The organism is Pseudoalteromonas sp. CF6-2 (assembly GCF_021729425.1).
In the GTDB taxonomy this organism is placed as follows: domain Bacteria; phylum Pseudomonadota; class Gammaproteobacteria; order Enterobacterales; family Alteromonadaceae; genus Pseudoalteromonas; species Pseudoalteromonas arabiensis.
The window spans coordinates 2,536,722-2,594,392 of sequence record NZ_CP091442.1 but is presented as its reverse complement, the minus strand read 5'-3'; the positions used below and the strand labels follow the sequence as shown (position 1 = coordinate 2,594,392).

Genomic DNA, 57,671 nt, shown 5'->3' with positions numbered 1-57,671 from the left:
GTTGCAGCAGTGATTCTCTAGTATCTCTTCAAAATAATAAATCAGCCGCTTTGAGTGCCTCTATCAAGGTGGTTACTTTTGTGGGTGAGCAATTTGATTCGCCTTTTTTTCTAAACGCAAATATGCACACCAGCGGTTCAGCTCCGAGTGATCCCCCAACACATTTATCAGCAGTCAAGACGAGGGATGTTCAGAGCTCAGGGTCAATGAGCGCCCAGCATAACTACTTATTTGCTCTTCAACTTGCGTCAGTTAATAGTGAAAAAAGCTTAGCGATTGCACTTAGAAAAATGCAAAGACTTGCCCCCCATATTTTTCAGGGATCCCCAATTTTGAATATGGAAGTTGCAGATATAGATCAGCATACCTACTATCGTTTGAAATTTGGCGGTTATAAATATTTGAAGAACGCGAAAGCTGACTGTGAGGCTATTAAGCGCCAAGGGATTGATTGCTGGGTAAGTAGCTATACAGATAACCGAGTGAACTTTTAGTTTTTATTCAAAGAATGGTTTTCTATCTGAAATTCGATAGGTACAAGTGCTATAATGGCACTTTTTTTGCTTTGAAGTAGAGTCGTTTTTTAGGGTGAGCTTTTTAATGAGTCGGTTTATTGTCTTTACACTTTTTATTTTACTACAGGCGTGTAGTTTCTCAGATTCAAACTCTTATGAAGAGTCAGATATTAATCGTGAGGAGCTTCAACAACTTTTAGTTGAGTGGGATACTAAAAAAGAACAAATAGATCATTTAAATACCATTGAAGCTGATTTGTTGATGCTGATACAAGCACTTGCGGTACAAGTTGACGTTGATAAATTACCTAAAAAGCTGCAAAGCGATCCTAAAGTTGTTAGCTATGGTAGCACTGAGCAGGTGTCTACAACGGTAAATCAAAATTTGAATGAAGTCACAAACACAGCATCACCTACTCATGGTGTGAAAATTGGCAGTTACTTAGTTGAGCGGGGAGTGAGAGCCCAATTAGGCCAACTTAAAAATCGTTATCCTAATCTTTATAATATGCTTAGTTATAAAATGAATACGCAATCATCAGCTTCTAAAACACTTTATAGCCTTGTCGCTGGGCCGCTACAAACAGAGCAAGAGGCGAACAAACTCTGCCAAGTTTTTGAACTTATTTATAGCCATTGTGAGACCACAGAATTTAAAGGTGTTGATTTGTAATTTATTGTTTTACTCTTTTTGATTTAAAACAATAAAAAAAGTACATTTTTTCCTAATAAAATAATGCATTTTGCCGATACTTAATTTAACCTGAATAAAAGGTTGAAACTTTTTATCATATCTTAGGAATGCATATGAAAAACTCAATAAAGATAGCAGCACTCATGACCTCATCAGCACTTTTAACGTTTAACGTTGTTGCTGAGCAAACTACTTTTCAAGCCGGTGTAACGGTACAAAACGCATTTACACTGCAAAAAGACAGCGACCTAGATTTTGGTACAATTCGCGCCAAAGCAGATACAGCGTCGACAGAAACAGCAACGCTAGTGTTATCAGCTAACCCTGCAACATCTGCGACGACAGCCAGCACAAATGCAGCTTTAGCTGAAATTGCTATCCTAGTACCTGGTACACCAGCGTCATTCAGTGTTTCAGGTGTATCACCTTTTGCAACCTTAAATATCACAAACCCAACTGAGACGGCCATCGCACCTGACTCAGCGCCAGCTGGCACTGCAGGCTTTGTGTTAGCTTCGCCTACTTATTATGTATTAACTGGTGCAAACCCTAACTCTGCAGCCACAACCACAATTCAAGTAGATGCCAATGGTGAGGCAACATTCAATGTGGGTGGAACATTAACAACAGATGCCACAACTCCGGCTCTCGATTATATTGATGGTACTTATAGCGGTACATTTACACTGCAATTAGATTACTAACATAGAGTGCCTGCTAAGTGTTAGCAGGCATAACTTATGCGTACGCATTTTTGTCTATTAAGTGCTCTTTTATTGAGCGCAGGCTCTGTTGCACAACAAACAATAACTGAGCTTGAACCACTTAGCTTTGGTCTACTGGCTATTACAGACAACTCAAGTGTTAGCTCTGTCACTGTTTTGCCAAGCAATACTAGCGCGAGTAGCAACAGTATTTATGTTGTTAAACAAGGGCGCGCTGCCGAGTTATTGTTTGAAGGCTATGGAGCAAGAATACAAGTTACCATTAGTGATAATGTGAATAACCAACCACTTAGTAATTTACACAATAACCAACGCTTTTATCTCAATCGATTGATTTATAACCCTACCTTGGTCACTGACTCATACGGCAGTGCTGTATTAACGGTGGGTGGGCAGATAAGCACAAGTGGTGATGGTAGCAGCTATAATGATGGTTATTATGATGCAACCGTCTCATTAACCGTAGACTTTTAATGGAATTTTATGAAGTACAGATACTTTCTATACTGCTTTATTGTTTTACTAACCTTTCATAGTGTTGCTGTATATGCAAACTTATTGATCTCGCCAACACGTATTGCATTTGATGACAGGCAACGAGTCGCTAAAGTTATTGTGGTAAATAACTCTAATGAGAGCAAAACTTACCGCCTTGAATGGCAAGAGAAAGTAGCGAAGCCGCAAGGTGGCTATATAACGCTGACCGACGATCAGGTTAACCCTAATTCACTGGCCAGTATGATGCGTTTGAGTCCTTCTCAGGTGAGATTAGCACCGGGAGAGAGGCAGGTTGTGAAAATAGCCCTTCGTAAAGCTAAAGGCTTGGCAGATAAAGAATATCGTTCTCACTTGGTCTTTAAGGCGTTACCCAATGAACATAAAAGTAATAGTAAAAGCTTTGGTATTCGTTTAGACATGGTTCTAAGTTATTCAATTCCTGTGATCTTAAGACAGGGGACTGCGCTACCTGAGGTTGATATTGCTTCAGTAAAATACTTAACAAATGATGCAAAACCATCACTTGGCATTAGCCTTAATCATTCTGGCGATTATAGTTCATTCGGAAAAGTGGAAGTTTTTCAAACTCTATCAGGAAGTAAAGAAGAGCAAAAAATTGCCATGGTAAATGACTTCAGCATTTATCCTGAGCTTGATAACGTTTCTTTAACTTTGCCCTTATTTGATAATATGAAGCTACAAGAAAATAGCCAAATACGCATCACTTACTCGGGGTTGAAAGAGTATCAAGGGCAAGTTTTTTCGACTAAAACGACGACCTTCACGTCTCAGCATTTTAATTCTTTGCAGTAAATGAAACGTCTCTTATTTTGTCTTTTAATGTTTGCCACTGGCGCCCCCGTCGCAGCTGAAAAAAATTATCAGGCTGTATTTGCTTCATTAAAAAAAATGCAGCAGCAGTTACAACAGTTAAAAGCTTCTGAAAGAGAAAGTGCTGATTCTCAGGCAACAGCAACAGATTTCAATAAAAAAATGAATGGGGAAGGGATCCCTGTTGGGGAGTTGTTGTTTTTTTCAGCTTACTTAAAGCGTAGCTACTTAGGAGAAGTATTAGCTGTTAAAAGTCAGCAAGGAGTATGGGTCGACTTGCTGAGCTTCTCTGAAACCGTAGAGTTCGTAATTGATGTAAATGGTCATACTGGTATTGCTAAGGGCTGGTTTATTAATCCAGAAAATACCTTTGTGCTTGATACAACAAAAATGACCATAACCGTTAAAGGCCGGACATTTTCAATAGCCCAAGAACAGTTACACGTTGATCAGCAAGATATTTTTGTTGCTTCAACATTACTTGAGCAAGTGTTTGATTTAACAATGGCTGTAGACTACTCAACACTTGAACTTTACATAAACTCTGACGCACGGTTACCCATTGAAGCACGCTTAGCTCGGCAGAAAAGAGAGCTAAGCCAAACAGCACGTTACTCTGAGCCAACACTACCGTGGAAAGAAAGCCCATATCAAGCTGTGTCCTCTCCTATGGCAGATATCCAAATTAGCATGACAGCAGATGATCAACAAAGCTCTGCGGGATACTCTATTCTTGGTGCTAATGATCTTGCTTACTTAAATGCTGAATACTACTTTGCGGGTCGTGATGGTGACTTACTTACTGATTCAAGACTCACATTTAGCCGTGAAGACTTAAATTCAGAGCTACTTGGCCCTTTAGCTGCAAATAGAATTGAGTTTGGTGATGTACTGGCAACGCAAATAGGGAACCGTTTTAATAGCAATTATGCTCGCGGTGCAAAAGTAACTAACAAACCGCTATTTAAGCCCGTTAATACTAATCAGGTTAACATCATTGGCAATATCCAACCCGGCTGGGATGTCGAGTTGTATCAAAATGGTGTTTTAATTAATCAGCTACTTAGTCTTAATGACGGTAGGTATATATTTGAAAATGTAGACTTACTGTATGGTGCCAATAACTTTGAGCTTATTTTTTATGGACCGCAAGGTCAAGTGGAGCGAAAGACTGAACAATACTTGATTGATGGCACTAGCTTGTCTGCGGGAGAGTCGTTTTATGAATTCTCAATCACAGAGCAAGGGCACCAGCTATTTAACCAATCGAATTATTATGCTGAAAACCCAGGCTGGTTGTTTTCTGGTCGTTACGATACAGCATTAACAGATAGTATCTCAGTGTATGGCGGTATAGCGGGTTTAAAAAGTGAGTATAAAGATGACACTCAAAACCTAGCGATCGGTAGTAATGTGAGCCTTTTTGACCGCCTGTTAATTAACCTAGATTACGAGCAAAACAATGAAGATGAAAGCGAGCTTGAGTTTACCGCAAAAGGGCAAATAGCCGAGCAAGCGTTAAGGTTTCGTGCATCAGAACGAGAGCGTTTAATTAATCGTCAAAGCAGCCAGCAAAGAATGAGTTCATCAAGCAATTATGAATTTAATATCTCTGGAGAGATCTTTCAAAATCAATACGGTCGACTCAATTACCAAAACAACGCTTATTACACTGATATTGATAGCCGATATGACAGCCTAAAGCTCGAGAATATCATGAACTATGCTTACTCAGGCTTTTCCTTTAATCACCGCTTGAGTTGGCAAAAAGACAGCAGGCTCGATGACTCTATCTTGTTGGGTAACGTTCGACTCCAAGGGCGATTTGGCCAAGTTTTTAGCCGCTTTAGTCTGGATTACAGTATGAGCCCTCAGCACTCTATTCAGTCATATGAGGCCCAATTTAATCGTAGTTTAACATCACAGTTGCAAGGTGAATTGACACTTCGTAACTCGCTTATTGATGATGTAAAGTCAGCGGAGATTGGACTTAATTGGCAATCTGATAGATTTAGCCTAAATAGTAATCTTAACTACGACAGTGAAGATCGTTGGCGAGTAGGGTTATTTAGCCGCTTTAGCCTAGGTTATGCTAGCCAAGGCACTGGTATCTTTTCTAGCAAACGAAGTTTAGCACGCTCAGGTACTCTGATGGCTCACGTTTACTTAGATGCCAATAACAATGGTATCAAGGATGAAAGTGAGCATGGTATTGCAGGTGTTAAAGTCAAAGGTGTGCAAAATTATCGTCAAGCAGTCACTGATGAAAATGGCATTGCATTGCTAACGAGTATGCCTGCGAATAGAACGACCGATATTGTTATTGATCCAGATAGTTTTCCAGACCCATTTTTGGTCGCTGCTAATGATGGTTTTTCTGTTACTCCCAGAGCCGGATTTATAGAATATATTGATATAGCGCTCAACAACAGCAGTGAGGTTGAAGGGGTTGTGTATGTTGCGCAAGATGAAAATATGAAAGTGCAACCGTTTGCGAACATCTCACTGATTGATAAAACAGGGAAAAAGGTGTCGCAAACTCAAGCCGCGTATGATGGCTATTACTTGTTTACAGACCTTCGCCCAGGCGAATATAAAGCAGTGATAGATGATGAATATAAAGACAAAAAATCATTAAAAGATAACCAACATGTGACCCTTAACTTATCAGCTGGTGGCGAAGTTGTTGTTGGCGCTGATCTGGTATTAAAGCCTAAACAAGTAAAAGATGGTTACATTGCTAAGTTAGGGCAGTTTTCATCACTCGCTATCTTAAAAACATATCTTTATCTTGTGAAAAAACCATTATCAGAACTCGCTATTTTAGATCCTTTTTATATCAAAAAAAGTGATAAAGAGTTTGTTCTCTCAGCCGCGTTTTCTGAAACTCAAAGCGATGAACTTACACAAGTTTGCAGCGTATTAAAGAGCTATAAGCTTAACTGTGATGTTGAGCCATATACGGTTAGTTATTAATTTAGGGAAAATTATAATGTTAAAGCGTCATTTTAGTGTTGTTTTACTTTGTTTACTGGCATCTGCGTGCCAATCAACAAATAGCGAACACTCTTCCACACCGCAAAATAGTGTGCAAATTACTCAACAAGAACTCGATAGCTTAAAAGAAAGTGCAGCGCAGTGGCAACAAGCTAAATCTAGCATTGATCGCCTTATCGCAATTGAAAATGATCTAAATCTACTAATTACCCAACTAAATGATCTTGCCAAGTCGCAAACAGAAAACCAAGCTAAAAGCTCACCCGTTAGTGAACAAGTTGTTGAATCTGTTGATGTTAAGAGTAATGCTTATACCGAGCAGCCATTATTTGCATTACAAGTTGCCTCTGTCACAGAAACAGCGCGATTAACGCGAAGTTTAGAAGAGTTAAAAAGTAAAGCCCCAAGTATGTTTACAGGTCAATTTGCGGTTAACGTTGAGGCTGTTGAAGTTAACAATGTGGTTTATCACCGATTGAAAATAGGCGCTTATAAAGAGAAGCAAATGGCTGAAAAGGATTGCCAGTTACTAAAGCAAAAAGAAGTCAATTGCCTTGTCACCCAATACACCAATAAACCCTTTTCAGGCATGTAAATATTATTAGGCATAATCCTTGCTTGTACATTACTATGTTCATAGAGGGTGGCAATTATGCGACTTTTACATTGTTTTATATTTTTTATACTGACTGGTTGTAGTCTCACAGAAGAGGCAAAACCAGTTGTATCAACCGATGCGCCTACAGCTCGCATGGCAGCATACACTGTTAATCAATATGTTGCAGATTTAAGCAGTCAATTAAGCCGCATTCAAGGCTCTTACAAAGGCAATGCTCGTATTGCTGTAACCAGTTTTTATATGGCTGATGGCTTAGGTAGTAGCTTGGCAAGTAATCAAGGCAATGGCTTGAGCCAACAAATCCAAGAGAGTTTAATGACTCAGTTCACACAACTGGGTTTTCATACCATTGAATACCGTTTAGAAAACACTTTAAATTTACAGCCTACGGCCGATAGTATATTAAGTCGTGATGTGAGTAAGTTACGTCAACGTCAGAATATTGACTTTGTCATCACAGGCACATTAACACGGCAACAACATGCCTACATAGTTAATGCGCGCCTAGTTAATACAAAAGATCAGCGAATAGTGTCGGCTGCTAGTACTGAAATTCCTATTAATGTTATGTGGGGAAATGAGAAAGTGCAGCAGCGTGATGGTCAGCTATACCGTAGTGAATATTAAGAGGAATTATCAATGAAACGTTTATTTTTAAGTTTATGCCTTCCTTTAGGCTTTGGTTGTTCTTCGATGCTGACAGCGGATAACGAAAAAACATACAGTGATGAGCCTCAGCTTGTTAGCGCACAGCGTGAAGTTGCTGCGCCGCAAACAAGCACAAGCGTATTTCAAAGCAACCAAGTGGTAATGAACGACAGTACATTTACTGCAGCGCCAACACGAAAGAACATTAATCACTATGTTCGAGGCATCATGCAGGATATGGTTGAAAACCTGCAATACGTTAACGATAAAACACCACTTGCGGTGTCTAGCTTTATATACCTAGACGCTGATTACAATGCAGGTTCATTACTTGGTAATCAAATTGCCGAAAGCTTTATGCACGAATTACATACCTTTGGTGTGCCAGTTATCGACTTTAAAACAACAGATTATATGCGTGTTACCCCCACTGGTGACTTCGTGTTTAGTCGAGACTATTTAGAATTAAGCCAGCAGCAAAACTTTAATTATGTACTGGCAGGCACTTTAGTTAATCACCAAGGTGGTGTGCTTGTGAATGCGCGTATTGTTGGCATTACCAGTAAAGCGGTCGTTGGCTCTGCTCAAGGGTTTATTCCACAGTCGGTTGTTGATGCACTCGACAGTACTAACCGTAGTGACGGCATTATGCTAAAGCAGGCAAGTGAGTAAATTATGAAACGTTTTCTTTCAATCGCTTTATGCTTAGCCCTAACAGGTTGTGAAATGCTTGCACAGCAGCCACAGCCAGAGCCAAAAGCGAATACTTCAACAACGCAAATAGATTATGCTGCTTTATTGCAAGAGCAACAAAACCAAGCGCAGCAAGTCAATACGAACGATAGGCTATTCGTGCCGTATCAACATCATAAAACACTAGTTAACTATGTTGAGCAAATGGCGTTAGAGTTAGTTGATACAATGCAACAAGAGGCTGAGCTTGGTATCGCAATTACCACATTCGTTGAATTAGATGCCAGCCTTGATACAAGCTCTCAGCTTGGTAACCAGATTGCAGAATCGATGATGTATCAGTTACAAAAGTTCGGTTTTGGTGTGGTTGATTTTAAAGCGATGGATGTGATTAAAGTGACTCCTCGTGGCGATTTTGTCATGACACGTAAAGTGGAAGAGCTAGCAGAGCGCCAAATTGCCAGTCATGTACTGTCGGGCACCTTGATCTACCGTAACACCGGCGTAGAAGTGAATGCCAGAGTGATAAACTTAAATTCAAAACAAGTCACTGCAAGCGCACAAAAGGTCATCCCTTATTTTGTGCTACAAAATGAATCAATTCAAACCGCCAGTATCAAATAAAATTAGCCAAAACTAAAGGCTTGATTATAAAAGGGTTAGCCCGTTATAATTTTCTTAGCTAAGTGGCCTCTTAGTTAAATGGATATAACGGCCCCCTCCTAAGGGGCAGTTACAGGTTCGATTCCTGTAGGGGCTACCAGTAAAATCAATGGGTTACATTCCTGTAGCCTTTCTTGGCAGGCTATTAGAGTAAAATTAAAGCTTAGAAAAAATGGCAATAAATAAGCCTAACACATACCTTCAAATAGCTTTTTATCAATATTTTTAACTTTGATCGCTTCAAAAATCGTGAGTAACTTATGTAAGTCAGTTCTCTGTGATTTCGTGCCGATCGTAAACTTCTTATTGATCACCGTACAACCAAAAATGGGGCCTGCTTCACCTAAGCCACCAGAATATATAGCTCTTGTATTATCAGGGGTATCCTCTGAAACAGTGCTTATGGGAGCTCGTTTACCTGATTGACTCACAGAGAAGTACTTAATTTCACTGCTTTCACTCCAACCTTCATTCGCATCCATCTGTGTCACAAGTACACCAGATGGGGGAATATCGTATACCCGAGAATCACCTTCATATTTAGGAGGTTCACCATTTGGTGCGTTGAATACAATGTATAAAGATCCTATGTATCCTTCTGGTATAAGGTAAATTGTGGGCTCACTTTTTTGTACTTCTGTACAGGAAGATAAAAACGTGATCATGAACCCGATTATTAGGGTTTTAAAAAAGTGAGCATACAAGGGGACTTTATTAATTTCATACTCTACTAATTGGAGAGTCATGCGATAATTCCATTTATCAATAAGTTAAAATCCGTTTCGATTAGAGTAACACTGAGCTTGGTTAAAAACAAACCAAAAAAACCGTGTAGCATCTCGGTAAAGAATGATCAAACTGAATGTAGGCAACTCGCTTAGTTTGTCGTTATATTTACTGAGAAACCTGATGGTGGTATGGCTTTAAACTATTCAAGCAGTATCAACAGCTTGAATAGCTTTAAAGTAACCGGCTTAGTTTGTTACTCTTTCTAATGCACCAGTACGCCTTGGTTCAATGATGATTTTGATATGAACATTGGGTTTGAACAAGGTATCAAACGCCCCTTGTACGCCGTCGATCCCCACTTTTCCTGTGCGCATTTTTTTAACGACAAAAACATGACAAATTACGACATGGTAATCTATAGGCGGATAAACCTGTAAGCGCGGCTGTTATTCGTTTTTAAGACAAGCCCTAGGCATGTAGCTTAGGGCTTGGTTAACTTAGTTAAAGTAAGACGTGTTTAAATATAAATGGGTGAAAACCCCAGCAAAGTAGCCAAGTAATATCACCGGAGACCATTTTAAATGACTGTTAAATGTGTAAATACCTCTTGCTTGGCCCATTAATGCAACACCCGCAGCAGAGCCAATAGACAATAAACTACCGCCAATGCCTGCAGTGAGGGTAATTAAAAGCCATTGCCCATGAGACATGTCTGGCATCATTTGCAACACAGCAAACATGACAGGAATATTATCAACAACAGCAGACATTAACCCTAAGATGATATTTGCTCCTGTTGCTGACCAGTTTGTGTAAAGTAGGTCAGACAAGAGCGCTAAATAACCTATAAAGCCTAAACCACCTACACAGATAACGATGCCATAGAAGAATAATAAGGTATCCCACTCGGCACGAGATACGCGACTAAATACATCAAAAGGAACAACATTACCTAAACGACTGAGGCGTTCTTTGTCGCCTTCTCGTTCAGCCATGGCACGCTTTCTGGCAAGGGAGCCTGGTAGAGTAACGCGAAGAAAATAACCAAAAAATTGTAAGTAACCAAGGCCCATCATCATACCTACAACAGGCGGCAAGCCAAAAGCAGTTTTTAGGACGACAGCAGTTAAAATAGTTAGTAAAAATAAGCATAAAATGCGGATAGCACCGCGCTTAAGTTCAACCTCATCATCCACTGTTTTAGGGTGTTTATTATTAATGAAGAAAGACATGACAAACGCGGGAATAATATAGCTAACTAATGCCGGTAAAAATAATACAAAAAATCCGGTGAACTCTATAACATCAGCCTGCCAAACCATCAAGGTGGTAATATCGCCAAAGGGACTAAACGCACCGCCAGCATTAGCAGCAATTACGATATTAATACACGACATAGCAATAAAGCGATTATCATCGGCGGCTACCTTCATAACCACGGCACATAAAAGCAAAGCGGTTGTTAAGTTATCTGCCACAGGAGAGATACAAAAGGCCATTACGCCACTTATCCAAAATAGTTGTTTATAGCTAAAGCCTCGCACTACCAGCCAACTACGTAGGCTATCGAATAATCTTCGCTCTTCAAGTGCATTGATATAAGTCATCGCGACTAATAAAAATAGCATTAACTCAGAGAATTCGAGTAAAGCATGACGAAATGCATCGGTACTTAACTCAGACATATTTTGCGCGCTGTACTGCCACGCAATCAGTGTCCAAATAACACCTGCCGCGACAAGCACGGGTTTTGATTTACGTAAATGGATTTTTTCTTCAAGAATAACTAATACATAGGCAAAGATAAAAATAACGACACAGATGATGCCGACAGGGTGGGTAAGTAGGTCAATGGCACCGACTGATTCAGCTTGTGCATAGCCGCTAAACCCCACTAAGGAAAGTAGAAATCCTAGCATTAGTTTATTCATTTATATGTTCCATTTAGTTCATTTTTAATTTCATCACAAAGACTGTGAATGTAGCTGGCGGCTATTTTAGATTTATTCTGGAATTTATGTAATAAACAAGTAATAAAAATGTAGGTATATTGAATATAAATGGGAGTAATGTTGAATATGCTTGGTGCTAAAGACGTTTCAAGGTAGTTTGTGGAGCACTAAGAGAGCCATATACTAGCCCTCTTAGTGTTAGTTTGTTTATGCGAAGTGTTTCTCTAAATCATCCGAGCCACCAATGTGCTCTCCACCAATAAATACTTGTGGTACCGTTTCGCGGCCAGACATTGCTTTTAAGCTGGTAAGCGATGCGTCTCTTCCTAAAATAATTTCTTCATACACATAACCTTTACTTTCTAACAATGCTTTTGCCTTTGTGCAATATGGGCAGTTAGGCTTGGTAAAAAGACTAACAGGTTTTGGTTTTACTTGCGCTGGGTTAATGTACTCAAGCATGGTATCAGCATCAGAGACTTCAAATGGGTCACCTGGCTTTTGTGGCTCAATAAACATTTTTTCGATAACGCCGTCTTTTACTAACATAGAATACCGCCAGCTACGTTTGCCAAAGCCTAAGTCATTTTTATCGACTAGCATGCCCATGCCATCGGTGAATTCGCCGTTACCATCGGGTAGTAGCGTGATATTTTGCGCTTCTTGATTTTGTGCCCATGCGTTCATAACAAAAGTATCGTTAACCGAAATACAAACGATGTCATCGACACCATTTTGCTTAAATACCGGCGCAAGTTCGTTATAGCGTGGTAGGTGTGTTGATGAACAAGTTGGTGTAAATGCGCCAGGTAATGCAAACAGTACAACAGTTTTACCTTTGAAAACATCATCACTGGTCAGTGATTGCCATTGCTCATCAATGCGTGTTGCGAATGTAACGTTAGGGACTTTTTGACCTTCAATATTGTTTAACATAGTTTAATTCCTCTTGATTAGTTGAGTGTTATTATGGGGTTATATAGATAATAGTTCCAATCGTTTGTTTTTATTACTATGATAGTTAAAAGCTATTGATTGTTGGTAAGTACTATGAACTTAAAAGACTTGGAATATGTTAAAGCGGTGGCTCAGTTTAAGCACTTTCGAAAGGCTGCTGATGCCTGTTATGTGAGCCAACCAACCTTGAGTGGTCAAGTTAAAAAGCTTGAACAAGAGCTTGGGGTAACTATTTTTGATCGCTCCACTAAACAAGTGACAGTGACTGTACAAGGTCAACGGTTACTTGAACAAATTAACGTAATCCTTGAGCAAACCCAAGTATTAAAGGAAATTGCCGCAAGCTCGCATGATCCCCTTAAAGGTAAAATAAACGTAGGTATTATTCCCACTATTGCACCTTACTTATTGCCAACCTTGCTCACATCAATGAAGCAAGCCTTTAACGAAACTCATTTTTCATTTATTGAAATGCAAACCGCGCAAACACTTATCGCCCTTGATAACGGAGAAATCGATATTGCAATTGTCGCTGATGTGCCAGACCTCGCTAATTACCATGTATCAGCATTATACAAAGAAGACTTTTTAGTGGCTGTATCTGAGCAGCATGCATTAGCTAATAAAGAGAAAGTTGCACTTACTCAGCTAAGTGATTGTGACTTACTTATGTTAAACGAAGGGCATTGCTTTAAAGAACAAGCCGAGCAATTTTGCTTTTCGGCAGGGGTTGAAGTCTCAAACCAATACAAGGGCAATAGTATCGAAACCCTACTTGCTTTGGTCGCGATGGATGATGGTATTACATTTGTTCCCAAACTTGCTTGCACAACACGAGAGGGAATTAATTATGTGGCCATAACACCTAATCAACAACGGCAAGTTGTTATTGCAACCCGTAAGCATTACCCACATATTGCGGGAGTAGAGCAATTAGCCGCTTGGCTAAATGCTCATAAAGGGTTACAGCAACATTTACTCGCCAGCAGCTAATTCAACAATATCGTTTATTTGAATGTTAGGTAATGGCTGCTCATCAATACTCATGGCAACAGCCGACTGCTGATAGAGTTGGGTAATTTTCACTTGATTAAGTGTGGTGATCTTATGTGGCAGTTTATTACCTTGCGCATCTGTCATGTAGTTGTGATGAGCAATATTTAATAACTCCCCTTGCTGTAAACCATGCGCTTTACCTAGGTTGATTATTAATTTGCCATTTTCAATATGCAAAATTTTGCCTTGTGTAGGTAAACAAGCCATAGCCGCTTGCAAGTCATAGGTGAGGGTTTGGTTTACCTCACTGATGGCTTGACCATAATCGGTCTCCCAAAAGCGGTCGCTATACACATCAATGATGTCGGTTTTTTTGTATGGCCAAATTCCCTCAGTTTGGTAACTTTTCTGCCATAGCTTTTCGTAAGTAGTGCCATCAAATAAAACATAATCGGCTTTGTAAGCACGCTTAAAGCTATCATCTTGCCAAAATGCATAATCGTTATTGAGTTTACGGTTTACCGATAAATCGCGGATACGACTGAGTAATACATATTGTGAGTTACTACGACTGGTTATCTCTTCGAGTAATGCATCGCTGTAGTCATACTGTTGGGTGAAAAAATGATCCACGCGCAACGGCACATTGTAATAGGCTGTCGGTTTTGCGGCCATTTGCGTATTACTCAAGCGAGTATAAAGCTGTTCACTAATGGCTTTATTGACGTCAAAAATTTGGCCCATTCTCGCTTGCTCTCTGTTGGCCAACTGACTTTGTGTTATTGCGATGAATTTAGCATACTTATTTGCAGGGCATTCTTCAGCTTGTGGAAAAATATCTAAGCGAAGTGTAATTGCATAGGTATCGTTATGACGATCTTCGCTAATAAGCTCTATTTTTTGGATCTCACCATGGCTACTAATTTTAAGCTGATCTTGCGTCAAAACTCCGTCTACCAGGGTTTGTACAGAGCTAACACGCGCCCCAGAAAACACTAATGCTTGGGTTATCGCATCTTTCATTGCGGCAGATTTGGCCTGACTTGTATCACCATCTTTAATCGCTGCATGGCCTGTAGATTCAAACCATTGAGCTAAACTATTGTTAGAAAAAACAAGAGTAAAGGCCACCCCCATGCTGTATAAACTCGTTTTTAATAGACACTTCATGCAAATACCTAGCGACACTGTTCATTGATACCAAGTACTCAGCAAGTAATGTACCAGATTGGCACTAAACGTGCATATTTGTAGAAAATGAGTTTTTAACGGAAACAAGTTATGCGAGCAATGTTAGTTTGTGGCCTAGCAGCCTGTATTGCACTAAGTGGTTGCAGTAGTATTTTTGATAAACACGTCGAGTACACTTATATCGAGCCTGATGACTACCCGATTTTAAAAGCTGTTGGTTATGCACCCATTAGTGCTCAACCAAGTGATAACAAATCACAACGAACTTTACTTGCGATTAAAGCCTCAAAACTTGAAGCATATCGTGAGTTAGCTGAACAGGTTTATGGGCAAAAGATTTCCGCAGGGACGACGGTACAAAACAGCATTGCACATAACGATCAGCTACAAAGCAAAGTGCAGGGTGTTATCAAAGGTGCTCAGGTCATTAAAACGTATGCGGTGGGCGACACTTACGCCACGGAGTTACAACTGGACATGAAACGAGTACATGACTTATATATTGGTGAAATTAAACCGCGTGAAGTAAAAAAAGTGACTTATTATTAAGTACTAAATTCTCATAGTTGCAGCTTGGGTGCTATGCTTTTAAGACTGTTAGTTTTAACAAAAGCATAATGGCATTAACATATCATTTTAACCAAGCTTTTCTCCTTTTAGGAATTGTCTATGCTGTTTAGAGCATATGCGATTGCCTTAAATCAAACTTGGCGAACTCATGCCTGCTGGTTAACCGTTGTCATTATTCTATGTTTAAGTCATTCTGCAATAGCTGATCGCTTAGTTATTGAATTTACCACTTTTATTCAACAGATGCAGCAGCGTTTCGGTGCCAATAGGGTCACTGTTGCAAGGCAGTGGCAAGGGATGTTGCAGCAGGCTTCTAATTTACCCGAACAACAACAGGTACTTGTTGTTAACGAGTTTTTTGCCCGTAGTCTGCGTTATCAAACTGATATTCAATTATGGAAGCAAGAAGACTATTGGGCGACCCCTCTTGAAACGCTTGGAAAAGGGCTAGGTGATTGTGAAGATTACGCAATTGCCAAGTATATAAGCCTAAGAGCACTTGGAGTGAGTGACGATAAATTACGGCTTATCTATGTAAAAGCTCAACTAGCTGGTACGCGAAAAACACAAGCGCACATGGTGCTTGGCTACTTTACACACCCGAATGCACAACCACTTATTTTAGACAGTTTAATTGTTAAGGTACTGCCTGCTGCTAAGCGGACCGATCTTAGCCCTGTTTTTAGCTTTAACAGCAAAGGCTTGTGGGCCAATAATTCAACAAAGAGTGTGGCCGATCCGACTGCTAGGCTATCACGGTGGCGTCATATATTAGAGCAATCACGCAAAGAAGGAGTGCGATGGTGAAGGTATTTAATTTATTCAGACTCAAACGAAATAAAACCATTACCTTAAAGCAAGAGCTATGGATTGCTATTTTGCTACTAATCATTATTGGTTTTGTGAGTAGTTTATTGATCAGTACTAATTCTGCAAAAGAGTACTTTACGACTGAGTTGCGAATGAAAAATATAGATAATGCTAACTCACTCGCCTTGATGTTGAGTCAAATGAGTAAAGACCCTGTTGAAATAGAGCTTTTAGTCTCTGCCTCATTTGATACTGGTTATTACCATCGAATTGAGCTACGAGACCCACATGGTAAAACAATAATTAAACGCCTTTATACGGGTGAGCTTACTTTAAACGCACCGAGTTGGTTTAGGCATTTTTATAAGTTAGAGGTTGCGCCGGGCGTTGCTCAAGTGAGTGATGGCTGGCAACAATTTGGTACTTTGTATGTTGAAAGCCATAGCCAGTATACGCAAGATGCACTGTGGCAAAGTGCTGTCCATTTATTCTTTAGCTTTTTAGTTGTTGCAGTGGCGGCTTGTATTGCAGGGGCTTATTTTCTATCTAAAATTCTGAGTCCACTCAATGATGTAATGAAACAAGCGGTGGCATTAAGTGAAAAACGCTTTATAAAGTCAAAAGTACCGCGCACCTACGAGTTTGCTAAGCTTGTGTCATCAATGAATTTGTTGTCGACACGTTTTAATCGCATTACCAAAGAAGATAATCGTCGCTTAGAAGAAATTCGTTTTAAAAGTCAACACGATGACTTAACAGGCCTTGCTAATCGAGAGTACTTTAATGCAACTCTTGATACCTTTTTAGAAAACTCACAAGGGCATGGGGGGCTCTTTTTATTCAGAGTGATAAATTTGGATGCATTAACAGAAGAAGTTGGCCGCGTTGAAATGGTGGACTTTTTACGTCGTTTTTCAGAATCATTAGTCTCTTTTTTAGAATCGAATGAAGATAGCTTTAGGCAAAGCCAAATTGCACGTATGTCCCATGTCGATTTTTTAGTGTTATTTAGCGATGTGAGTAATCTCGCAGCCTTGAGCGAGCAGGTTTTAAAGTCTCATGAGCAACTTGTTGCAGAGCATAAATCAGTAGCGCTTGCGGTATCACACAGTTGTACACACATTGAAATTGATGACACCCGTGCCACGCTTTTAAAACGAGTCGATCAGTGCTTGAAGGTTGCCGTAGCAAAACCGGGTTGCAGTGTTTATGTAGATGAAAAACAACAAACGCAAGACAATCATAATGATATTGATACTTGGCGAGAAAGATTAGAATTTGCGCTGAAAGAAAATCAATTAGAAATCGCGTTATTCCCCGTAACAACCTTTGATGAGCGCTTAATACAGCAGCAAATTTCTTTAAGTGTATTAATTGAAGGCGAAAAATATCGCTTTGGCTTTTACTTCCAATGGGCGCAGCGTTTGCATTTATTAGCTCGCCTTGATTGGAGTTTGATGAAACTAATGATTAACGAGTATGGCCAGATTCAAGGGGATACGCTTTTAGGAATGGAAGTTTCAGCTGAAACTTTACAAGATGATATGGCGGTGGCGTCCATTTTAACAGGGTTATCTGCGTATCCTGCACTTGCTAAGCGTATATGCTTTGAGGTGCGAGCAAATTTCGCAATTAAAGAGTTTGCCTTGTTTCGAAGCTTTTGTTCACAAGTTCATAGTATAGGCTCTAAAGTCGCGCTTAAGCGTGTGGGGGCTGAGTTTACTAAATTAAATAAAATCCAAGAGCTTGGCTTAGAGTTAATAAAAATAGACAGTGTTTATTGCCATAACATAAGCTTTAATGAAGATAACCAAAGTTTTCTTCGTGGTGTGTGTTCACTTGCGCACTCTTTAGGTATTAAAGTGGTGGCAGAAGGGGTTAAAAGCCCAAGTGATCAAACGATACTGAAGGGGTTAGGTTTTGATGGGCTTGTGGCGGTTGAAGGTAAAAAAGATTAGTGACCTTTAACCGCTAACATTAACTGCATGCGATCCCGCACATGCAGTTTATTGAAAATAGAACTCATATGTTCTTTTACGGTGCGTTCTGTGATATTTAACTTTTGTGCGACCTGCTTATTTGTTGCACCCGTGACAACTTCATCAACGACTTGTTTTTCTCGATTTGTTAGGCATGTTAAATCGCAATTGTGTTGGTAGTGAATTTGCTGATTAGACAGCACCCCAACTAAGTTTGATAACAGTTGCCCAGGTAGCCAAATACCTCCTTTACTCACTGTTTCAGCAACTTGCTCAATAATTGCTTTACTGGCATAGGCTTCGATATAGCCACGAGCACCGCACTCTAAGGCTTTACACAGCTGAGAAATGTTAAGCTCTGTTGTCATCACAATCACAGGAATTCTTTGCTCAGTGAGTTTCGATAGAATATTGAGCCAATCAGGTGTCTCTGCAAGTAGCCAAATTAGGCTATCAGCCATTAACCGTTTAGGCACTGATGTTTGTACGCTACAGTCAGCAAATGCAGATTGCCAATGTGGAGATACAAGTTCATCTTGTGTGATAAAAACACTTCTGCGCATAGTTACTCCATTACACTGGCGTGAAGGGCATTCATAGTTTACCTCTCGGTCATGGCTAATGAGGTTGCTCTTAAAATGGGTTTAAACAAATACTCAAGCACGGTTTTTTTTCCGGTAATAATATCGACCTGAGTTGTCATGCCTGGGATAATCGTTAGGTTGTCGGCAAAGTGGTTTCGGTTCGTTTTCAATTGCACTAAATAAAAAGTGTTATCTCTTTCATCGGTAATAGTATCAGCACTGATGTGGGTTACCTGAGCTTCAAGGCCGCCATAAATTGCAAAGTCATAAGCACTGAACTTGATCATAGCCTCTTGTCCTGGCTGCAAAAACGCAATATCTTTTGGTAAGATTTTCGCTTCAACAACGAGCTGGTCATCTAAGGGAATAATTTCCACAGCATCACTACCAGGTTGTAAAATGCCGCCAACTGTATTTACTAATAAGCGTTGAACGGTCCCATTGACGGGGGAGCGGATCTCCGTTTGCGTAACCTTATCTGCCAGCCCTGACTCTGTTTCTTTAATGGCATCAAGGCGAAGAAGTGCTTCTGAAAGCTCATTACTCCAACGGTTGATCATCGCAAGCTCTACTTCAGTCACTTTATTTTTTGCTTCGTTGATGGCAGATAGGCTTCGGTTTATTGCTGCTTTTGTTCGGTTTATCTCACCTGTGTGCTCTACAACTTGGCGCTCCAAACGAATTATATCGATATCAGATACGGCACCTGAACGGAGTAATGGCCGTGTCACAGCAAGTTCTCTGTTCGCTAAACTGAGAGAGTTAGTGTGTTGTTGCAGTGCGGCTCTCGCTTCGGCATAGTCTTGGCGACGCTGCTCTAGTTGGCGCTTATGGATTGTAACTTGTTGTGTCAGCTCTTGATTACTGCTCTCAAACATAGCCTGTTCGTGTGCAACGGCATCCGGCGCTTTTTCGATTAAGTCGGGAGTAAACTCAAGTGGCTTTTTTTTCGTGAGCGCTTTAAGTCGCTCAACTTTCGCTGTTAGAGATAAAATTTTTGCTTGGTTTTCTCTAAATGAAGAGATAAAGCGAGTTGGATCTATCTTCACCAATACATCACCCGCATTGACGATTTGTCCTTCTCGAACAAAAATTTGCTCTATCATGCCACCGTCGTATGATTGTACAACTTGTAATTTATGAGAGGGAATCACTCTGCCTTCACCCCGTGCAACTTCATCTAAATGGGCAAATGCTGACCAAACAAGTAAGGCGACGATAGTTAAGCAAATTAAATACAATAATACTCTGGCACTGGCTGGCTGTTGTTGCATTTTCTCCCATTGCGCGTCAACAACCCAATCTTGAGTATTCGGCGGTGATAACCAACGAGAAAACAAATATGAAAATATAGATGGACGCTTTGCTTTTTGCTTATCCATCGCTTTATTCAAACGTTCGAATGAGCGTTGTTCAATTGGTAAGTCTTTTTTACTCATGATACTTTTCCAACCGTATGAGTCGACAAAGCAGATAAAACGTGGGATTTAGGTCCATCGGCTACAACTTTACCGTTATCTAATACGATGACCCGATCAACAAGCTCTAGCAGTGATGTTCTATGTGTAACAACAATGAGAGTCTTTTCTTGGCAGCTACGTTTTATGTTATTAATGATCTTAGATTCACTATTATGATCCAGTGCTGAGGTAGGCTCATCCATTAATAAAATGGGTGGATTGTTTAGCAAGGCTCTTGCGATCCCCACCGCTTGGCGTTGACCACCAGAGAGTAGGCGACCCTGTTCACCTACTTGCATATCAAATCCGTCAGGGTGTGAATTAATTAACTCAAATAACTGGCTTTGCTGGCACGCAGATAAAATTTGCTCGTCTTTTGCATGCCATGCACTTAGCGTTATATTGTCTTTTAAGGTACCAAAGAATAGTGAAATTGTTTGGGGAACATACCCAATATTATGACGAAGCTCTGCAGGGTCAATTTGGTGAATGTCATTGTTATCAATTAAAATTGATCCAGAATTGGGTTCGTAAAGACCTAAAATAAGTTTTTCTACAGTGCTTTTTCCTGAGCCATTACGCCCTAAAATAGCGACTTTTTCACCTGCCTTTATTTTGAAACTTACACCGCATAACGCTTCATTGCTTTCATCTGAGTATTTGAATCGCACATCGTTAAACTCAATATCTCCGAGTAACACAGGGTGGCTTAGCCAGTGTTTACCAGGGGGGCGTTCGACTTCTTTTTCCATTATTTCATTTAATGAATGCATAGCAATTGCTGCATGATGGAACTGGGCAAGTACCGCCGCAGATTGGCTAATGGGTGCCATAGTTCGAGACGACAATAAATAGGCTGCAATTAGCCCGCCTTGAGTTAAGTCGCCTTCTATAATGAGATGCACACCGATCATCATGATCACCACACCGACACATTGCTGTACCCACGCGCCTGCATTGCTGATTGAAGATGAAATGAGGCGACTTTGAGCATTAACTCGAGCAATGTAAATTGTTGATTTTTCCCAATTAGATTGAGTTTTACATTCACTGTGAAAGCTTTTTACATCTTCAATGTTTGTTAAACTTTCTACTAAGACGGCATTTCGCATTGAACTGGCTTTCATTGTTTGCTCAGATAAGCTCTCAAGCTTTCTGTGTGCTGCTAATGCATAGCTCAGCAAAAGTACTGCGCCGATGATAATTGGCAGGCTAAGCTCTACCCCAATAATGGCAATAACAACAAGAAATAAAAGCACGAAGGGAAGATCAACGAGCGCAATTAAAGTGATCGAGCTAAAAAAGCTGCGAACGGCCTCGAAAGACTGAATATTACTCGCAAAGGAACCGGCTGATGCAGGGCGATTCTTTAGTTTCATACCCAAAACTCGCTCCATGATTACCGCCGACACTTTTACATCAATTCTACTTGCAGCAAGCTCGACAAAATAACTGCGCACTAATCTTAGTATGAAATCTGCGGTCAGAGCCAGCAGCACACCGATTGCTAACACCCACAGTGTTTCTGTCGCATGGTTTGGTACAACACGGTCGTAGACGTTCATCACAAACAGTGGCATAGCAATAGAAAGTACACCAAGTGCAATCGCGGAAACAATGACATCTTTATAAAGGGTTCGGCATTCTTTTATTACACCCCAAAACCAGCCATCTTTTGATAGCTTTTGCAGTACCGGTGAGCGTGCATCGAAGGCAAATTCAGGTTGTGCATAAATGACCATACCCGAACTTGTTTCATTCAATTCATCAAGGCTTATCGTGACGGCAGAATCACTTAATTCTGGGTAGATGACTTGTGCGGTATTATCTGTCAGGTTCAGCTTAGTGATAACACATGCTTGATTGTTCTGTAAGATTAATACAGCGGGTAATAAAGCCACATTGAGATCGCAAAGTGCTTTATGAACAACTTTGGTTTTAAAGCCTATCCGTTTCGCTGCCCGTGAAAACCCTGAGGGGTTTAGCAAGCCATTTTCAAGAGGAAGGCCGCTTAATAACGTTTCTCTCGAAAATTCGCGATCATGATAACGGCATAAAATCTCTAGGCAATCAACAAGACTACCACCATGGTTGAGTGCGTCATTTTCTTGCATACACTATCCATACGTTAATTTACAACCTAGCTTAAGACCAGCCATTTTGTGCTGTAGCTGAGCGATTGCTAGAGTCGGTTATTACAGCTTCTATGCGACGGTTTGCAGCATTTGCGCGAACGGAAATTTCGTTAATTCTTGGCTGATCTGTTCCATAGCCTAAAGATGTGACGCGGTTAGGTGCAATACCGTATTGCTGGATAAGTAGCTCTGCGACTGAAAAGGCGCGCTTTTCTGATAGCTTGCGATTGTAAAGGGCAGGGCCTTCTAATGAGGCATGCCCTTGAATCTCCACCTGCTTAGTAGGATGCTCTTTTAAAAATTCAGCTAACCTAGCGATTTCTTGCATATATTCAGGGCGCACTACACTGGAGTCAGCTAGAAAAGGAATACCAATTTCGACATTACTGGTATTACTGCGGTATTTAGTGCACCCTCTGTCATCGACTTCTGTAAATGCGGGGGTCGATGGGCAGTCATCTTGCTCATTTGCAATACCATCATTGTCATCATCAGCAAAGGTTGTTATGGGGGCTTGTGGTGCTGGTGTGGCAGGAATGTTCAAATAACTAGGCATCGCAGTCACACTCATATACGCGTTATCTTGCTTCTTTTTTTCTTGCAAAAACGCTTGTCGTCCCAATGTTGCTGCAACATCGTATTTAGGGCAAACATACTCCGCATTATGAGCAATTGGATCATCGGTAAGTTCACTTATTGATGGGAACTTGTCAGATTTTACATTTAGTGTTTCTAGTAACTTACCCATCTCTGCAAGCATGGTTAAGATCGCAGTTTGACGGTCGTAAAGTGCCGCTGTATAGGCTCTATTTGACTGAAATGATTCGTTCTCTGCGTCAAGTACATCAAGTAAGGTGCGCTGACCAATATCAAACTGATCTTTATACGCAAATTTTACCTTATTAGAAGAATTTTTATGGTTTTCCAAAGAAGGAATTTTACTTTGCAGCACGAGTACATTGTTGTAAGCCACTTGAAGATTTTGTCGTATTTCGATACAGGTTTGGTCACGTTGGTATTTCGCAACATTGACCTCTTGGTACGCTTGATCTAAGTTAGCACTATCACGACCCCCACTGTAGAGGTTATAGCTAATATCAATGCCCACACGTGCTTCAGATTGCGTTTCATCTAACCCTAGCTCGTTTCGGTCTTGCATACCGTAACGTGCTGATAAATCGACATTTGGATGAAAAGCGGCGCGTTGTGAGTCGGCGTTAGCTTGTTGTGCTTCAATATTGTATAAAGAAGCATAAAAGTTAGGGCTGTTTTTATATGCCAAGTCCAGTGCTTGATTGATAGAAATAGGAATAGCATCGTCACTGAGTTTTGCTTTAACAACTCCTTTGGTCGGCAATTCGCCAACAATCCGTAAATAGCGAGCACTTACATCATGTAAGTTTGCATATTCGGTCATGACATTTGATTGAGCGAGTGATAAACGACCACTAATTTGTTCTAAGTCAGCGGCACGTGCCACACCGGCTCCAACGCTTTGTTCAATTTGTTGATAAACCGATTGATGTTCTTGTAGGTTATTTTCTGCAAGTTGTACCAGCTCGGTAAATTTTTGTACATCTAAGTATGCGACACTGGCTTCAAGTGCTGTTTGCTCAGCTTGAGTGAGGAGCTCAAAATAACGGATTAGCTGGATACGTTCAAAACGTCTTACTGTGTTTGAAGTTCGAAATCCATCATAAAGCATCTGTCCTAACGTTAATTCTGCTGTATTACGATTAAACTCTTCATCAATACCATAATTTCGCTTTTCATATCCTGCACTTGCAGATATATCTACCGTTGGTAAATAACCTGAACGCGCTGCATCAATGCCATGCATCGATGCTTTAAATGCATGCCACGCCTGCTGGACTTCAGGGTTATTTGCAATGGCTTTATCGGCGACATAATTAAGTGGCATAGATGAGGTTTGCTCTGCTTGAGCATTTAAAATACTCCCATTTGCAGCAAAAATTAGAGCGATAACACTGATGAATTTGTTTTTAGTGAACGGGTTTATTATAGCCATAATATCCTCTTTTTTGACTAAATTTTATTCACGCTAAGTTAAGGTTTAGCTAACATTTTAAAATACTGCAACTACTACAATTGTTTAAATGTGAACTTTTTCTTCTGGATTCATGTCCCTGTTTTAATGGTTAAATAGTATTAAATAAGTGGCTGACCTGTACCATAGTCCAGTAACTTAGTGTTGTTTCTTAACTAGGCTTTACTTATATAAAAGTATTACTGGTACGTTGAGGAGCGGCAAATGGATGCAAACCAATTATTAGTTATCGATGTTCAAGGTTCTGCTGGCATTATCCAAGCAGATGGCTCTATTAAGGCACTTGAGGTGGGTGATGTGATCACCGTGGGTGACACTGTTGTAACGGCTGAAAAGTCGACTTTAACAATAGATGTACAGGGCGAATCATTATCAATACCAGCCAGTAAAAGAATCACAATTACTCCCGATTTAGTTGCCAAAGGCAGTCAAGACAGTTCTGAAAATACGGTGTTTGATGAGTCTATAGATGATGCGATTGCAAGTTTAAATCAAGCAAACTCAACGCCACCTCAGCAACAAGCAACTGGCGATATCAGCGACTTTCTACAAGCTTTAGAAGGTGATGGAGACATTCTTGATAATTTAGAAGCAACCGCAGCGGGCGGCACTGGTGGTGCTACATCAGGTGGTGGCACATCTTTTGTTGAGCTTGCTCGTATTGCAGAAGGGATTGATCCGTCAGGTTTATCATTTGATGATAGCCTAAATGCAGGTAGTGATGGCATTTTTACGCCAAGGGATACCACCGATGGTGTCGTCCCTAATGACGCTTTAGCAACATTAAGTGTCAATGAGCTTGGCAATTCGAACAATCCTCAACCGGTTATTTCAGGTACAACGCAGAACCTTGTAGGCGAGACATTAACTGTCACAGTCACCGATGTGAATGGAAATACACAGGTTGTTACAGTGATTGTCCAGCCTGATGGCACTTTCACGACGACACCGCTAGACCCCTTACCAGATGGACCGATTGTGATTGATGTGGATGTGATCGATCCTAACGGTAATCCACTGAATGATAATATCTTGGCAAATATAGATACAACGGGCCCTCAAGTGCAGCTTAATGCGCTTAATGACTCTGCTTCACCTAATGTAGAGATTTCGGGCACCGTGTCAGGAATTGAAGTGGGTGGAGATGTCACAATCACTGTGACTGACAGCCAAGGGCGAGTACAAACCATTGTGACTCAAGTTGATGAACAGGGTAATTGGAGCATAACAGCGCAAGATCTTTCTGAAGGGCTATACAATGTTGTCGCCTCAGCAATTGACGAAGTAGGTAATGAGGGGGTTGATACTGATAGTAGCCTCATTGATTTAACGCCGCCTGATATTACGCTTGTTGCGATTGCCGACACTAATGATACAACTCCCACATTTGTTGGGCGGGTTGATGATGTGCCAGAGGGAACTCAGGTACGTATTCAAGTTGTTGATAGTAACGGTCAGTCACAAATATTTACAGCCATTGTTGGCGCTGATGGCAGTTATACCGTAGATGCAACGGCGGGATTTCCTGAAGGGGCATTTACCGCTATCGCGACAGTGGTGGATCCTGTTGGTAATAGTGCATCGGCCAATGCCAATGGAGAAATCGCATTTTCTCCTATTTCAATAACAATCAACTCAATTGCTGATAGCAATGATCCAACGCCATTTCTTAGCGGTCAAACCGAAGGCGTTGCGGCGGGCACAACCATCATGCTGATGATCACTGCCAGTAATGGACAAGTCATTAACTTGCTTGCAGTTACTCAAGCTGATGGTAGCTGGTCACTGCAAATGACAGAACCGCTTCCTGAGGGGGACTTTACTATTGTAGCAACTGTTCTTGACCCTCAGGGCAATGAAGCACAGGCGACAGCGGTTGGCAATGTCGATTTAACGGTTAGCATTAACTTTATTATTGATACAAACGATACGACCCCTGTAGTGACAGGCTCAACCCAAGATGTTGATGCAGGTACAGTGGTTACCGTTACCTTCATTGGTAGTGACGGTGCTACAGAAACACTACAAGTGATTACCGATGCAAACGGGGATTGGTCAGTAGAAGCAACAACACCGCTGGTGGAAGGAACGTTCACTGTTACAGCAACAGTGACGGATGCGGTTGGTAATACGGCAACCGCGACTGAAATAGGCGAAATAGACTTAACCGATCCTATTATTTTTATAGACACATTAAATGATACTAATGACACGACGCCGACTATCTCAGGCTCCGTTTTAGATGTTCCTGCAGGAACAACAGTGACATTACTGGTTACAGACAGCGGCGGTAATGCACAAACACTCACAACAACAACGGATGCAGATGGTAATTGGCAAGTTGATGTTATAAATAATTTAGCTGAAGGGGACTACACCGTTACTGCGAGTGTTAGCGATGAGGCTGGTAATAATAGTACGGCCACAGCAACGGGTACAGTTGATTTAACACCGCCAATAATAACAATTAATACCATAGGTGATGTTAATGATTTAACGCCCACTATAGATGGCACAACACAAACCCTAGACGCCGGCACTGAAGTCACCATTACTGTGACCGATAGTAGCGGAGCGCAGCAGACTTTCATAACCACGACAAATGCTGATGGTAGTTGGTCAATAACCCTAACCGACCCCCTTGCTGAGGGAGAGTTTACTGTTGTAGCCCAAACGCAAGATGCAGCTGGTAATACTGCGCAGGATACCGAAGTCGGTGTGATTGATTTAACTGGACCAACTATAGAAATTAATGATTTTACCCCGTCAAATGACGTAACGCCTATTATTTCTGGGGTGGTGAGTGGTGTTGATGTTGGTACGCAAATAACAGTAACTTTAGTGGATAGTAACGGCAATCAACAAACATTAACGGCCACCGTTAATGCTGATAATAGTTGGCAAGTTGGTGCCAACCAAGCCATTGTTGAAGGGCCGTTTACAATTACGGCTACGGTAAATGATCTGGCTGGTAATCAAGCAACAGATACTGCACAAGGCATTATAGATTTAACCGCACCGATAATTACATTAGACGATCCTGGCAGTAGCGCTGATACAACTCCGACTATTTCAGGTGTCGTTGAAGGTGTTGACGAAGGCACTGCGGTGACCATTGTTGTGGTTGATGCAAATGGTAATAGTCAAGAATTAAGCGCAGTGACAAACATCAATGGTGGTTTTTCAGTTGATGCTGCTACAGAGCTTAGTGAAGGTCAGTATACTGTCACCGCAACAGTTGCAGATGCAGCTGGAAACCAAGCTTCTGCAACTGCAAATGGGTTAATTGATTCATCATTACTCACCATTACTATTGATGCAATCGGTGAAACAAATGATACCACCCCAACCATTTCAGGGACGACAATTAATGCAGCTCCTGGGAACGTAATCACGGTTGTTGTTACGCCTGCCTCGGGACCTGTGCAGAGCTTTGTGACTCAAGTCGGCCCTGATGGATCATGGAGTATTGAGGTACCTACCGCGCTTGCTGAAGGTGAAGTTTCGATTGATGCGACTGTGACAAACTCTGTTGGAAATACGGCTAACGAAGTTATTAGCGGTATTATTGATATCACTGCGCCTGTAGTTTCTATCGATGAAATTGGTGTCACAAACGATAGTACGCCAATCATCACAGGCTCGGCAGAAGGTGTCTTAGCGGGAAGTACAGTGACAGTAACCGTGTTTGACTCTGTGAATAACAGCCAAACTTACACAACAACGCTGGATGCACAAGGTAATTGGGTTGTACAAGTTACAACACCTGTCAGCGAAGGTAATTTTTCAGTAACTGCAAGCGTGACTGATAACGCAGGTAATACAGGGCTCGATACTGAGATAGGCACATTAGATTCTACAGCACCACTGATAACCATTGATAACCTTGGCACAGTCAATGACCCTACACCAATTATCAGTGGTACAACAAATGAACCTGCTGGCAGTGTTGTACAACTGACGGTAAGTAACGGGGTTGATAGTTATGTTTTTACTGCCATTGTCAGTGGCGGTGGCACGTGGGCTGCTGAGGTACCTGAAGAATTACAAAATGGTACATTTGATATTGTAGCCTCGATTACTGATGCGCAGGGCAATGAAGCTGTAGCAACAAGTTCGTTTGTTTTAAATGCCAGTGCGCCCAGTCTTTCAATTGATACAATTAACGATACCAATGACACTACACCAACCATCAGTGGTACATCGGATGCGCCTAACGGTACCGTGGTGTCTATTATTGTCGAAGACAGTAACAGTAATTTGCAAGCCCTATCCGCCGTCGTTCAAAATGGAATTTGGGTAGCCAATGTCACATCGCCATTAAGTGAAGGGGCATTTTCTGTATCAGCTTCCGTTACTGTTAATGGTATAACTGGTGATGCAACAGCTCAAGGTCTTGTTGACATAACGGCACCAACGGTCAGTATTGATGCACTGGCTGATACCACGGATATTACCCCTCTCATATCTGGACAAGCTTCAGGCTTGGCTATTGGCAGTGTTGTTACTTTACAAGTGACTGATAGCGCTGGAAATACTCAATCATTAGCAGCGGTTGTTGGTGCCAATGGTAATTGGTCTGTCGAAGTAGAGACAGGGTTAGCTGAAGGTACTTACACCGTTGAAGCCATTGTCGCGGACACGGCAGGCAATACCGCTTCAGACACCACCACAGGCGTTGTCGACTTAACAGCACCTCTTGTCTCAGTTAATGGTCCTTTCCTAACAAATGATGATACGCCACTTGTAACTGGTAGCTCTGATTTAGCGAATGCAAGTGTTGAAGTAACATTTACTGATGTGAATGGCGATAGTCATATTGTTGTTGTGCAAACGGACAGTAACGGAAACTGGAGTGCAGAGGCTTCGCAGTCACTCGCAGATGGTAGTTATAATGTTTCAGCAAGCATAACGGATGCTGCCGGTAATACCGGTACTGATACTGATAGCGGTGTGATTGATACAATTCCTCCACAGCTTGCCTTTGAACCTACCTTATTATTAGGTCAATTGATTACTTTGAGTGGTACATCAGATTTACCGGCAGGAAGTGTGGTTACGGTTACTCAAAATTTAATCGGTGCACCAGCAGTCACAACAACCGTAACAACAGATGCTAATGGAAATTGGTCATTAACGGGGTTGAGTGTGCCCATTGTTAATTTGGCATCTATTACAGCAACTGCGTCAGATGCCGCAGGTAATGTCACAACAATTACTACAACTGACTTTGATGATACACCGCCGATTTTAACTGTCAGTGTAGATGCTTTAACTAATGATAATACTCCCCTTATTTCGGGCACCACTGATGCTGGCCAAGGCGCGCAAGTAACCGTTGTTGTTACCGATCAAGCAGGGAATAGTCAAACACTCACTGCGACTGTGAATGCAAATGGTGAATGGTCAATCAGTCCGAATGTGATACTGGCAGATGGCACATTTACTGTCAGTGCCAGTGTGCAAAATAGTTTTGGTAATACCACAACAGAAACAGCCAGTGGCGTTATTGATACTGTAGCACCGAGTTTAACGCTTGATGGCGTTGGTAGTGTCAATGATGTAACACCTGTACTGAGTGGCACCAGTGACGAAATAGGTGCGACCATTAATATAGAAGTGACTGATAGCAATGGGACACAGCAAATTAGTGCAACAGTGGCAAGCGATGGTACATGGTCTGTAGAAGTGCCAAATGGCTTAGCTGAAGGAAGTTACACTGTTACTGCATCAGTCAGTGACGATGCAGGTAATACGACAACCCAAAACGCGACAGGTGATATTGATATTACCTTGCCTATAGTCACTGTGAATAATAACGGATTAGGAAACGATAGCACGCCATTATTAAGCGGTACATCTGGTGAGGCAGCAGGAACAGTTGTCAACCTTACAGTGACCGATATCAATGGTGATACGTATGATTTAACGGCAACGGTTGATGCAAATGGTGACTGGCAAGTAGAGGCGCCTTCACTCCCTGATGGTAATTACACCGTTTCAGCAAGCATAACCGATGATGCCGGCAATATTGGCACAGCATCCGGCACCGGTAATATAGACACTGTTGCCCCTGCTATTTCGATTAATAGTCTTGGCACTGTAAACACAAACACACCTACAATAAGTGGTACCTCAACAGAGCCGCAAGGCACACAAATATCTCTGATTGTGACTGATTCAAATAACGTTGATGTGTCTTTAACGGCTGTCGTTGATAGCAATGGAGATTGGTCGGTTACATCTATGGTATTAGCTGATGATGACTACACTGTTGTAGCCACAGTCGTAGATCCTGCAGGTAATACTGCCAGCGCCTCAAGTGACTTTACTGTTAACATCAGCGCGCCGAGTATGTCAGTTGATGCGATAGCCGATACGAATGACACAACCCCGACAATTACAGGCACTACTTCAGCGCCAAACGGCTCGACAGTGACCGTGGTGATTGATGATGGTACTAACCCGCCACAAACATTAACTGCGACTCTTCTTGATGGCATTTGGTCTGTGACACCACCTACAGCATTAGCAGAAGGTAACTTCACAGTGACGGCAACAGTTACCGTTGGAGGTGTTGATGGTGAGGCGTCAACGATAGGCGTTGTTGATTTAACATCACCTACTATCAGTATTAACAACATAGGTAGTACAAATGACGATACACCAACAATTAGTGGGGTCACTGATGCAAGTGCTGGCAGTACCGTTACACTAGAAATTACGGATTCGCTCGGCGGTATTCAAACGATCACCGCGACTGTACAGGCTAATGGCTCATGGTCGGTATCGCCGAGCATAGCATTAGCAGAGGGCAGTTTTACAGTTAACGCCAGTGTATTTGATGTTGCAGGTAACGAAGGTACGGTAACTGAAACAGGCTTAATAGATACGACTGCGCCAACAATCGTGATTGATCCACTCTCTGATACAACAGACGTAACACCATTGATCAGTGGGCAAAGTAGCGGCGCTTCAGTCGGTACGCTTGTTACACTAACCATTACCGATGGCGCAGGGCAAGAGCAAGTCGTCACGACGCAAATACAACCAGGGGGGGTATGGTCAGTTGAGGTAACCACACCATTGGCTGAGGGTGAATACACTGTTAATGCGACATTCGAGGATGCTGCTGGTAATCAAGGCTCGGATACAGAAACAGGCAATGTTGACCTTACTGCGCCCAATATCACCATTGATGCACCTGAATTAACTAATGATAATACACCGACGGTAACCGGTACGTCTGATTTAGCAAACACGCAGCTAGACGTGACCTTTTTAGATGCCGACAGTGTTAGTCATGTTGTTACCGTAACCACAGATGCTTCAGGTAACTGGAGTGCTGATGCAGGTCAAGCGCTTGCTGATGGTAGCTATACCGTATCAGCGACAGTTCAAGATAATGCGGGCAACACCGGCACAGCATCTGATAGTGGTATTGTTGATACTATTGCACCTGATATTCGCATTATACCTTCGTTCCTATTAGGTAATTTAGTCGGGCTATCTGGCACATCTGATTTACCTCAAGGCAGTGTCATTACCATTACTGAGCAGTTAGTCGGTGGCTTAGTGGGGGCAACTTATACGGCTACCACTGATGCGAATGGTGATTGGGAGGTTGCAAATATCACTGTACCGCTACTTAACTTAGCTTACGTAACGGCCACTGCCACGGATGAAGCAGGGAACACCGCTACGGTGAGTACATTAAATTTTGATAATGTTGCTCCTGTCTTAACACTCAATGTTGATTCTTTAACTAATGACACGACGCCGACTATCTCAGGAACAACTGATATGGGAGAAGGGACTGTTATTAACATTACCGTCACTGATAGTGCTGGTGGCTCGCAAAGCTTTACAGCGACAGTGTTAAATGATCAAACCTGGTCTGTTGATGTCCCCGCAGCGCTTGCAGAAGGTGGCTTTACGGTAACAGCGTCGGTTAGCGATGAAGTGGGTAATTTAACCACGGAGCAGGCATCGGGTGTGCTAGATAGTGTAACCCCAAGCCTAGTTATTAACGATATTGGTGCTACTGCAGATGTTCGACCAACGATTTCAGGCAGTAGTAATGAAATTGGCGGTACAGTCGTTGTCGAAGTAGCAGGGCAAACAATTACAACGACAGTGGCAAGTGATGGAACGTGGCAGTTTGTTGTTCCCCTTGATATTAGCGACGGCAGCTACACAGTTACCGCTACAATTACGGATGATGCTAATAATACGCAAACAGTAACAACACCCATCACTGTCGATACGGTTGATCCTGTTGTCACACTGGATGCGCTTGTATTAGGTAATTCCAGTACGCCAGTTATTTCTGGCACATCGACAGAACCACAAGGTACGCTTGTCGATGTTAGCGTTACAGATAGTAATGGCGATATTCAAACATTGACGGCAACAGTACAAATCGATGGTACTTGGCAAGTAACGCCCAGTGATTTGCCTGATGGTAACTATAGTGTGACCGCGAGTATTACCGACTCTGCGGGTAATTCAGGTAGCGCTTCAGATACCGGTGCAATTGATACCTTCGCGCCAATTCTTGTCATTAATGGTCTTGGCACAATAAACGACACCACACCAACCATTAGTGGGACAACGAGCGAACCACAGGGTAGCACGGTGAACATAACCGTTGAAAATGACGGTAATACCTATCCGCTTACTGCAACAGTGCAAGCAGATGGTAGTTGGTCTGTCGATGTATCACCTGCTTTAACAGATGGTGCAGTCAGTATTACTGCAAGCATTACTGATGCGGCAAGTAATACGACAACGGCCACTGAAACAGCGACTCTTGATAGTAATGCACCTACCATCGCTGTTGACGCACTATCAGTGACGAACAATACAACACCGACTATCTCTGGCACCAGTGATGCCGCAGATACCACGCAGGTGACTGTGAATGTTGAAGATGCACTTGGCAACATTCAGACCGTCTTTGCAACCGTAACAGGGGGTGTATGGAGTGTGCAATTACCGACACCATTAAGCGAAGGTAGTTTTAGTATTACAGCGAGTGTGACCGAAGGCGGGTTAACAGGCACTGCCACACGCAGTGGTGAAATCGACCTAACGGCACCTCTATTCAGTGTTAATACACCAGATGTAACAAATGATACAACTCCTACAATCAGTGGCACCAGTGATGCTCCGCAAGGTACCTTAGTATCAATAACCGTAACAGATGCGCTCAATAATGAAGTCACAGCGAGTGCAATTGTTGGTGCAAGTGGTAATTGGTCTGTTGCACTTGCTTCCCCCCTTGCTGAGGGAGCTTATACAATTGATGCAAGTATTACAGATGCTGCGGGTAATACAGCAATAGATTCGGCATCGGGTAGCATAGACATAACACCTGCAGATGTAACGATTGATCCAATCGCCGTGACAAGTGATTTAACACCAAGCGTGACAGGTAGTGCAACAGGGGCTACAGCAGGGAGTTTGGTGATTGTTACATTTGTTGATTCTGTGGGAGTAAGTCACAGTGTTGAAACAACATTAGATGCAAACCTAGAATGGCAGGTTGAGGCAACACAAAATCTTGCTGAAGGAGCATACACAGTAACAGCAGTTGTCAGAGACAGTGCTGGTAACGATGGTTCTATCTCAACAACGGCGGTGATTGATACGATTGCACCTACTATTAGTATCAACGCGAGTAGTTTGATACTCACAAATGATTCAACACCAACAGTGAATGGTACGTCTGATCTCGCTAACAGCAATATTATTGTTACTTTCACCGCAGCTGGTGGCGTAACGCATAGTGTTGCGGCTGTGACAGATGTGAACGGCGACTGGCAAGCAACCGCGACTCAAGCTCTTGCTGATGGTACTTACTCTGTTGCTGTAAGTATCACTGATGAAGCTGGAAATACTGGAACAGACAGTAAAACCGGCGGAGAAGTTGATACGGTTGCACCAGAACTTTCAATCGTACCGTCATTCTTATTAGGTAACTTGGTTTCGCTCTCTGGTACCTCAGATTTACCTGAGGGCAGCGTTATCTCAATTACGAATCACTTAGTGGGAGGAGGCGTCAGCGCACCCTATACAGCCACTGTTGATGCAAATGGGGATTGGCAAGTCCTTAACTTATCTGTTTCATTACTAACGCTTGCTTATGTTGAGGCATCAGCAACCGATGCCGCAGGCAATACCACAACCATATCTAGCATTGATTACAGTAACGACCCTAGTTTAGATGCGTTTAATGTAACTAATTATAATCCAGGCGTTTTAGGACTTCTTCTCCCATCAGCTTCAGGGGAGGCAGAACCAGGCACAGAAGTTTATGCCATTGGTTCTAACTTGGTTGGGCTTAATTTATTAAATATTGTTGATTTATCTTTACTTAATTCAGCACCTACAGTCACCGCAGATAGTAATGGTGATTGGTTTATTAGCTTGTCTGTATTAGATCTAGGTAATGAATATTACTTTGCAATCGTCGATCCTGTAACAGGTGACTTCATTGTTAAAAATACCGAAAATGATTTAGTGGGCACTGGGGTACTCGATACTGAGCCAGATGGGGGGCTTATTGGTTTAGGCAGTGAACCTTTGTTAGCTGATTTTGATGAGAGTGAAGAGCAAATGGCACAAGGAACTGAGCCTCAACCACTTGGCGAAAGTATTGATTTGAGTTTGGTTATGACAGACACAAGTACAGATTCTACTATTGCTGAGGGGGCGGCACCACTTGAACTGAGTATTGATGATGTACTCACCGATAGTGAGCAAACGGATGTACTTGCTCTTGATACTGGCAGTGAAAGTCAAAGTTTGGCATTCAATGGTGAGCCCGAAGTGACATCAGACGCAGCAAATGATATTCAAAATGACTCTGAGGAGTTAATTAAGAAACTCATCGAAGGCGGCAATAACGCTATCGATATTTAAAACGAGTTACTAAATACAAATAAAGCGCGATTTATCGCGCTTTATTTTTGACTCTGAACAGCTTATTTTAGTAGATATGGTTTTAGGTTTTGCTTAGGAAACTCACGAGTAAAGCTTACTTTGTAGTCGCGACTTTATGTCGCGTTATTTATAAGCAATAACTTGGAGCAATAATCAGGTTTACAGCGCCATCTTTTCGGCAAATAGCAAAGTGGCTTATCAGAGGGGGCTATCAATTTGTGAGGTTGTCGTAATAAAGGAGAGATAACCCAAACGCATTACGCTTTTAGGTTATGTACAATTTTATTCTCGCCCTGAATAACACTGCCACCTTGATCATAGGTCATAGACGATGGTGCACCAATTAAAATATCTTTTAATTGTTTTACACTTAGTTGGGCTTGATGTGCGGCATGTGCATTGACATCGTTTTTCTTTTTGCAATTTGTAAGAAGCTCATTCACCTGCGTGATAAGTGAAGAAACGTCTTCATCTTGAGCATCATTTTTACTCACAAGCACCTGAACTTCTTTATCAAGCGTTTGAATTTTTTGTAATAAGGCGATTTTTTGTTGGGCAATCTCTTTTAAACCTTCACCTCGTTTTGAGGCAATGGCTGTTAGCTCATCATCTAAAAGCGCAGCAATAGACTCTAAATAAGAGACTTGCTGTGTTAATTTGCTGGCAATTAAATGGTTATGATCAGCCATAAACGTCAAACTCGAATGCTGCGATGTTCTTTGCTAGTTTTTCAGTATCAATTTGATACTTTCCTTCGCTGATTGCTTTTTTCAACTCAGCGACTTTTGTACTGTCAAAACCAGATGACTGCTCAGCCTTTTCTTGCAAAGATTTTAATTGCTTTGCTTGCGGCGTTAAACTCACTGAATCTGCACTGGCTTTAGGCGCAGCTGATTTAGCCGTTTGCGTGTTAAGGTTATCTTTTTGTAAATCAAGCTGTTTTTGCTTGGTATTCGTCAACACAGATGTTTGCTGACTATTATTATTGACGTTGCTTACCATTATTTTGACCTATACATTACCCAACATATGCCTTGGTATCGGCAGGCACACAAGATACTTTAACATAAATATTAAAAATTAAATATTCACCTGTACAGACTCGACACCATCCACGCGTGCATTTAATACTTTACCTGATTTTTTGTTTTTTACACGTACTAATTCATCAAGCGTACCATCTTCTAAAGCAACACCTGTTGTTTTGATTCTAAGTCCACGTATCGCTGCAATGATGGTTACATTATCCCCTTTGCACACCATACAAATATGGCTCATGACAATCGGAAGACCGCTGCGGATATTACGTTTGCTCCGACTTCCTATTAGCACTGATTCATCTTGAATATATTGCGTACGAACAAATTGTTTAGGCTTCATTTCAAGACGCAGATGTTCAGCTTTAATAACCTCTCCACGAGTTAAATTGGTTGTTACTACTACCACAGGCTCAAGTTCAATAATTCTGACATGCACATACTGCGTCCAACTATTTAAGTCTTCGCATTTAAGTTGTACGGTTACCTGCCGATTAAAAGGAGGTTCAGTCGGAACGGTTTTACTCAGCGGTAACTGACAAGGCCTATCAGGGATTCGGCTATCAAGAGGCAGTGCGCTGACTTGTGGTGTTGAATCCAGATCAGTTATTTGTTCGCTGATAAAATCGATAGCGATTTGTTGAAGTTGCTGGTGATTATAGACTTCAGCGTGAAGTTGCGTACTAAGCAACAGGCTAGCAAGAAAATAAAAAACACTGTATCTTCGGCTTTTTTTTAACAAACTCATCATGTTTCGACTATGCTTATGGTTGAAAACAAGGTATAAATATTTTGCGTCAAAAAACAGACGCTTTGTAACCTTATGTAGCTTTAACACAAAGAAAGCAATTATTGTTCCGACTCTGGTTGTTTATCTTTAGGAGATTGAAATGGCAGGCATTTTAGACTCAGTTAACCAGCGTACTCAGTTGGTTGGGCAAAACCGCCTTGAATTACTATTATTCAAACTCAGAGGGCGTCAACGCTTTGGTATTAACGTGTTTAAAGTAAGAGAGGTTTTACAATGCCCACCGCTTACAAACATGCCAAAATCAAACGCCTATATCCGTGGTGTGGCCCATATTCGAGGTCAAACTATCTCAGTTATCGATTTATCTATGGCTGTTGGCGGTCCTGCGATTGAAAATATTAAAGATAGTTTTATTATCATTGCGGAATACAATCGCTCAGTTCAAGGCTTTTTAGTCGGTGGTGTTGAACGTATTGTAAATATGAATTGGGAAAAAATTATGCCTCCGCCATCAGGCGCTGGCCGTTATTCGTATTTGACAGCCGTTACCGAAATTGAAAACGAGCTGGTAGAGATCCTTGACGTTGAAAAGATTCTTAACGAGATTTGCCCGGTTAATACTGAGGTCAGCGCTGAGGTTGTGGGCGAAGGCGAAATTCAAAAAGATTTAGGCGAACGCATTGTCTTTATTGCTGATGATTCTGCGGTAGCAAGAAACCAAGTTAAGCGTGCACTTGAGCCATTAGGTGTGCAAACTGAACTTGCTAAAAATGGTAAAGAAGCGTTACTCAGGCTACGTGAAATTGCTGAACTTGACTGTCAAAACAACATCACTGAACGTGTTGGGTTGCTGATATCTGATGTTGAAATGCCTGAAATGGACGGTTATACCCTAACAGCAGAAATAAAAGCCGATCCAAAATTATCACCGCTACATGTTATTTTACATACATCGCTGAGTGGTGTATTTAATCAAGCAATGATTGAAAAAGTGGGTGCGGATGATTTTATTGCAAAGTTTAACCCTGATGAATTAGCGAGAGCTGTTAAAAAATGGGTTCACTGTGATTAATAATTTATAGGTGGTATTACTTTGGAAAATAAGCACTTACAACAAAGCGAATACGATCAATTTCGCTCTTTTTTAGAGCAACAATGTGGGATTGTGTTAGGTGATAATAAACTTTATTTAGTTAAGAGTCGCCTAGCCCCATTGATGGCTCGCTTTAGTGTGGAATCGTTATCACAGCTTGTGAGCAAAACATTAAGCCCTCATGAGAGGCAGTTACGTGCCGCAGTTGTTGATGCGATGACGACAAACGAAACACTTTGGTTTCGTGATCAATACCCCTTTGAGTTACTTAAAACTAAATTGTTTCCTGAATTTAAAGACTTGCGTAGACCGGTGAAAATTTGGTCTGCGGCAAGCTCTTCTGGTCAAGAGCCTTACTCGATAGCTATGTCGGTTGCTGAGTTTCAGTCTAAGCAACCTGGTGTTTTAAAAATGGGTGCGCAGATTATCGGTACTGATATTTCAAATACTATGCTTGATATGTGTAAGAATGCAGAATACGACTCACTTGCCCTCGCACGAGGCTTGTCGATGGAAAGGCGGCAAAAGTTCTTTAAGGATAGTGGCAATGGTATGGCGCAGGTGGTTGATCCAATAAGAAAAATGGTCAGTTTTAGGCATCTAAACTTATTAGATTCTTATGCCTTGATGGGCAAGTTTGATATTATTTTTTGCCGCAATGTACTGATTTACTTTTCACCAGAGGTTAAGGCAAAAATTATTGCGCAATTTGCGCAGGCACTTAACCCTAAAGGCTATTTATTTTTAGGTGCATCTGAGTCAATGGCAGGTTTAAGTGATAGTTTTGATATGGTACGTTGTAATCCAGGTATCATCTACCAGAAGAAATAATTCCCTCCTAGCAACCTAACGATTAGGTTGCTATATTTTATTTATTTTCAATTAGTTATAACCATATTTATAGCCCCCTTAATTTTTGGCTTATCTTTTGCATTATGCTACGCAGAGTCAAATTTTTGGAGATGGTTATGGCTATCAGTTTTGATAAAGCATTCGGTGTTCACCCCCATGCAATGTTGATCCGTTCACAACGTGCTGAGTTATTAGCGACGAATATCGCTAATGCTGATACGCCGGGCTACAAGGCAAAAGATGTGGATTTTGCATCTGCATTAAAAGCGGCAAAAAGCAACCAACAAAGCGGCAACACTATGGTACGTACAAACGAGAAACACCTTGCGGGTGGTAGTCGTTTTGTTGGTAACTCAGAAATGTTTCGCACGCCAAATCAAGCAGATACAGGTGATGGTAACTCTGTTGATATACAAGTGGAACGAAACTTGTATGTACAAAACTCATTAGAGTATCAGGCAAGCCTGCAATTTATGAGTAGTAAAATTAAAGGCCTTAAAAAAGCCCTCGGTAGTCAAGGAGCTTAATCATGAGTTTATATAATGTTTTTGATATTTCAGGTACGGGGATGAGTGCACAAAATGTGCGTTTAAATACCACGGCGAGTAATATCTCAAATGCAAATACGATTAGCTCAAGTCAAAATGAGACTTACCGAGCGCGCCATCCTGTGTTTGCCGCTGAACTAACAAAAGCGTCAGCATCACAAAGCAATCCTCAGGGCTCTTCTGTTGGCGTTAAAGTACTGGGTATTGTAGAGAGCGACAAGCCCCTGCAAATTGAATATAACCCGAATCATCCAAGTGCAGATGAAAACGGTTATATCTACAAGCCTAATGTTAACGTCGTAGAAGAAATGGCTAATATGATTTCTGCCTCTCGCTCTTATCAAACAAATGTGCAAGTTGCTGATGCAGCAAAGCAAATGTTAAGTAAAACACTGTTGCTTGGGCAGCGGTAACCGAGGATAAGTTATGAGTAACGACATCAGCAGTGCGTCATCCACGTATTTAGATAACTTACGTTGGCAAGACAATCAAACGAAAACAGAAGAGAAAGATGACACATTAACACAAGAAGATTTCTTCTCGTTATTAACTCAGCAGTTATCGTTTCAAGATCCGAGTAAGCCCGCTGACAATGATCAAATGATTGCTCAGATGACAAACTTTACCATGGCAGAAGGTATTTCAAATCTTAATAGTAAATTTGAATCCCTTACGGCTTCGATGACATCTAACTCGGCACTACAAGCATCTACTTTAGTGGGTAAACAAGCGTTGCTTGAGTCAAATATGTTGGATTTAAATGAAACGGGTGTTTCTAAAGGATCTGTTGTTGCAGAAAAACCGGTAGATAAGTTAACACTACGTATTGAAGACGAATCGGGCCAACTTGTCAGAACCATTGAGTTAGGTGCGCAATCTGCTGGTGCAATTCGTTTTGAATGGGATGGCGAAAATGAAGATGGTGAACGTTTGCCTCCTGGCGAGTACAAAATCAAAGCCGAGGGAAGTGTTAATGGTGACTATACTAGCTTACCGATAGCGACTTTCAAGAACATTGAGAGTGTCAACATTAATGGTTCGAGCGGCATTATTATAAATACTAAAGAAGGCGCGGTTAGGCTAACTGATGTAGCAGAAATCGCTTAATTATACAGATTAATTAGTTAGCCAAGTGCTACAGATTGACACTTTAGAGGTGAATTATGAGCTTCAATATTGCATTAACCGGACTTGCTGCCGCGCAAAAAGATTTAGATGTAACAGCAAATAATATTGCGAACGTTAATACGACAGGCTTTAAAGAATCACGAGCTGAATTTGCAGATGTATATGCATCTTCAGTGTTTAGCTCAGGTCGAACTAAAAATGGTGACGGTGTGCAAACAACCATGGTGGCTCAACAGTTCCATCAGGGGTCACTACAGTTTACTAATAACTCGCTTGATTTAGCCATCACTGGTGAAGGTTATTTCGCGATGAGCCAAGAGCTAGGTGCTCAAGATTTTACTTATACGCGCGCTGGTGCCTTTAAGCTAAATAAAGATAACTTTGTTGTTGATGCTAAAGGAAACTACTTACAAGGTTTCCCTGTGGACCCTGCAACAGGCGATACAACGTCAGTGAGCTTAAGTACCTCTTCAGCTATTCAAATCCCAGACTCATCAGGCTCGCCGCGTTCAACAAATAACGTGTATTCATCGTTCAATCTAGATTCACGTTCTACTACGCCAACAGTGACGCCTTTTGATCCTGAGACAAGTGCGTCGTATAACAGTTCGACATCGACAACGATATATGACTCACTGGGTGAGCCGCACGTATTACAGCTTTATTTTGTTAAAACAGATGCGACTGTAACGGGGAATGACAATGAGTGGCAAGTGTATGCTACGCTTGATGAGAAATCATTTAGCCCAGCAGGTGTTGAAGAAACAGCAGCACCTTACACACCATTATCGACATTTCAATTTGATTCAAGTGGTTTGCCATTAAACACAAATGGTGCACCAAACACAGATGCTACCTTCAACCCACTTTCTATCCCAAATGGTGCGGGTGCTGGGGTTGGTTTATCTGACTTATTATCAAATGGTGCGAGTTTCCCTGAAGACGTTAATATTAACTGGCGTGATGAAGCAGGTACTACGAATAAAATACCAACCCAGTATGCCAGCCGCTTTGAAGTGAAAGCACTTGAACAAGATGGCGCAACAGTGGGCCGCCTAGCAGGTATTGATATTGGCACAGATGGTAAGGTTGTTGCTTCGTACAGTAATGGTGATACCTCATTCCTAGGGCAAGTTGCCATGGTTCGTTTTTCTAATTCACAAGGCTTACAACAAGTGGGCGATACATCGTGGAAGAAAAGCTTAACCTCTGGTGAGCCTATTGCTGGGGAGCCAGGTTCAGGTACACTTGGTACTGTGAATTCTTCTGCTCTTGAGCAGTCAAACGTGAACTTAACAACTGAGTTAGTTGATTTGATTAGTGCACAGCGTAACTTCCAAGCAAACTCGCGTGCGCTTGAAGTGAACTCAACACTGCAACAAAATATCTTACAGATCCGTTAATAATAGCGGATCTTCAACTCAATCCGACACAAGGGCTGCTCTTTAATAGGCAGCCTTTTTCATTTTAGTCATATAGGCCCACACCGCTACAACAGAGAGCTTTACATTCCATAGGCGCTTAAATAAGGCGTCAATTTTACTTTGGCACTGTTATTGCATTTATCAAATATCGTATTTTTAATGAGTCAATGTTATGGACAAAATGGTCTACATTGCCATGTCGGGTGCTAAGCAAAGTATGCGAGGTCTAGCCCTAAAGGCTAATAACCTAGCGAATGCTAACACCACTGGCTTTAAAGCTGATTTTGCACAAGCCCGCTCTATGCAAGCATTTGGTGAAGGCATGCCTACACGCGTGTTTTCTATGCAAGAGCGACCTGGCTCAAATATGGAGTCGGGTGGGTATGTTGAGACTGGGCGCGATCTTGATGTTGCATTGAGCGATAGAGGTTGGCTAAGTGTTCAAGATGCCTCAGGTAACGAAGCTTATACAAAAGCCGGCACATTAAACATTACTCCCGATGGCGCATTAATGACCAGCCATGGACGTCAAGTTATTGGCGAAGGTGGTCCGATTATTTTGCCACTGCCGATTGAAAAAGTTGAATTTAGTTCTGATGGTTCTATACAAGTTCGACCTCAAGGTGCGCCAGCAAACTTTTTAGAAGTCGTTGACAGACTTAAGGTTATTGAGGCTGACAACACGCAACTTGAAAAAGGTAATGATGGCTTATTTCGGCCAAAACCAGAGACCTTAGTGAATGGTCAATGTACCTTTTGTGATGTGTCAGAAAATGTAGAGGTGTTATCAGGCACACTTGAAATGTCCAATGTGAATCCTGTACATGAAATGGTCGATATGATCAGCCATCAACGCCAATTTGAATTACAAGTTAAATTGATGAAAACAGCGGAAGAGATTGATGAACGTCAAGATCAGCTGTTACGCATCGTTTAATAGCACTGAGAGGGTAGAATTATGAATCCTGCATTGTGGATCAGTAAAACAGGGCTTGATGCCCAACAAACCGATATTTCGGTGATTTCAAATAATCTCGCGAATGCCAGTACGGTAGGCTATAAAAAAAGCCGTGCTGTATTCGAAGATTTACTATATCAAAATATCAATCAGCCTGGTGGTCGCTCATCACAAGATACTGAGATGCCATCAGGTTTAATGCTTGGTGCGGGTGCAAAAGTAGTTGCAAACCAAAAGAACTTTTCGCAAGGTAACATGCTTACTACCGAAAACTCACTCGATTGGATGATTTCAGGCCCCGGCTTTTTCGAAGTACAACTGCCAGATGGAAATATTGCTTACTCACGTAATGGTCAATTTACAACCGATGAAGATGGCCGAATTGTAACCTCTGGTGCGGGTTTCCCTATTCAGCCTGAAATGAATGTTCCTGACGATGCACAATCAATCACTGTTTCACAAGACGGTGAAGTATCCGTGCGGGTGGCAGGACAAGCAGAAAATGTCGTGATTGGTCAGCTTACAATCAGTGATTTTATTAATCCGTCGGGTTTAGAGCCGATGGGGCAAAACCTGTATACAGAAACCGCTGTAAGTGGTGCGCCTGTGCAAGGTAATCCAGGTATTGATGGCTTAGGCACTGTGGTTCAAGGATCACTTGAAACGTCGAACGTTAATGTAACCGAAGAGCTTGTTAATCTGATTGAAACGCAACGAATTTATGAAATGAATTCAAAAGTGATTTCAGCGGTTGATGAAATGCTTAGCTATATTAATCAGCAGCTTTAATGGGTAGGGGGTCGCATGCGTAATATTATCTTAGTCACATCGGCAGCATTTATGTTAGGTGGTTGTATGTCAACACAGAACCACCATGTGGTTCAGGATGACCCTTACTATGCACCTATGTATCCAGAGCCTTCTGCTGAACAAATGGTACCAACAGGTTCATTGTTTGATAGTTATCTGTCAAATGATCTGTATTCAGATAAAAAAGCACTCAGAACAGGCGATATTATTACTGTTAAGTTGCAAGAGTCTACGCAAGCATCGAAAGCGGCAAAAACTGAAACAGATAAAGAAACGGATGCCAGCTTAGATCCGGTTATCGGCTTAGGTGGAAACCCAGTTAATATAGGCGGAGATAGCATCCAGTTTGGCATTGGCTCAGGTTCATCGTTTAAAGGCGATTCAAAGTCAAACCAGTCTAATAGCTTATTTGGTGATATATCCGTCAATGTAATGCGCGTTTTGCCTAATGGCAATTTAGTGATCCGCGGTGAAAAGTGGTTAACCTTAAATACAGGCGAAGAATTTATTCGTTTAGAAGGCTTAGTTCGCCCTGAAGATGTCACTGCCGATAATACAGTCACATCAAATCGCATTGCGAATGCACGAATTCAATATTCAGGAAAAGGGCAAATGCAAGAGTCGCAAAGTGCTGGGTGGCTTTCACGATTCTTCAGCAGTTCACTTTTTCCTTTTTAGAGGTAACACATCATGAATGGGGTTAAATACATCATCGCACTTTGCTTACTTAGTTTGCAGTTTAGTGTGCAGGCTGAGCGGGTTAAAGATGTCTCTATGGTTGAAGGTGTTCGCTCTAACCAATTAGTTGGCTATGGTCTGGTTGTTGGTTTGCCAGGTACTGGTGAGCAAAGCCGTTTTACTGAACAAAGCTTTAAAGCCATGCTCAATGGTTTTGGCATAACTTTGCCGGCGAGTTTAAAGCCAAAAATTAAAAATGTTGCCGCTGTTGCTGTGCATGCAGAACTGCCTGCATTTAGAAAGCCTGGCCAAACAATTGACATCACTGTTTCTTCAATTGGTAGTGCAGGAAGTTTACGTGGCGGTACATTACTGCAAACCTTCTTAAAAGGGGTGGATGGCAACACCTATGCGATTGCCCAAGGTAGCCTTGTCGTCGGTGGGTTAGGGGCAGAAGGTGCTGACGGTAGCCGTGTTATTATCAATACACCCACTGTTGGGCGTATTCCAAATGGCGCAACGGTTGAGAGAGCAGTTAAAAGCCCGTTTATGCAAGGTGACTACATTACCTTTAATTTGAATCGCCCAGATTTCACAACAGCAAAAAGATTAGAGCAAACAATTAATGACTTAGTTGGTCCAAATAGCGCGCAAGCAATTGATGCGGCGTCAGTGAGAGTGCTTGCACCTCGTGATGCATCGCAGCGTGTTGCTTATTTATCAACGCTTGAAAATTTGGAGTTCAAGCCTGCTGACACTGCAGCAAAAATTATTGTTAATTCACGTACAGGCACAATAGTGATTGGTAAGAATGTTAAGTTGCAACCGGCGGCGATAACGCATGGTGGATTAACCGTTACCATTGCTGAGCAGCAAAATGTTTCGCAGCCAAACGCATTTAGCGAGGGTGAAACAGTTGTGACTAATCAAAGTATTATCGATGTTAACCAAGATGATTCTCGTGCATTTGTATTTAATCCAGGAATTAGTCTTGATGATCTGGTGCGTGCTATTAACGAAGTAGGGGCAGCCCCAGGTGACTTAATGGCCATTCTTGAAGCTCTTAAGCAAGCAGGGGCCATAAACGGGCAACTTGTGATTATTTAATTAACTAAAAACGCGCGAAAGCGCGTTTTTAGTCTCTGCGTTATTATTCTACATTCTTTTCTCTTATTTGTTGGCTCATTTTTTGCATTTGATTGGGTATTAATAATTATTGTGTCAAAAAGCTGATGGATACTAATCATCTCGACAAGCAAAACTTTTTTGATTTAGGTAACTTAGACTCATTACGTCAAAGTGCCCTAAAAAATGATGCCTCTAGCGATGCGTCAAAAGAAGCGCTAAAAAAGGCGGCGGCACAATTTGAATCTATCTTCACACAAATGCTCTTGAAGAGCATGCGTAAAGCGAATGAAGCGTTCGAAGATAAAGACAGTCCTTTTAACACCAGTGGCGTAAAGTTTTTTGAAGAGATGCATGATCAGCAGCTATCAGTCGAGCTGTCTTCAAATGGCTCATTGGGTTTAGCAGATCTTATTGTTCAGCAGTTATCGCCTGATGGCAAAAAATTTATGCCAGGCTCTGTGCTTAGAACAACAACTGAGTTTAACAGTGATAGACGTGCAAGTAGTGTTGAACAGCCAGATACGACGACTAAAGCTGTCGAGACTACGTCAGCCAATGAACAAACTGAAAATCGCTTTGATGATGCTGAATCATTTATCAGCACGGTGTGGGAACATGCTAAAAATGCAGCTGAGAAAATTGGTTTAAATCCTGCTGTCATGGTTGCGCAAGCAGCCCTTGAGACAGGTTGGGGAAAACACATTATTAGTAAAGCAGACGGCACCAGTAGTAACAACTTATTCAATATTAAATCTGATAAAAGCTGGCAAGGTGACAAAGCAAGCAAACTTACTTTGGAGTTTGAGCAAGGTGTGCCTGTTAAGAAACAAGCCAGTTTTCGTTCTTATCAATCAATTAAAGAAAGTGTTCATGATTTTGTGGATTTCCTCAATGAGAATCCTCGTTATCAAGAAGCACTTGAAAACACCGCAGAGCCTGCAGCATTTTTAGATTCTTTACAAAAAGCAGGTTATGCAACAGACCCAAATTATGCCGATAAAATAAAGCAGGTGCTAAAGCGTGTTGAGCTTCAAAGTGTTGCTGCTTCATTGGTACGTTAAGGAGTAAGCCCTCATGTCATTTAATATTTATGACATTGCAAATGCTGGTATAAGAGCAAACTCACAGTTGCTGCAAACCACCAGTAAAAATATAGCCAATGTTAATACAGAAGGCTATGTACGTGAGCGAACAGAATTTACTACCATGATCGACAATCAAGTTGGTCGTGGTGAAACTTATCGTTTACTCAATGAGTTTGCGCAAAAACAGCTCAATCGTGACACGTCAAGTAAAGCATTTTTTGACCAATTTGTAACTGAAGCAAGCCGCATGGATAGCTTATTTTCAGAAGAGTCAAATAGTGTATCAACCAGTGTTAATTCGTTTTTTAATAATATTCAAGAAAGCCTAAATCAGCCATCGTCAAATGTTGCGCGTTCTTTAGTGATGACAGATGCACAGAATCTAATTGATCAAATGGATAGACTATCGGGGATTGTTTCAGAGCAAAAAGCGGTTGTGAATGAGCAGTTAGAAATCTTTTCCGAAGAAGCGAATAATTTAATTCAAAGTATAAGTGAACTGAATTCACAAATTGTTGCTGTTGATGGCACTGACCGTGAGTCACTTTCAAGTAGCCTTTATAATGAACGTGATAAAGCGATTCGTGATTTATCTGAATTAATTGATATTGAAACGTTGGATGGAAGTAACGGTGAAAAGCAAGTTTATTTAGGCACAGGCGAAGCCTTAGTTATGGAAAATGGTACATTTAATTTATTTTCTTTAACAGGCGATCCTGATCCGAGTTTTCAAGAACTTAAGTTAGATGTCAATGGTGGCAAAGCTGTGCCGCTTGAGGTAGATACGGGTAAATTAAAAGGCAAAATTGGTGGTCTTTTATCATTTCGTGATGACATCCTCGTGCCGGCACACAACCAGCTTGGTCAAATGGGGTTGGCGCTTGCTGATGCATTCAACCAACAGAATCACCTAGGTATGACTGCAAATGGTGAAATGGGCGGAGATATTTTTGCTATCCCTTCAACCAATGGCCTTGCGTATCAGGCAAATACGGGTAACGCATCAATGACGGCAACTGTTGAAGCTGGGTTTGGTAGTTCACTACCAGCCAGTGATTTTGTGATTAGTTATACCAGCCCTACGACAGTGGAAATCCAAGCGGTTGATAATAAAGGTGAGCCAATTGGTGCAGTAACAACCGCAGATGTTGTGGGTGGGGTTATTGACTCTTCAACTATTACACCTGCCGGTGGTGAGTCATTTGGTTTAGAGCTCAATGTTTCTGGCACGGCGAATGTCGGTGATAAGTTTATGGTTAAATTAAACTCTCACGCTTCTGGCAATTTAGAGCTGGCTACAAACAGACCCGAAGACTTAGCGCTTGCATCGCCTATTCGTACTGCTAATGATATCAACAACACCAGTGATGCCAGTATTTCTGCCGGAACAGTAACCGATGCAGGCTATTTTGGTTCTCCAGTCAGTTTACCTAATGGCAGTATTACAATTTCTAAAACTGCAGAGCCAGATGAATATACAGTGTCTGATGGGGTTAATACTGAAACATTCAACGGAACACCGCCATTAAAAAATGTACTTTCAGCTGCAGGCGGTAATTTTGTAAATTACGGTTTTGATTTCGATATAGAAGGTACACCTGCTTTAGGTGATACATTTACTGTGGAAGCAAATGAAGGCGGAATTGACGATAACCGTAATGGTTTATTGCTTGCTGATATTCAGAATTCAAATATCGTGAGACGAAATGTTGACGGCTCAGCAGATAATAATCATCAGACCGTTAATCAAGCCTATACTGGTTTAGTGTCTGATATTGGTGTTGTTACAGGGCAAGCTCAAACGAATGGCGCGGCTTTTACAGCGTTGGCTGAGCAATCTGAAGCATGGTATGAGTCTTTGTCGGGTGTAAACCTAGATGAAGAAGCTGCTAACTTGCTTCGTTTTCAACAATCTTATGCGGCGTCTGCACAAGTGCTTGCGACTGCCCGTTCAGTTTTTGATACCTTATTAAGTGCGGCGAGGTAATTATGCGTTTATCTAATAATTTAATGTACCAAAGCAGTATCAACAAAATTCTTGAAGGGCAGCAAGGTGTTGCTAATGCACAAGAGCGCGTGAATACTGGACAAAAATATTTATCGACTTCAGAAAGCCCGTCTGCCTACTCGCAAGCATCTTTATTTACAAATAAAATCCAGACAAACGAGCAGTATACTAAAAATATTAATCAACTGAATGGCCGATTAGAAACAGAAGAGAGTGTACTACAAAATATTAATACCACCATTCAGGCTGCGCAAGAGCTAACAATTCGTGCCGGTAATGGAGCAATGAGCCAAACAGACTTACAAACCATTGCCAGCGAGCTGGAGGAGCTGCAAAAGTCTTTGCTCAGCTCAATGAATAGCCAATCTGAAGATGGCAAGTATATTTTTTCTGGTTATCAAGATAGCACGCAAACATACAGCCTGAATACGCTAACTGGCTTATATGAATATCAAGGCGATCAGGGACAGCATAAAGTAACAATAGCTAAAGGTGTTGATGTTCGCTCAAGTGATAATGGTTTTACTGCGTTCGAAAAAGTGAATGCCCGCCTTGATGTGGTATCAAATGAGGGAACAGCGGCAGGCGGTGTTACATCGGGTACAGTGTATGTCAAAAAACAAGCTGATTTTGATAAGTTCCATCAAGCGAATTACGACTTGAACCCGACGGCATTGCCTGCAGATAATACATTTCAAGTCGAACTTGTTCCGGGTGTTAACCCTGGTGACCCTGACACCTATGTTATTAATGATGGCTATGGTAATCCAATCACCCCAGCAGTGACTGGTGAATACACAGGCGAGCCAATTGAATATGCCGGTATGGAGTTTAAGCTAGAGGGCGCAGCCCCTGGTACGTTTGATTTTTCGTTGCAACAACCGCAAAAAGAAAATGTACTCAATACCATGCAAAACCTGATCACTAGCCTTAATAGTGGTCTTGAAGGCGATGAGCTGCACGATGCACTCGCTGATGGCTTAGTACAATTACAAAATGCCAGTGATCAAGTTGTGTTTACCCAAGCAAGTTTAGGTGCCCGCATGAACTTGGTTGAACAAGTGACGGATTCAAATAGCGCGTTAGATATTAATAATAAAGAGAGTAAAGCAAACCTAGTTGAAGTAGACATGGCCGAAGCGATTAGCGACCTAACGAAACATGAAACAGCGTTGCAGGCATCACAAGCAACTTTTGGGCGCTTAGCCAACTTAACATTGTTTGATTATTTATAGTGACAAAACATCGGAAATAGTTTGCCTATTTCTAAAAAAGCCAGTGGCAATAAATTGTCACTGGCTTTTTTATTATAAGCTTTATTATAAAGAGTCAATTAAAAGTTATTATAAAACAAGATGTTAAAATTTATTTTTGAGCTGGCACGCTTCCTGCTTTATGTGTTTTACAAAGCGCGTGGTTCCTCACATTATCATTGGACCACAGCCTAATTAAAACTAGGAGATGGTAAAATGGCATTAACAGTCAATACTAATGTGTCGTCACTAAACGCACAGCGTAATCTGAATAAATCAAGTCAAGGTTTAACAACCTCAATGGAACGCTTAGCGTCAGGTATGCGTATTAATAGCGCCAAAGACGATGCTGCGGGCCTACAAATTTCAAACCGTTTAACATCACAAATAAACGGTCTTGCAGTCGCACAGCGTAACGCAAATGATGGTATCTCAATGGCGCAAACAGCTGAAGGTGCGATGCAAGAGTCTACCAGTATCTTACAACGTATGCGTGAGCTTGCGCTTCAAGCTGCAAATGGTTCAAACTCAGCAGAAGATAGAGACGCGCTACAGCAAGAAGTTACAGCATTACAAACAGAATTAACTCGTATCTCTGATACAACAACGTTCGGTGGTGTACAGCTACTCGATGGAACCTTTGGCACTAAGCAATTCCAAGTGGGCTCAGATGCGAACCAAACGATTGATGTAACACTTGAGAGCACAGCTGCGGGTGATATCGGCTCACATGAAGTGAAAGGTGGTGGGTCAGTTTTTGGTGAGTTTAATAACTCAACACTTGCAACAGAGTTTGCTAATGGTACTGGTGGCAGCGTAACTTTCTCTGGTTATAAGGGTGCTTATACACATACCTATGCAAATACACAATCAGCAGTGGATGTGGCTGAGGCAATTAATGCAGAAAATACAGGTATTGAAGCAAAAGCCTATGTGAATGTAACAATCGACAATTTAGGTGTTGATGATGATGGTACTTTAAACGTAGGTACTAAATCTTATGATTTAGCAACGTTTGCGGGTAACGCGGAACGTTTATCTGAAGAGCTTGCTAAAGATGGCTTTAATGTAAAATTTGATGCAGATACAGGCTCTATTGATCTAACTGCTGAAGGTGTGAATGGGGTTGAAATCACAGGTTCAACGCTACCAGGTGCTACGGTGCAGTTAGATGGTAATGCAACAGCAGCTGATGTGAGTAAAACGTCTGAACTAAGACTTACCTCAACTCAACAGTTTACAGTGGGTGATGATGGTACGGCAGACGCGGCAGAACTTGTTGCAGGAACTGCCTCTACGTTATCTACTGTTAAAGATATTGATATTGCATCGTCTCAAGATGGTGCGCAAAGTGCTATTGATGTTATTGACTCGGCAATTGCACAAATTGACAGTATTCGAGCTGGACTTGGTGCGGTACAGAACCGTTTTGGTCACACAATTAGTAACTTAGCGAATGTTGCTGAAAACGTATCGGCTTCACGTAGCCGTATTCAAGATACTGATTTTGCAACAGAAACAGCGCACATGACGAAAAACCAAATCTTGCAACAAGCGGGTACGTCAATTTTGTCGCAAGCGAATCAAATACCACAAGCAGCAATCAGCCTATTGGGTGGCTAACATTAGTTGTTATTCTAAAAACGCACTCACTGAGTGCGTTTTTTGTTTTAAGCGTCAGATCTTTTACTATCCTAGGTGGATATCGATAATTAGATTTTGCCAAAGAGCTTACGGGCAACTTTATCTTGAAATAGCTATTAATAAGTACGATGAGTAATAGTTGTGACTCTTGGTCGCACGGTTTTATTAAGCATCACTGCATTAGTAGAAAACGTAATAATGGCTCTTTTAAGCGATAAATGTAGGGATTGAATGCAAAACATCTTCTTTAAATAGACGGTTTAATGAATAATAAAATTCAATAATTTTAAACAGTTAAATTATTTTCTAATAAAAATATCATTTTTTTTGAAAAAAAGTCTAAAGATAAATCTTCACCTGCCGTTAACTTAACCAGTACAGAGCTTGAACATACAATTGTGAAAGTTCTTGGTTAAATCAATACAGATATATTACGAAAGTAATCAGGAGTTTTATCATGGCTTTATCAGTAAATACAAATGTATCTTCATTAAATGCTCAACGTAACTTGTCTCGTTCAAGTGAAGGCTTAGCAACTTCAATGGAACGTTTAGCATCAGGTATGCGTATCAACAGCGCAAAAGATGATGCGGCTGGCCTACAAATTTCAAACCGTTTAACTTCACAGGTAAATGGTCTAGCAGTAGCACAACGTAATGCTAACGACGGTATCTCAATGGCACAAACTGCTGAAGGTGCGATGAATGAGTCAACAAGTATCCTTCAACGTATGCGTGAGCTAGCACTACAATCAGCTAACGGTTCAAACTCTGCTGAAGACCGTGATGCACTTCAAGAAGAAGTTGTAGCACTACAAACAGAATTAACACGTATCGCTGATACAACGACATTCGGTGGTGTAAAACTACTAGATGGTAGCTTTGGTACAAAACAGTTCCAAGTTGGTTCAAATGCAAACCAAACAATTGACATCACATTAGATGGTACAAGCTCAACGGATCTTGGTGCAAATGAAATCAAAGGTGCAGGTACTACTTTTGGTGTAGTAGCAGCAGATACACTTGCAGCCGGTAATGTTCCAACAGCGGGTGATGTAACATTCTCTGGTTATAAAGGTGCAGCAACAATCGCTGTAGGTGGAACTGACTCTGCGAAAGACGTTGCAGATGCTTTAAATGCTGAAAACACAGGTATTGAAGCTGAAGCATATGTTGAAGTACAGATTGCTGCGCTTAGTGTAGACGACGACGGTACACTGAATATTGGTGATGAGTCTTATGACCTAGCTGATTACGCAGGTAACACTGAGCGTTTATCTGAAGACCTTGCTAAAGCTGGTTTTGATGTAACTTACGACGCAGACGCAAATACAATTGACCTAAAAGCAACTGATGTTGATGGTGTTGAGATTGTTGGTTCAACTGCGGGTACTGTTACTTTAGGTGGTACTGCAGCGGGTACGGGTGATGTATCTAAAACATCAGAGCTTCGCCTAACATCAACTCAGTCGTTCACAGTGGGTGATGACGGTACTGCGGATACAGCTGAGCTACTATCTGGTGCAACTTCAACGTTGAATGATGTTAACAGCATCGATATTTCAACAAGCCAAACATCTGCTCAAGAAGCAATTGATGTTATTGACTCGGCAATTGCACAGATTGATAGCCAACGTGCGAGCCTAGGTGCGGTTCAAAACCGTTTTGGTCACACAATCAGCAACCTTGCAAACATCTCTGAAAACGTATCTGCTTCACGTAGCCGTATTCAAGATACTGACTTTGCAACAGAAACTGCGCACATGACTAAAAACCAAATCTTGCAACAAGCAGGTACATCAATCTTGTCGCAAGCGAACCAATTACCACAAGCAGCGCTTAGCTTAATTGGTTAATAGTGTGATTAGTTACAACAACTAATGGTTAAGTCAGCATTAGTTAACTAAAATAAAAAGGAGATTGGCTTAGCTAATCTCCTTTTGTTGTATTAGCCATAGGGTAAAATGTTTAAGGAGGCGTTATGAGTGCAATAACCCAAAGCCCTGATTTTGCAGTGGCTCCGCAAAAAGCTGATGATAAGTTAGCTGCGAGTCCACAACTGACAGCAACGGCGGTTGATGAATCAAATAAAACGGAAAATACACTTCAACAACAAACAGAGCAAAATAATCAACAAGTGCAACAAAGCGGTGAAAAAGATGAGTTGGGCCGCGAGCAGCTTGAGAAAATGGCGCAACAATTGCAAGACTTCATGGGCGAAATGAATCGCAGTTTGCAGTTTCAAGTTGATGAAGAGTCGGGCCGTGATGTTATTAAAGTGGTTGATAAAAACAGTGGTGAGCTAATTAAGCAATACCCATCTGAAGAAGTGTTGAGCCTAGTGGCTAAACTTTCAGAAACCGCTGGTTTTTTAATTGATCAAACAGCTTAGCTTTTTGCTACTTTGATTTAAATAGGTAATTAAGAGGATGTGTTATGGCTATTTCATTTAATGGTTTAGGTTCAGGTTTAGCAGTATCAGATATTGTTGATGCGTTAGTTAATGCTGAGCGCACCCCTTTTACTTCACGTTTAAATAAAAGAGAAGCAACGTTAACAACGGATATTTCAGCAGCTGGTGCACTCAAATCAGCACTTGAAAAACTGCAAACCTCAATGGAAGCATTGGGCGATGTTGAAAACTACCAAAGAAGAAGTATTTCTGGTGGTGATGACTTTCTTTCCGTTGAGTCAGATAAAGATGCTCAGCCTGGTGGTTATAATGTAAAGGTTGATGCGCTCGCACAAGCACATAAGCTGTCATCACCAGCTTTTGCTGCGGATGAGCCGATTGGTAGTGGCGTTATTACCATTAGCTCAGGCGAGAATAGTTTTTCTACTGTATTGTCACCAACAAATACATTAGAGGATTTACGAGACCAAATAAATAATGGTCCATTCACGGGCACTGATAGTAATGACTCTGTGACAGCAACAATAGTAACAACGGACGCTGGACAGCATTTAGTATTAACAAGTAAAGAAACCGGTGAAGAAAATGCCATCAGCATTACAGTGCAAGATGGTGATGGTAACAACTCTGATACAGGTGGTCTTTCTCGCTTAGCATATGATGTATCAGATGCCGACCCTGCTAATCACGTCACTAACTTAACCGAAGTTGATGCCGCACAGAATGCACAAATTACCATTGATGGCACACTCACCGTGACGAGTAACACAAATGAGTTTAAGAATGTTATCGATGGCGTAGATATTACAGCTAAAAAAGCACATGGCACAGATGATGATGACAGCTCATTAAAAGTTACAGAGAATAATAGCAACATCAAGGCTGGCTTAAACAGTTTTATTGAAAGCTACAATGAGTTACTTGAGCTAAGCAAAAATCTTGGCCGCTCAGGCGAAGACGGAGCTGGTGTTATGGCTGGTGATTCTATGCTTCGTGGTGTGATGTCAAAACTTCGTCAACAGCTAACCAATGAAGTTGGCTTGAGTGATGGCAGTAGCTTGTCATTATCTAAGCTTGGGGTTGAAGCAGACCGTTACGGTAAACTGACCTTAGATACAGAACGCCTAGATGAGCAAGTAAAAGCAGATGTGGATTTAGTTCAAGAATTCTTTTTAGGTGACAATGAAGACGAGGGCGGCTTTGCGCAGTCGTTTGATGAGCTTATGAGCTTTTATACTGACTCTGATGGTATTGTTCAAAACAGAATTGACAGTAAACAAACTCAGTTAGATGGTTTAGATGATGAGCGCATTGATTTTGCAAGAAAAATGGAATCTTTAGAGTCTCGTTTATATGCACAATATAACAGCATGGATTTACTTGTTGCACAGCTAAACTCAACCAGCAGTTATGTTCAAGCACAGCTTGATAATATGCCTGGGGTTGTCAAAAAGAGTAATTAGTAAACTTAGCACCTTTCCTTATTTAAGCGCCAACTTCTTTGGCGCTTTTTAGTTTTTGGCGTACAAACTATTTTTTATCAAGTATTACGCTTTGCTTGAAAACCCTCACAAACATAATCAGTTTACCCACGTTGCACCCTTATGATGCTTCGAAAATGAATAACAAAAGTGGTATTAACCTAGGGGGTAGTCGCGACTTTATGTCGCGCAATTGAGACAGCACAAGTAATATTAACCCGTGATGTAGTCGCGACTTTATGTCGCGTAATTGAATAACAAAAGTGGTATTAACCTAGGATGTAGTCGCGACTTTATGTCGCGCAACTGATATAACAAAAGTGATATTAACCCATGATGTAGTCGCGACTTTATGTCGCGCAATTGATACAGCAAGAGTGATATTAATCAGTATCGTAGTTGCACCTTTATGTCGCGTAATTGAATAGCAAAAGTGATATTAACCCGTGATGTAGTCGCGCAATTGAGGTAATAAAAACAACTAAACGCTTGATTAGCGCTTAGTTGCTTTATATTTAGAGATAGCCTTGTTTGATTTTCGTTGGCTGAGAAGCTCTGCTTGTGTTTTGTCTCTTGCGCTTTTTAGTCTGGCCATGGCGGAAGAAATACGGGTTTGTATTGCTGAGAGCTCTTGTTCGGTTGGAGGTGTGCTACTTTCACACCAAGCCCTTAGCTTTTTATCGATAGCCACTAACGATTGGCTGGCAAGCTCAATCTCAGTTTTATCTATATGCTCTGAAAGGGCAGTGAGTTGCTCGTCCAGAGTCAGATTATCAGGCATTTTATTGATCAGCTTTAGGTGTGCGCTCATCTGCTGGAATGGCATCCCAGCCTTCTTTTATTTCTTTTACGATTCGAATAACGTCATCAATTGCATCAATATCATTATTGATATTTGCTTCTGTTAGACGGCGTTGGCAAAAGTCGTAAAGTGATAAAAGGTTATTAGAAATTTCTCCGCCTTTCTCAAAGTTTAAAGCGTCTTGTAAAGCGCCAAACAATAAAATGCTACTAGAGATATTCTCACCCTTTTTTTCCAGTTCTTTACGTTCAATAAAGCCCTTTGTTGCCGCTAATCTGCCAATGATATTATTGAAGATAAGGTTTATCTGCTCGTACGGTGTCATTTCGTTGATGTTGCTAACGCTAACCTGACTGTACTTTTTTACTGAGATGTGTGCCATGAGAAAATCCTATAATTAAAACACCAATTAATAAAACAAATCTAAGCAATATTAGTGCCATAGATAGTATCGGCAGAATTAACTTTTTCTTTATCTTAGTCTAGATGAATTATACAAATGTGCGTAGCTGCACTAAAGCAAAAACTTCTCTATTGAGTTAAGTTAGTAGTTTAGTATTGCTTTTTCTACTAAGTGACTATTTTTTGGCGTTGATGTCAATAAATTGCCGCTTTGCGCTTGCATCCCGTTCAAACTCGCTTACAATTTAAAAATTAACTAACCGAGTGGTAACTGTGGTTCGCCAATAATGATCTTAATTTTAGACAATAATAATAATCGTGCGATAGGTTTACATGCAGCACTTACCTTTATAGGTGAAGCTGTTCAATTGGTTGATGAGTCAACACTACAAACATTTTGTGAGAAGCATCAACAGCAAGAATGTATGGTGATTCTTGGGGCTTTACAGCAACTAAGCCATGAAACCGTTATAAAGCAGTTTCCTGCTATCCCATTCTTATTGATAGGTGAAACACTCAAGCCTTTATTGAGTATTGCTAACGTGGTGGGGTTAATTTGTGAACCCTTTAACCATGATGTAACTACCCAGCTTTTGCATGATTGTCAGCAATATCAACGTATGTTGCCAGGCGAGCATAAACAGTCTAAATCGCATAAATCATTTGATGGTTTAGTGGGTGAAACTGATGCAGTCAAAGACGTTCGCTTTTTAATTGAACAAGTCGCAAAAACAGATGCCAATGTGCTCATTTTAGGTGAATCTGGCACTGGTAAAGAAGTTGTTGCCCGTAATGTTCACTTATTGTCTAAGCGTAACACAGGACCATTTGTTCCAGTAAACTGCGGAGCAATCCCTGGGGAGTTACTTGAAAGTGAGTTATTTGGTCATGAAAAAGGCGCTTTTACAGGTGCGAT

The 57,671-nt window shown here is 41.3% G+C and carries 47 protein-coding genes and 1 tRNA gene (1 of these 48 only partly in view); 34 read left to right on the top strand and 14 right to left on the bottom strand.

All coding sequences use genetic code 11. From position 1 onward, the window contains the following. The first annotated feature begins 80 nt into the window (after window positions 1-80). The 11 genes from L3Q70_RS12050 (at window position 81) to L3Q70_RS12000 (ending at window position 8,983) form a co-directional block, all read left to right on the top strand. A complete protein-coding gene (locus L3Q70_RS12050; protein ID WP_193987654.1) occupies window positions 81-494 on the top strand; it encodes an SPOR domain-containing protein in 414 nt (137 codons plus the stop codon). 106 nt (window positions 495-600) lie between these two features. Continuing rightward, a complete protein-coding gene (locus L3Q70_RS12045) occupies window positions 601-1,188 on the top strand; it encodes an SPOR domain-containing protein (RefSeq protein ID WP_062569677.1) in 588 nt (195 codons plus the stop codon). 134 nt (window positions 1,189-1,322) lie between these two features. Beyond that, window positions 1,323-1,913, top strand: coding sequence for a DUF4402 domain-containing protein (locus L3Q70_RS12040; protein ID WP_062569678.1), 591 nt, complete (start codon window positions 1,323-1,325; stop codon window positions 1,911-1,913). Between the two features lie 36 nt (window positions 1,914-1,949). Next, a complete protein-coding gene (locus L3Q70_RS12035; RefSeq protein WP_237114320.1) occupies window positions 1,950-2,408 on the top strand; it encodes a DUF4402 domain-containing protein in 459 nt (152 codons plus the stop codon). A gap of 9 nt (window positions 2,409-2,417) precedes the next feature. After that, window positions 2,418-3,245 carry a fimbria/pilus periplasmic chaperone gene (locus tag L3Q70_RS12030; RefSeq protein ID WP_062569680.1) on the top strand — a complete coding sequence of 276 codons (828 nt, stop codon included), beginning with the start codon at window positions 2,418-2,420 and terminating at the stop codon, window positions 3,243-3,245. Then, entirely contained in the window at window positions 3,246-6,239 is a 2,994-nt protein-coding gene (locus tag L3Q70_RS12025; RefSeq protein WP_237114319.1) for a hypothetical protein, read from the top strand. A gap of 16 nt (window positions 6,240-6,255) precedes the next feature. Then, the gene (locus L3Q70_RS12020) at window positions 6,256-6,855 is read left to right on the top strand and encodes an SPOR domain-containing protein (protein ID WP_237114318.1); all 600 of its coding nucleotides are present in this window, start codon (window positions 6,256-6,258) and stop codon (window positions 6,853-6,855) included. Between the two features lie 57 nt (window positions 6,856-6,912). Then, on the top strand, window positions 6,913-7,506 hold the full coding sequence (locus tag L3Q70_RS12015) for a FlgO family outer membrane protein (protein WP_237114317.1): 594 nt from the start codon (window positions 6,913-6,915) through the stop codon (window positions 7,504-7,506). 12 nt (window positions 7,507-7,518) lie between these two features. Continuing rightward, a complete protein-coding gene (locus tag L3Q70_RS12010; protein ID WP_062569684.1) occupies window positions 7,519-8,199 on the top strand; it encodes a FlgO family outer membrane protein in 681 nt (226 codons plus the stop codon). Window positions 8,200-8,202: 3 nt separating this feature from the next. Beyond that, window positions 8,203-8,844, top strand: a complete 642-nt coding sequence (locus L3Q70_RS12005) for a FlgO family outer membrane protein (protein ID WP_062569685.1) — start codon at window positions 8,203-8,205, stop codon at window positions 8,842-8,844. Window positions 8,845-8,908: 64 nt separating this feature from the next. Beyond that, window positions 8,909-8,983 (top strand) — tRNA-Arg (locus tag L3Q70_RS12000). Between the two features lie 88 nt (window positions 8,984-9,071). Here the strand turns inward: L3Q70_RS12000 and L3Q70_RS11995 are convergent. The 4 genes from L3Q70_RS11995 to L3Q70_RS11985 form a co-directional block, all read right to left on the bottom strand. After that, window positions 9,072-9,629, bottom strand: coding sequence for a hypothetical protein (locus L3Q70_RS11995; protein WP_237114316.1), 558 nt, complete (start codon window positions 9,627-9,629; stop codon window positions 9,072-9,074). Window positions 9,630-9,857: 228 nt separating this feature from the next. Continuing rightward, the gene (locus L3Q70_RS20350) at window positions 9,858-9,986 is read right to left on the bottom strand and encodes a hypothetical protein (RefSeq protein WP_265589660.1); all 129 of its coding nucleotides are present in this window, start codon (window positions 9,984-9,986) and stop codon (window positions 9,858-9,860) included. Between the two features lie 123 nt (window positions 9,987-10,109). Beyond that, the gene (gene nhaD, locus L3Q70_RS11990) at window positions 10,110-11,531 is read right to left on the bottom strand and encodes a sodium:proton antiporter NhaD (RefSeq protein ID WP_237115268.1); all 1,422 of its coding nucleotides are present in this window, start codon (window positions 11,529-11,531) and stop codon (window positions 10,110-10,112) included. 240 nt (window positions 11,532-11,771) lie between these two features. Continuing rightward, window positions 11,772-12,500 carry a glutathione peroxidase gene (locus L3Q70_RS11985; protein ID WP_193987639.1) on the bottom strand — a complete coding sequence of 243 codons (729 nt, stop codon included), beginning with the start codon at window positions 12,498-12,500 and terminating at the stop codon, window positions 11,772-11,774. Between the two features lie 114 nt (window positions 12,501-12,614). On the opposite strand from L3Q70_RS11985, the gene L3Q70_RS11980 reads away from it, so the two are divergent. After that, window positions 12,615-13,514 carry a LysR substrate-binding domain-containing protein gene (locus L3Q70_RS11980; RefSeq protein ID WP_237114315.1) on the top strand — a complete coding sequence of 300 codons (900 nt, stop codon included), beginning with the start codon at window positions 12,615-12,617 and terminating at the stop codon, window positions 13,512-13,514. Here the strand turns inward: L3Q70_RS11980 and L3Q70_RS11975 are convergent. After that, on the bottom strand, window positions 13,497-14,654 hold the full coding sequence (locus L3Q70_RS11975; protein ID WP_237115267.1) for a flagellar assembly protein FlgT: 1,158 nt from the start codon (window positions 14,652-14,654) through the stop codon (window positions 13,497-13,499). The two genes, L3Q70_RS11980 and L3Q70_RS11975, sit on opposite strands and share 18 nt — an antisense overlap. Window positions 14,655-14,798: 144 nt before the next feature. Between L3Q70_RS11975 and L3Q70_RS11970 the strand changes: the two genes are divergently transcribed. The 3 genes from L3Q70_RS11970 to L3Q70_RS11960 all read left to right on the top strand — a co-directional run bounded on the left by L3Q70_RS11970 (window position 14,799) and on the right by L3Q70_RS11960 (window position 18,046). Then, complete coding sequence (locus tag L3Q70_RS11970) at window positions 14,799-15,257, top strand: LPP20 family lipoprotein (RefSeq protein ID WP_062569692.1); 459 nt, start codon at window positions 14,799-14,801, stop codon at window positions 15,255-15,257. A 120-nt stretch (window positions 15,258-15,377) separates the two neighbouring features. Then, on the top strand, window positions 15,378-16,085 hold the full coding sequence (locus L3Q70_RS11965; RefSeq protein WP_083515329.1) for a transglutaminase-like cysteine peptidase: 708 nt from the start codon (window positions 15,378-15,380) through the stop codon (window positions 16,083-16,085). Next, window positions 16,079-18,046, top strand: a complete 1,968-nt coding sequence (locus L3Q70_RS11960; RefSeq protein ID WP_237114314.1) for a LapD/MoxY N-terminal periplasmic domain-containing protein — start codon at window positions 16,079-16,081, stop codon at window positions 18,044-18,046. Before L3Q70_RS11965 ends, L3Q70_RS11960 begins: the two co-directional genes overlap by 7 nt. Here L3Q70_RS11960 and L3Q70_RS11955 read toward each other — a convergent pair. The 4 genes from L3Q70_RS11955 to L3Q70_RS11940 are packed head-to-tail and all read right to left on the bottom strand — an operon-like array spanning window position 18,043 to window position 24,275. Further along, complete coding sequence (locus L3Q70_RS11955; protein WP_062569694.1) at window positions 18,043-18,630, bottom strand: response regulator transcription factor; 588 nt, start codon at window positions 18,628-18,630, stop codon at window positions 18,043-18,045. The two genes, L3Q70_RS11960 and L3Q70_RS11955, sit on opposite strands and share 4 nt — an antisense overlap. Before the next feature lie 38 nt (window positions 18,631-18,668). Continuing rightward, window positions 18,669-20,090: an HlyD family type I secretion periplasmic adaptor subunit gene (locus L3Q70_RS11950; protein ID WP_237114313.1), complete on the bottom strand. Its 1,422-nt coding sequence runs from the start codon at window positions 20,088-20,090 to the stop codon at window positions 18,669-18,671. Continuing rightward, window positions 20,087-22,225: a type I secretion system permease/ATPase gene (locus tag L3Q70_RS11945; protein WP_237114312.1), complete on the bottom strand. Its 2,139-nt coding sequence runs from the start codon at window positions 22,223-22,225 to the stop codon at window positions 20,087-20,089. The genes L3Q70_RS11950 and L3Q70_RS11945 overlap by 4 nt, the downstream gene beginning before the upstream one ends. Before the next feature lie 31 nt (window positions 22,226-22,256). Beyond that, window positions 22,257-24,275, bottom strand: coding sequence for a TolC family outer membrane protein (locus L3Q70_RS11940; protein WP_237114311.1), 2,019 nt, complete (start codon window positions 24,273-24,275; stop codon window positions 22,257-22,259). A 243-nt stretch (window positions 24,276-24,518) separates the two neighbouring features. Between L3Q70_RS11940 and L3Q70_RS11935 the strand changes: the two genes are divergently transcribed. Continuing rightward, the gene (locus tag L3Q70_RS11935; RefSeq protein WP_237114310.1) at window positions 24,519-35,240 is read left to right on the top strand and encodes an Ig-like domain-containing protein; all 10,722 of its coding nucleotides are present in this window, start codon (window positions 24,519-24,521) and stop codon (window positions 35,238-35,240) included. Between the two features lie 278 nt (window positions 35,241-35,518). Here the strand turns inward: L3Q70_RS11935 and flgN are convergent, their stop codons facing one another. The 3 genes from flgN to flgA all read right to left on the bottom strand — a co-directional run bounded on the left by flgN (window position 35,519) and on the right by flgA (window position 37,046). Next, a complete protein-coding gene (gene flgN / locus L3Q70_RS11930; protein ID WP_062569698.1) occupies window positions 35,519-35,950 on the bottom strand; it encodes a flagellar protein FlgN in 432 nt (143 codons plus the stop codon). Then, window positions 35,943-36,263, bottom strand: a complete 321-nt coding sequence (flgM, locus tag L3Q70_RS11925; RefSeq protein WP_062569699.1) for a flagellar biosynthesis anti-sigma factor FlgM — start codon at window positions 36,261-36,263, stop codon at window positions 35,943-35,945. The genes flgN and flgM overlap by 8 nt, the downstream gene beginning before the upstream one ends. A 78-nt stretch (window positions 36,264-36,341) precedes the next feature. Continuing rightward, window positions 36,342-37,046: a flagellar basal body P-ring formation chaperone FlgA gene (flgA, locus tag L3Q70_RS11920; RefSeq protein ID WP_062570034.1), complete on the bottom strand. Its 705-nt coding sequence runs from the start codon at window positions 37,044-37,046 to the stop codon at window positions 36,342-36,344. Between the two features lie 142 nt (window positions 37,047-37,188). On the opposite strand from flgA, the gene L3Q70_RS11915 reads away from it, so the two are divergent. From L3Q70_RS11915 to fliD, 17 genes are all read left to right on the top strand, one after another. Beyond that, window positions 37,189-38,121: a chemotaxis protein gene (locus L3Q70_RS11915; RefSeq protein WP_062569700.1), complete on the top strand. Its 933-nt coding sequence runs from the start codon at window positions 37,189-37,191 to the stop codon at window positions 38,119-38,121. Window positions 38,122-38,142: 21 nt separating this feature from the next. Next, window positions 38,143-38,973, top strand: coding sequence for a protein-glutamate O-methyltransferase CheR (locus L3Q70_RS11910; RefSeq protein WP_062569701.1), 831 nt, complete (start codon window positions 38,143-38,145; stop codon window positions 38,971-38,973). Between the two features lie 137 nt (window positions 38,974-39,110). Then, window positions 39,111-39,521: a flagellar basal body rod protein FlgB gene (gene flgB, locus L3Q70_RS11905; RefSeq protein WP_062569702.1), complete on the top strand. Its 411-nt coding sequence runs from the start codon at window positions 39,111-39,113 to the stop codon at window positions 39,519-39,521. A gap of 2 nt (window positions 39,522-39,523) precedes the next feature. Further along, window positions 39,524-39,955, top strand: a complete 432-nt coding sequence (flgC, locus tag L3Q70_RS11900; RefSeq protein ID WP_062569703.1) for a flagellar basal body rod protein FlgC — start codon at window positions 39,524-39,526, stop codon at window positions 39,953-39,955. A 13-nt stretch (window positions 39,956-39,968) separates the two neighbouring features. Next, a complete protein-coding gene (locus tag L3Q70_RS11895) occupies window positions 39,969-40,649 on the top strand; it encodes a flagellar hook assembly protein FlgD (RefSeq protein ID WP_062569704.1) in 681 nt (226 codons plus the stop codon). A gap of 56 nt (window positions 40,650-40,705) precedes the next feature. Next, window positions 40,706-42,073: a flagellar hook protein FlgE gene (flgE, locus tag L3Q70_RS11890; protein ID WP_062569705.1), complete on the top strand. Its 1,368-nt coding sequence runs from the start codon at window positions 40,706-40,708 to the stop codon at window positions 42,071-42,073. A 193-nt stretch (window positions 42,074-42,266) separates the two neighbouring features. Then, entirely contained in the window at window positions 42,267-43,031 is a 765-nt protein-coding gene (locus tag L3Q70_RS11885) for a flagellar basal body rod protein FlgF (protein WP_062569706.1), read from the top strand. A 21-nt stretch (window positions 43,032-43,052) separates the two neighbouring features. Beyond that, window positions 43,053-43,841, top strand: a complete 789-nt coding sequence (gene flgG / locus L3Q70_RS11880; RefSeq protein WP_062569707.1) for a flagellar basal-body rod protein FlgG — start codon at window positions 43,053-43,055, stop codon at window positions 43,839-43,841. Window positions 43,842-43,856: 15 nt separating this feature from the next. Further along, complete coding sequence (gene flgH, locus L3Q70_RS11875) at window positions 43,857-44,540, top strand: flagellar basal body L-ring protein FlgH (protein WP_062569708.1); 684 nt, start codon at window positions 43,857-43,859, stop codon at window positions 44,538-44,540. 12 nt (window positions 44,541-44,552) lie between these two features. After that, the gene (locus tag L3Q70_RS11870; RefSeq protein WP_062569709.1) at window positions 44,553-45,647 is read left to right on the top strand and encodes a flagellar basal body P-ring protein FlgI; all 1,095 of its coding nucleotides are present in this window, start codon (window positions 44,553-44,555) and stop codon (window positions 45,645-45,647) included. A gap of 125 nt (window positions 45,648-45,772) precedes the next feature. Continuing rightward, on the top strand, window positions 45,773-46,729 hold the full coding sequence (gene flgJ, locus L3Q70_RS11865) for a flagellar assembly peptidoglycan hydrolase FlgJ (RefSeq protein WP_193987629.1): 957 nt from the start codon (window positions 45,773-45,775) through the stop codon (window positions 46,727-46,729). A 13-nt stretch (window positions 46,730-46,742) separates the two neighbouring features. Beyond that, window positions 46,743-48,740: a flagellar hook-associated protein FlgK gene (gene flgK, locus L3Q70_RS11860; protein ID WP_062569711.1), complete on the top strand. Its 1,998-nt coding sequence runs from the start codon at window positions 46,743-46,745 to the stop codon at window positions 48,738-48,740. 2 nt (window positions 48,741-48,742) lie between these two features. Then, entirely contained in the window at window positions 48,743-49,996 is a 1,254-nt protein-coding gene (gene flgL, locus L3Q70_RS11855; protein WP_062569712.1) for a flagellar hook-associated protein FlgL, read from the top strand. Window positions 49,997-50,230: 234 nt separating this feature from the next. Next, the gene (locus L3Q70_RS20380; protein WP_062569713.1) at window positions 50,231-51,637 is read left to right on the top strand and encodes a flagellin; all 1,407 of its coding nucleotides are present in this window, start codon (window positions 50,231-50,233) and stop codon (window positions 51,635-51,637) included. 478 nt (window positions 51,638-52,115) lie between these two features. Beyond that, window positions 52,116-53,513: a flagellin gene (locus L3Q70_RS11840; protein ID WP_193987627.1), complete on the top strand. Its 1,398-nt coding sequence runs from the start codon at window positions 52,116-52,118 to the stop codon at window positions 53,511-53,513. 125 nt (window positions 53,514-53,638) lie between these two features. After that, window positions 53,639-54,049, top strand: a complete 411-nt coding sequence (locus L3Q70_RS11835) for a flagellar protein FlaG (protein WP_193987626.1) — start codon at window positions 53,639-53,641, stop codon at window positions 54,047-54,049. A gap of 44 nt (window positions 54,050-54,093) precedes the next feature. Beyond that, entirely contained in the window at window positions 54,094-55,533 is a 1,440-nt protein-coding gene (gene fliD, locus L3Q70_RS11830) for a flagellar filament capping protein FliD (protein WP_237114309.1), read from the top strand. Window positions 55,534-56,044: 511 nt separating this feature from the next. Here fliD and L3Q70_RS11825 read toward each other — a convergent pair. After that, the gene (locus L3Q70_RS11825) at window positions 56,045-56,332 is read right to left on the bottom strand and encodes a hypothetical protein (protein WP_193987624.1); all 288 of its coding nucleotides are present in this window, start codon (window positions 56,330-56,332) and stop codon (window positions 56,045-56,047) included. A gap of 1 nt (window position 56,333) precedes the next feature. Further along, the gene (fliS, locus tag L3Q70_RS11820) at window positions 56,334-56,735 is read right to left on the bottom strand and encodes a flagellar export chaperone FliS (RefSeq protein ID WP_062569718.1); all 402 of its coding nucleotides are present in this window, start codon (window positions 56,733-56,735) and stop codon (window positions 56,334-56,336) included. 307 nt (window positions 56,736-57,042) lie between these two features. On the opposite strand from fliS, the gene L3Q70_RS11815 reads away from it, so the two are divergent. Beyond that, a protein-coding gene (locus L3Q70_RS11815; protein ID WP_062569719.1) for a sigma-54 dependent transcriptional regulator crosses the window boundary here: on the top strand, window positions 57,043-57,671 show its 5' end (the start). The gene runs 811 nt beyond the window's last position; 629 of the gene's 1,440 nt are visible here — the first part of the coding sequence; the start codon lies at window positions 57,043-57,045; its stop codon lies off the right edge, out of view.

What these genes read in the sequence shown, in the direction of transcription:
- L3Q70_RS12045 (WP_062569677.1), top strand. Translation starts at nt 601, where the DNA reads ATGAGTCGGTTTATTGTCTTTACACTTTTTATTTTACTACAGGCGTGT.
- L3Q70_RS12040 (WP_062569678.1), top strand. Translation starts at nt 1,323, where the DNA reads ATGAAAAACTCAATAAAGATAGCAGCACTCATGACCTCATCAGCACTT.
- L3Q70_RS12035 (WP_237114320.1), top strand. Translation starts at nt 1,950, where the DNA reads ATGCGTACGCATTTTTGTCTATTAAGTGCTCTTTTATTGAGCGCAGGC.
- L3Q70_RS12030 (WP_062569680.1), top strand. Translation starts at nt 2,418, where the DNA reads ATGAAGTACAGATACTTTCTATACTGCTTTATTGTTTTACTAACCTTT.
- L3Q70_RS12025 (WP_237114319.1), top strand. Translation starts at nt 3,246, where the DNA reads ATGAAACGTCTCTTATTTTGTCTTTTAATGTTTGCCACTGGCGCCCCC.
- L3Q70_RS12020 (WP_237114318.1), top strand. Translation starts at nt 6,256, where the DNA reads ATGTTAAAGCGTCATTTTAGTGTTGTTTTACTTTGTTTACTGGCATCT.
- L3Q70_RS12015 (WP_237114317.1), top strand. Translation starts at nt 6,913, where the DNA reads ATGCGACTTTTACATTGTTTTATATTTTTTATACTGACTGGTTGTAGT.
- L3Q70_RS12010 (WP_062569684.1), top strand. Translation starts at nt 7,519, where the DNA reads ATGAAACGTTTATTTTTAAGTTTATGCCTTCCTTTAGGCTTTGGTTGT.
- L3Q70_RS12005 (WP_062569685.1), top strand. Translation starts at nt 8,203, where the DNA reads ATGAAACGTTTTCTTTCAATCGCTTTATGCTTAGCCCTAACAGGTTGT.
- L3Q70_RS11995 (WP_237114316.1), bottom strand. Translation starts at nt 9,629, where the DNA reads ATGACTCTCCAATTAGTAGAGTATGAAATTAATAAAGTCCCCTTGTAT.
- L3Q70_RS20350 (WP_265589660.1), bottom strand. Translation starts at nt 9,986, where the DNA reads ATGCGCACAGGAAAAGTGGGGATCGACGGCGTACAAGGGGCGTTTGAT.
- nhaD (WP_237115268.1), bottom strand. Translation starts at nt 11,531, where the DNA reads ATGCTAGGATTTCTACTTTCCTTAGTGGGGTTTAGCGGCTATGCACAA.
- L3Q70_RS11985 (WP_193987639.1), bottom strand. Translation starts at nt 12,500, where the DNA reads ATGTTAAACAATATTGAAGGTCAAAAAGTCCCTAACGTTACATTCGCA.
- L3Q70_RS11980 (WP_237114315.1), top strand. Translation starts at nt 12,615, where the DNA reads ATGAACTTAAAAGACTTGGAATATGTTAAAGCGGTGGCTCAGTTTAAG.
- L3Q70_RS11975 (WP_237115267.1), bottom strand. Translation starts at nt 14,654, where the DNA reads ATGGGGGTGGCCTTTACTCTTGTTTTTTCTAACAATAGTTTAGCTCAA.
- L3Q70_RS11970 (WP_062569692.1), top strand. Translation starts at nt 14,799, where the DNA reads ATGCGAGCAATGTTAGTTTGTGGCCTAGCAGCCTGTATTGCACTAAGT.
- L3Q70_RS11965 (WP_083515329.1), top strand. Translation starts at nt 15,378, where the DNA reads ATGCTGTTTAGAGCATATGCGATTGCCTTAAATCAAACTTGGCGAACT.
- L3Q70_RS11960 (WP_237114314.1), top strand. Translation starts at nt 16,079, where the DNA reads ATGGTGAAGGTATTTAATTTATTCAGACTCAAACGAAATAAAACCATT.
- L3Q70_RS11955 (WP_062569694.1), bottom strand. Translation starts at nt 18,630, where the DNA reads ATGCGCAGAAGTGTTTTTATCACACAAGATGAACTTGTATCTCCACAT.
- L3Q70_RS11950 (WP_237114313.1), bottom strand. Translation starts at nt 20,090, where the DNA reads ATGAGTAAAAAAGACTTACCAATTGAACAACGCTCATTCGAACGTTTG.
- L3Q70_RS11945 (WP_237114312.1), bottom strand. Translation starts at nt 22,225, where the DNA reads ATGCAAGAAAATGACGCACTCAACCATGGTGGTAGTCTTGTTGATTGC.
- L3Q70_RS11940 (WP_237114311.1), bottom strand. Translation starts at nt 24,275, where the DNA reads ATGGCTATAATAAACCCGTTCACTAAAAACAAATTCATCAGTGTTATC.
- L3Q70_RS11935 (WP_237114310.1), top strand. Translation starts at nt 24,519, where the DNA reads ATGGATGCAAACCAATTATTAGTTATCGATGTTCAAGGTTCTGCTGGC.
- flgN (WP_062569698.1), bottom strand. Translation starts at nt 35,950, where the DNA reads ATGGCTGATCATAACCATTTAATTGCCAGCAAATTAACACAGCAAGTC.
- flgM (WP_062569699.1), bottom strand. Translation starts at nt 36,263, where the DNA reads ATGGTAAGCAACGTCAATAATAATAGTCAGCAAACATCTGTGTTGACG.
- flgA (WP_062570034.1), bottom strand. Translation starts at nt 37,046, where the DNA reads ATGAGTTTGTTAAAAAAAAGCCGAAGATACAGTGTTTTTTATTTTCTT.
- L3Q70_RS11915 (WP_062569700.1), top strand. Translation starts at nt 37,189, where the DNA reads ATGGCAGGCATTTTAGACTCAGTTAACCAGCGTACTCAGTTGGTTGGG.
- flgB (WP_062569702.1), top strand. Translation starts at nt 39,111, where the DNA reads ATGGCTATCAGTTTTGATAAAGCATTCGGTGTTCACCCCCATGCAATG.
- flgC (WP_062569703.1), top strand. Translation starts at nt 39,524, where the DNA reads ATGAGTTTATATAATGTTTTTGATATTTCAGGTACGGGGATGAGTGCA.
- L3Q70_RS11895 (WP_062569704.1), top strand. Translation starts at nt 39,969, where the DNA reads ATGAGTAACGACATCAGCAGTGCGTCATCCACGTATTTAGATAACTTA.
- flgE (WP_062569705.1), top strand. Translation starts at nt 40,706, where the DNA reads ATGAGCTTCAATATTGCATTAACCGGACTTGCTGCCGCGCAAAAAGAT.
- L3Q70_RS11885 (WP_062569706.1), top strand. Translation starts at nt 42,267, where the DNA reads ATGGACAAAATGGTCTACATTGCCATGTCGGGTGCTAAGCAAAGTATG.
- flgG (WP_062569707.1), top strand. Translation starts at nt 43,053, where the DNA reads ATGAATCCTGCATTGTGGATCAGTAAAACAGGGCTTGATGCCCAACAA.
- flgH (WP_062569708.1), top strand. Translation starts at nt 43,857, where the DNA reads ATGCGTAATATTATCTTAGTCACATCGGCAGCATTTATGTTAGGTGGT.
- L3Q70_RS11870 (WP_062569709.1), top strand. Translation starts at nt 44,553, where the DNA reads ATGAATGGGGTTAAATACATCATCGCACTTTGCTTACTTAGTTTGCAG.
- flgJ (WP_193987629.1), top strand. Translation starts at nt 45,773, where the DNA reads ATGGATACTAATCATCTCGACAAGCAAAACTTTTTTGATTTAGGTAAC.
- flgK (WP_062569711.1), top strand. Translation starts at nt 46,743, where the DNA reads ATGTCATTTAATATTTATGACATTGCAAATGCTGGTATAAGAGCAAAC.
- flgL (WP_062569712.1), top strand. Translation starts at nt 48,743, where the DNA reads ATGCGTTTATCTAATAATTTAATGTACCAAAGCAGTATCAACAAAATT.
- L3Q70_RS20380 (WP_062569713.1), top strand. Translation starts at nt 50,231, where the DNA reads ATGGCATTAACAGTCAATACTAATGTGTCGTCACTAAACGCACAGCGT.
- L3Q70_RS11840 (WP_193987627.1), top strand. Translation starts at nt 52,116, where the DNA reads ATGGCTTTATCAGTAAATACAAATGTATCTTCATTAAATGCTCAACGT.
- L3Q70_RS11835 (WP_193987626.1), top strand. Translation starts at nt 53,639, where the DNA reads ATGAGTGCAATAACCCAAAGCCCTGATTTTGCAGTGGCTCCGCAAAAA.
- fliD (WP_237114309.1), top strand. Translation starts at nt 54,094, where the DNA reads ATGGCTATTTCATTTAATGGTTTAGGTTCAGGTTTAGCAGTATCAGAT.
- L3Q70_RS11825 (WP_193987624.1), bottom strand. Translation starts at nt 56,332, where the DNA reads ATGCCTGATAATCTGACTCTGGACGAGCAACTCACTGCCCTTTCAGAG.
- fliS (WP_062569718.1), bottom strand. Translation starts at nt 56,735, where the DNA reads ATGGCACACATCTCAGTAAAAAAGTACAGTCAGGTTAGCGTTAGCAAC.